Here is a 57,671-nt window from a genome sequence, read left to right on the forward strand (position 1 = left end):
CGAGCGGTTCTTTGGCAGGCTGAAAGCCTCGTTCCGTCGCATCGCAACCCGATACGAAAAGACGTCACGCAATTTCCTGTCGATGATCAAACTGGCATCCGTCAGACTGTGGATCGAGTTTTATGAGTCGGCTGCCTAGCCAACCGCCTGTCCCGCTGGCAAAATCCAGGCAAAGATAGGGACAAACACCGAGACAATGACAGGCGCACACCTCGAGGCAATTCACGCGCCAAACACAGATCGATCACAGGTCATAAACGGGCCAAAAACGGGCCAACGACCCTGGCAAAACCTACAGCACCAGAGTGCGTCGAACCCGGCCACAAACCGTGGCACCACCTGTGGCCAAATCATGCCGATGGGGTCAATGCGCCGCCCTCTCTGTTCCAAGGGCGTCAACAATAGCGAAGATTTGATACAACTTTTTTCAATTCGCCCGGCATGGCGCAACCGACCGTCCCTGCAAACACTCGCGATCGCGCCGAATCGATGCGACTCACCCGGTTTGGGATCTCAGCTCTGCTGCAGTTCGGCGGCGACTTGGGCGCGAAACTGTTGGTAGGCGTTTTCATAGGCCGCCACCTGCGCGGGATCAGGCAGCACGGTCTGGCCAATTTCAGGACCCGTCAGGACCGCATCAACCGGCTCCCCCGTATGCGCCAAACGCGCCAACCGGGCAGCCCCGGCGGCGGCGCCGAATTCACCATGCAGTGGCAGCTGAAGCGGTTGGTTGAGGACCGTTGCCAGCAGCTGCACCCAATAGGGCGACGCACTGCCACCGCCGATGGCCAGACAGTGATCAATCGTGGCGCCCGTGGCGCGCAGCGCCTGCAGACAGTCGCGCAGACCAAAGCTGACCCCCGTCATCACCGCTGCTGTCAGATCCTGCAGATCACTGGCTGTGGCAAGCCCGGAAAATCCGCCCCGCAACTGGGCAGAGTTATGCGGTGTCCGCTCACCCGACAGATAGGGCAGAAACCGCACCTCAGAGGGCGGGCGCAGCCCATCGGAGAAAGGCGCGGTCATTGCCGCCGGGCTCTGCCCGCTGATCCGGCTGAGCCAGTTCATACAATCCGTGGCCGACAGCATCACACCCATCTGATACCAGCGCTGCGGCAGGGCATGACAAAAGGTATGAACAGCCGTTTCCGGGTCGGGATGAAACCCGTCACGCGCCGCCAGCACCACACCCGAGGTGCCAAGCGACACAAACCCCTGCCCCGGCGCCATCACCCCGGTGCCACAGGCCGCCGCCGCATTGTCACCCGCACCCGCCGCCACAACCACCTGCGGCTGCAGCCCCCAACGCTGTGCAAGATCGGGGCGCAGAGTGCCAACGGCCTCGCGGCCTTCGGCCAGATCGGGCATCTGATCGCGCCGCATGTGTCCCGCCTCCAGCAGGCGGTCCGACCAGGCCCGCGCGCCCACGTCCAGCCAAGAGGTGCCGGCACTGTCCGACAGATCAGCCACATGGCGCCCGGTCAGATGCAGATTGAGAAAGCCCGCAGGCAGCAGCACTTTGGCGACCTGATCAAAAATCTTTGGCTCATGGCGCTGCACCCAGCGCAGTTTGGGGGCTGTGAAGCCGGGAAAAACGATATTGCCGCTCAGCTCTCGCACGGCTGGCATGGCATCCAGTTCTGCCGCCTCACTGGCAGAGCGGGTGTCATTCCACAGGATACAGGGGCGCAACACCTGATCCGCCGCGTCAAGCAACACAGCCCCATGCATATGGCCCGCAACAGCGATACCGCGGATATCGGCAAAGCCCGGGCTGTCGCGCAGCTGCGCCATCGCCTGGTCCAGCGCGACGATCCAATCGGCCGGGTCCTGCTCGGACCAGCCGGGATGGGGGTGCTGCGCAGAATACTGCGCCTCTGCCACCGCAACGGGCGCGCCGACGGGCGAGGTCAGCAGCGCCCGCAGCCCCGATGTGCCAAGATCAATGCCTAGATACATGTCTGTCCCCTCTCCCGATTGTGACGCTCTGGTCTGTCGCTTCAGACGAAGCGGTTGACCAGCGCCTCCAGTTGTTCCTGCGCGCCAGACACCGGCTGTGGATCAAGCGCCTTTGCCTCCGCCTGATCAGCGATGGCGTCCAGCGTTGCGCCCTCGGCCAGATAGCCCTGCGCCTCGGCGCTGTTCCAACCGGCGTAACGGTCACGGCGGCGCGCCTCCAGCCGGTCACTGTCCAGCAGGGCGGCAGCGGCACGCAGACCGCGGGCGCAGACATCCATGGCCCCCACATGGGCTACAATCAAATCCTCGGGATCCAGTGACTGGCGGCGCAGCTTGGCGTCAAAATTGGTACCGCCCGAGCCAAAGCCCCCACCGCGCAGGATTTCATAATAGGCCAGCGCCACCTCTGGGACATTGTTTGGGAATTGATCTGTGTCCCAGCCGGATTGATAGTCGTTGCGGTTCATATCGATGGACCCGAAGATCCCCAGCGCATTGGCCATGGCGATTTCATGTTCGAAACTGTGACCTGCCAGAATGGCATGGCCCTGTTCGATATTGACCTTCACCTCATCCTCGAGGCCGAACCGTTTGAGGAAGCCATAGACCGTGGCGACGTCATAGTCATATTGATGTTTGGTCGGCTCCTGCGGTTTGGGTTCGATCAGGATCGCGCCTTGAAAGCCGATCTTGTGTTTGTAGTCAACAACCATAGACAGGAAACGCCCCATCTGCTCCAGCTCGCGGGACAGATCGGTGTTGAGCAGCGTTTCATAGCCCTCGCGCCCGCCCCAGAGCACATAGTTTTCACCGCCCAGACGATGGGTCAGATCCATGCAGGCCCGCACGGTGGAGGCGCAATAGGCAAACACATCTGGGTCAGGGTTGGTGCTGGCGCCAGCCATGTAGCGGCGGCTGGAGAACATGTTCGCCGTGCCCCACAAGAGCTTGGGCCCGCCATCTGCCATCTTCTGTTCCAGCAGATCGCCGATGTCGTTCAGACGGGCGTGGCTTTCGGCGAGGCTTGCGCCTTCGGGGCGGATGTCATGGTCGTGAAAACAGTAATATGGCACGCCGAGGATGCGGAACATGTCAAAGGCGGCGTTTGCTTTGGCGCGGGCCAGATCCATTGTGTCGGCGGGAAACCACGGGCGATCAAAGGTCTGCCCACCAAAGGGATCGTTCCCCTCCCACACGAAGTTGTGCCAGTAGCAGACAGCAAACCGCAGGTGATCCTCCATCCGTTTGCCCAGGACGATTTCATTGGGGTTGTAGTGACGAAACGCCAACCCCTCGCTGTCGGGGTCATAGGAAATCGGTGCGATGTGGTCGAAATAGCCAGCCATGATCAGGTGTCTCCATCAGGCCCATCCGCGGGGAGCGGGGGCAGGTTGTGTTTGAAATGAACCGCCGGGGTGATCACGCCGGAGGCCGGGTCAAAAGGTTGGGCGTCGCTGAGCCGCGTCAGGGCGCGCAGCGCCTGATCCAATTCACGGCCGGGATTTTGGTCTATCACTGCATCGATGAGCCCGCTTTGCAGAGCCCCGCGGGAGGGCGCGCACAGCTCGTGGCTGATCACCACCATCCGGGGGGGTGATGCATTGTCTGATCCTTGGGCGGGCGTTGCAGCGCGGTGGTGCTGATCAAGCGCCGCGATCAGCCCCGGCACCCCGGCGCCCAGGTTGTAGATGCCGGTGATCCCAGGATGGCGCTGCAACGCGGTGGCGAGCATCTGCTGCAAACGGTCTGCGTCATCCGCGGTTTCCAGTGGCTCCAAGATCTCCAGCGTAGGGCCTGCGACCTCGTGCAGCCCGGCGCATCGGTCCGCGTGATCGCGGGCCTGAGCGCTGCCCATGACCGGCAGGATCAACCCACCCGCGCGACCCCGATGGGCCAAGAGCATCAAATCCCCAGCGGTGCGCCCGGCGGTGCGATTGTCGATCCCGACATAGGCCGACCGTGCGGCTGCGCCCGTATCTGCCACCAAGGTGATCACGGGGACAGCCGCTGCACGGGCGCGCATCAGAGCGGCAGTGACATCCGGGTGATCCAGCGCCACCACGCAAAGCCCATCGACCCCGTCTACAACGCAGGTGTCGATGGCCTGGGCCAAAGCCGGCGCATCAAAGGCGGGCAGCAGCCGCAGCGTGATGTCCTGGCGCAGCTGTCGGTGCTGCGGCACCCGAGCGGCCAATTGTGCGGCCAAAGCAGCAAAGAACCCACCGCGCGCCTCTGGCAGCAAAAAATCAAAACGATAGCGCCGCTTGCGCGACAGATTGGCGGCGGTGATGTCGCGGTGATAGCCAAGCTGCGCGATCGCGGCCTGCACCCGATCTGACGACTTCTTGGCCACGCCACCGCGGTTGTTCAGCACGCGGTCTGCGGTGGCATAGCTCACCCCTGCCGCGGCGGCGACATCATGGAGCGTGGGTTTGCGCATCGGCTGGACCTCCTGTTGTGGCCGTCTTTTTCTGATCGCCCTTTTGTCATCATCAATGGTTGTCATCACCGATGGTGGCGGGCCCCTTTTTTCGCAGAGCAGCAGCACCGGTTTGCGCCAGCCCCAACGCGCTTGCGCCTATTGCGGGACCGTGGGCTTACGAATGCGACATACGGATCAGCACGCGTATGACACCCTGCCCCGACAGGCATAGCCCGTTTTTTGATAGACGTCTATCATTTTGATGTGTACGTCATACGCCTGCCCGTTTCGCTGCCCGTCCCGCTGGCTGTCTCGCTGCCTGTCTCACTGTGCTGGACCAACGATGCTGGTTACGCTGCTGACGACGCTGCTAACCACGCCACCCGGTGCCAAATCAGCGTCGGAACAACCGTAAAAAATCCCCTGAATCGGTACCCCAAGTCCGGATCCGACTGCCAAGAGCAGCGCTAGAGTATTGATTTGTCACGGTTCTATTTGGGCCAAAATTTTGGTTCCATTTTCCACCGTAAAACAATGCAACCTGTGATTGCTTAAATCGGCCACCAAACTACTTCGCGACTGTAAGCTTGCGTTTACATTGATTTCTTAAATTGGAGAGCCCAGATGGCAGATACCGACATCACACTTCGCATCGTTGGCAATTACTACGTCCAGTCCGGCATTCCCTTCGCCGAAGGAATGACCGTTGAACAGGTGATGCAATACGCATCAATGAATCCCAGTTCCAATTCCGGGTCTGCGAGTCGCTTTTTCTATGAAACCGGTCAGCTGACCGTCGGCGCTGATCACGGCAAACCCAGCATCACAGCCATCGGCGTCAAATACGACCATCCGGTGACCAGCGTGACCTCCGGCATCACGCGCGAGGCTGGGGAATATTACATCAAAGAAGATCTGACGCCTGATCCGTATTTCACCGTGTTCCAGTATTACGTCTTCACGGCGGATCCGCAGAAAGGGGGCACCTTTGTGCCACAGGAAACCCGCATCGAGACCTTCAACGAGGCCGTGGTCCCGGCGGGTGGCTATGTTGTGTGGCGTCTGGTCAAGATCCTCGGCAAGCCGAACCCCTTCCCGACCACCAAAGGCTACAAGATGATGACATCCTGAGCCAACTGGCTGGGGCACTCTGTGCCCTGGCCTTTTCGTGACCTTGTGTTTCGCCGTGCGCAGAAACGATGAACGACACAAACGCACATAGGCTGCTGGCCAACTGATAAAACCAAAACTTGGGGGTTATGGCGGAGAGACAGGGATTCGAACCCTGGAGACGGTTTCCCGCCTACACACTTTCCAGGCGTGCGCCTTCGACCACTCGGCCACCTCTCCGTTGGGCGGACTTTTGACGGATCACGGGGGGGAATGCAAGAGCGAAAACTGGAAAAAATTCACTTTCCTGCAAAGAAGTTGTCAGCCCGCGAGATGGACATAGACGCGGCGGTTCTGTTTGCCCTTTTTCTCAACCTTTCCAAGGCGGATAGCACCAATTTCGCCGGTCTTGCGCACATGCGTGCCACCGCAGGGCTGCAGGTCGATCTGCGCCGTCTCATCGCCGATACGCACCAGCCGAACCTTGCCGCTGCCACGGGGTGGCGACACGGACATGGTTTTCACCAAATCGGGTTGAGCATCCAGCTCAGCATCGGTGATCCAGCGGTCCGTCACCTCCAGATCCTGAGCGATCAGATCATTCAACGCCTGCTCCAGTGCGGCTTTGTCTTCGGGCGCTTCGGGCATGTTGAAATCAAGACGGCCTTTTTCAGCGCCAATCGCCCCGCCGGAGACGGGCAGCGGCAGAACCACGGACAATAGATGCAAAGCCGTGTGGATCCGCATATGGCCAAAACGGCGATCCCAGTCGAGCGTTTGAACCACCTCGGTGCCGACGGGCGGCAGCGGTTGGTCGGGCTCTGCCAGAAGGACAATCGCACCTGCCTCGCCCTTCACGGTGTTGATGATGGTCAGCGGTGGCTGGCCTTCTGCTGTCAGCTGCCCGGTGTCACCGGGTTGGCCGCCGCCGGTTGCGTAGAAGATCGACCGGTCCAGAACCACACCGCCCTCTTGGGTATGAGCGATGACTGTGGCGGTCGCCTCGCTCAGATATGCGTCTTGCAAAAACAGCTGCTCAGTCATCGCCGTCATCTCCTGCATCTTTGTTGCTGGCGTCGTCTGTGTCGTCCGAACTCAGATCCTGCAGATCCGGTTTCAGATCCGGTTTCGAGGGGCGCGCCTTTTTGCCGGTCTGTTTGCCGGCCTCTTTGGTCGTCTCTTTGGTGTCGCCAGAGGTGTCCCCCGAAGCCCCTTGGGAAGTGGGGGTGACATCCTTGGAGGTTTTGGCGTCTGCGCCACTGGTTGCTGGCACCAGGCTCTCTGCGTTGCGGATCCAAATGTCTCGCTGCGCAAAGGGGATTTCAAAGCCCTCTTCTTCAAATCGGCGCGCGATCTCGTAGTTCATGTCCGATTTCACCGACAGCACCCAGTTCACATCGCGCAGGATGGCCCGGATTTCAAAATCCAGACTGTCTGCGCCAAACCCCTGGAACACCACAGAGGGCGGCGGGTTCATCAACACCATCGGATGGGCGCGCGCGATCTCGGTCAGCACGGCCTCTACCCGGCGGGGATCGGTGCCATAGGCAACGCCCACCGGCACGATCACCCGCCCGACGGTGTTGCCGCGGGTGTAGTTGGTGACGGTTCCGGTGATCAGATCGGAGTTCGGCACAATCACATCGGTGCGGTCGAAGGTTTCGATCCGGGTGGAGCGGACCGAGATGTCGCGCACGTAGCCCATCAGGCCGCCCACCTCGATCCAGTCGCCTTTGGATACGGGCCGTTCCACCAGCAAAATGATACCCGAGACGAAGTTGGACACGATGGTCTGCAGGCCAAAGCCGATCCCTACTGACAGCGCCCCGGCCACAATGGCCAGTGACGACAGGTCCAGACCAGCCATGGAGATGGCCACCAGCGCGGCCAGGAATATACCGACATAGCCCGTGCCGGAAACGATCGCGTTTTGACCACCCAGATCAATGCGCGTCTTCGGCAACAGCGTGCTGCGCAGACTGCCCTGGATCATGCGGGTGATGGTGTAGCCAATCGCAAAAACAGCCGCAAAGGTCAGGAAGGCTGTGGGCGAAATCTGGGTGTCACCGATCTGGAAACCCTGCAGGAAATTCGCCCAAAGCTCTGTCAGGTTCGCAACGCGCGCGCCCCAGATCAGCGCAAAGACCGGCAAGGACACCAGCGCCAGCGTAAAGCCGATGAGGGCCGCAAACAGCGTGTCTTCGACGGCAGGGCCGCGGCCAGAAATCAGACCGTAGAGATCCTCAAAGAAGCGTTGCAGCACAATCAGGGCCGCCAGGAATGCCAGCGAGGTCATGGCCGGGAAAATCACCGCCTCGGCCGCGTTGATATAGCCAAAGGCAGCCAGCACGGGTCCGGCAAAGCCAAACAGGTAAATCACGCGACGCAGGATCACGAACAGCTTGCCGGTGCCAACAGCGATGGCGCCATCTGGTGCGGTTACTGCGGCTTCTGCGGCCTCAGCCTCCGCGCGGCTGCGGCGCTGTTTGCTGCCGATGCGGTGCAGCCGCAGCAGGATCAGAGCGGCGCCAGCGATCAGCGCAAAACTGTAGACGGCGACGCTGGTCTCCGGAATCGGCTGCAGCAGTTCCAGCGTGGTCAGCACATCCTGCACCGCCAGAACCACCGCCATCATCAACAGCAGGAACCGCGTTTCCGCCTGATAGCCCTGTGCCATCGGCAACAGGTCAGTTTCGATATCGCTGCGCGCAAGCCGCTCTCCAAGCCAGAGGAACGACAGGATGAGGAACGCCCAGTAAGGCGACGATTCCAGGATGAGACTGCCGCGCACGCCGACAACGCCTGCGAGATCAATCGCAGCCGCGATGCCGATCACACCAAGCAGCGGCAAAGCCACCTGCAAGAGCGAAACCACGAAAGTCCACACACCCGAGCCGCGGGCCGCCACACCACCAAGGAAGGTGCCCGCGGCGCGCGCCCATGGGCGGCCAAACACGATCAACAGCACGCCCAGCGTCACCAGCACCAGAATGCCAACCATATCGCCACGAATGCGCTGTTCGGTGGCGTCGTTGCGCAACAGCGACAGGGTTTCATTGCCAATCGACTGCAACACGACCGCCATGTCGCGCAGCGCGTCGGGCCAGTATTCGGGATTGAGCGGCGATGGTCCCCGGTCCAGCAATTTGGTGGTCAGCCGGTCGCGGACGATTTCATCAACCTCGTTGATCAACCCGTCAGCGCGGCTGAAGGCCTGATCGGCAAGAATGCGCGGCACCTGCAATTCGTTCAACTGCAGTTCCAGAGCCTGGCGCAGCACCGCAATATCGGCGGGTTCGCTGCCCGCATCATCCGGCGGCGTGCCGAGGGCTGCAATCTGCCCCTGAAGGGTTTTGATCCGGGCGCCATTTTCCCGGCTCTTGCTTTGGAAGGTCTGGCGGAACTCGGCCAGATCGAGACGCAGTTGATCAAGCGCGATGGTTGAGGCGCGCCGCGCGTCGATGACCTCCTCCGCGCGGGTCGCGGTTCTGAGCCACCGTACGTAGTAGGCCCGCTCTTCATCGCTGACGCCAAGCTGCGCCATGATCGTGGCGGCATTTGCTTGCAGGCTCTCTCCGGTTGGGGTTGCTGTGACCGCCTCGCCGGTTGGTGCGCTGCTTTGCGCCTCAGTCATGCCCGCAGCGGATCCAGCCGTGGTGCTGGTTGCGGCCTCTTGCGCATGGAGGGGCGTGACAAGCCCGCCCCCTATTGCACCAGCCAGCCCAACGCCAACCGCCAGACCAAATGCCAGCTTCATGGTGCGAGCAACAGCACGGCCACGCCCCAAGCCAACCCCGTGCCAAATGCGCGAGGTCAACCCGGTCAGGGCGCGGTGCGCCCGCGACACTGCCGCGATCATACGTCTTCGAACACGCCTGGAATTGAAGCAGGCGTGTGGGTCATCCAATCCGGCACCGGCAGGTTCTTTTCCCGCAGGAAGTCGGGATTGAACAGCTTGGACTGGTAGCGGGTGCCATAGTCACACAAGATGGTGACGATGGTTTTGCCCGGCCCCAGTTCCTTAGCGAGGCGCACCGCCCCGGCGATATTGATCGCGGAGGAGCCGCCCAGCACGAGGCCCTCATCATGCAGAAGATCAAAGACATAGGGCAGCGCGTCCGCATCATTGATCTGATAGCAGTGATCCGGTTTGAACCCTTCCAGGTTCTTGGTGATGCGCACCTGGCCGATACCTTCGGCGATAGAGCCGCCTTCGGTCGCGATCTCTCCGGTGGTGTAATAGGAATAGAGCGCCGCCCCCATCGGATCGGCAAGACCGATCTTCACACCCTTGGGCTGCAGCGCATCCGCAACGCCTGCCAATGTGCCGCCAGAGCCGACTGCGCAGATGAAACCATCCACTTTGCCGCCCGTCTGTTCCCAGATCTCGGGGCCCGTGGTTTCGACATGGGCCTTGCGGTTGGCCACGTTGTCAAACTGGTTGGCCCAGATCGCACCATTCGGCTCGGTCTTGGCCAGTTCCTTGGCCAGACGTTCCGAGTAGCGCACGAAGTTGTTCGGGTTGCGGTAGGGTGCGGCAGGAACCTGCACCAATTGTGCGCCCGCCAACCGAAGCATGTCTTTTTTCTCTTCGGATTGGGTTTCCGGGATCACGATCACGGTCTTGAACCCCATGGAGGCCCCAACCAGCGCCAGGCCAATCCCGGTATTGCCAGCGGTGCCTTCGACGATGGTGCCGCCGGGTTTCAGTTCCCCACGCGCAATCGCATCCTTGATGATGTAGAGCGCGGCCCGGTCCTTAACGGATTGGCCTGGGTTCATGAATTCGGCCTTGCCGAGGATTTCGCATCCGGTTTCCTCGCTCACGCGGTTCAGGCGGATCAGAGGCGTTTGGCCAATCGCATCGGCCAGATCATGTGCAATACGCATGGTATCCCTTTCGATCAGTCCCCAGAGGTGTAGCCAAGGGACGCATGTTTCACAAGCCATCTCCGTGGCTTGCTGTTTTCGGTTAGGTGTGGGCGGCGCGCAGCCGGTCGCGGTGGCGCGCCAGCCAGAGGGCTGCGGTCACCAGGGGCAGATCCTGATAGATCTGAGCATCGACCCCGGCCATCAGATCATCAAAGCCGATGATCTGGCTGCGAATATCCTCTGCCTCGCTGGCAAGACCACCACCGCCTGCAGGTTGGTCGAGATCACAGATGCCGACGAAGACGTGCAAAAATTCACCGGACGCGCCGCTGGAGGGATAGGTCTGGCCCACAGGTTCCAGGGTTTGCAACCGCAGCCCCGCCTCCTCCATCGCCTCGCGGTGGGCGGCCTGCTGGGGTGTTTCGCCCGGATCGATGAGACCGGCAATCGGCTCCCACATCCAGGGGGTGGTGCATCCGGCGATGAAGGTCGCGGCGCGAAACTGTTCGATCAAGAGGACCTGATCGCGGCGCGGATCATAGGGCAAGACCACGGCGGCTTGCCCCACCAGTGCAGCCCCACGGTTCACCACCTCGCTGAGCGTGCCGTCGTAACGGCGGAACTGCAGATCCATTTCTTCCATCGCGAAGAAATTCACATAGGCCCGTTTGTGGTTGTGCACCACCACATCGCGGGAGAGATCCCGATCCGCGTTGCCCGGTCTGTCCTGAGCTGCAAGCCAGGCGGCGGCCCGAATGCGGATCGCGCGAAAGCGCTCTGCAACCTCGGCAGCGGTAAGGCGGCCACGATAGGACATCACCTCCTCGGCGGCGCGGACTGATAAGGCCCCCCATTTTGTTTGCCAGGCCGGAAAATCCCAGACCTCTCCTGTTGGCCACAGTCCGGGTTCGGGGAAATAGACATCCGCAGGCGCCTGTTCACCATCGTCAAGCGTGACGGTCATCCGCCGCAGCGTGTAGTCAAACCCGCCTTCATAGAAGTTCAACGCAGCCATATCGTCATCGCTGAGCCCACGCAGCAGCAGCCCCGGCGCGCTGTGGTCGGCGCGCGGCTCAATCGCGGGGAACGGCTGGTCCACCACCGCAAAGGCTCCGTGACCCGGCAATGCCGCCGCCTGCACATCCAGATCCGCACCCGAGCGGCCAAGGATCAACTCAAGAAGCGGCACATGCCGCAGCGTGCCGTAAACAAAAAGATCGACCAATGTGCAGTCCCGTCTAGCAGATTTCGCTATCGCCAGCGTCGCGCGGCGTTTTCCGCCAATAATGCGGTCAACACGCCGCCGATTGCCAGCGCCAGCAATACATGTGGCACCGCCATCACGAAAAAGAAATCCAATGCGATGACAAAAATGGCCGAAAGCGCCTCAAAAGGACCATCGTATCGGTTCCGCATGGCAAGGCGGAACATTTCCCAAGCGCCCTGAAAAAACAGGCCCCAAAGGACCAAAAGCGCGGCGCCAGTCAGACCATTGTTGACCGCATTGACAAGACCGAGCCCGGTTTGACGCCCGACCCAGAGCCAGCCAATCGACGCTCCAAGCCCGGCGTTCAGTGGCACGAAATAGCCAAAGGCAGTGCCATCGGGCAACAACGGCATGATCAGATAGGAAACCCCTGTCGCCACAAGAGCCATGGCGATGGCGGCAATCAATCTGGCAGCAGTCGGCATATGGGCCCCTTTCTCATGGTGCGATCTTCTGGCGCGATTTTGTGGCACGATCCTGTCGCTCGCCTTTGTGGTCCGGTCGACAGTGCTACAGTGCGGATGGTCGCACAGGATCACAGCAATGCGGCGCGGTTATGGCAGATCAGCGGTGCGCCACTGTCACCTGTGTCACATCGCAGCTGCCCGAGCGGAAGGCGGCAGCGCAGGACGTGAGGTAATAGTTCCACATCTTTCTGAACCGGTCGTCAAAGCCAAGCGCTTGCACCTCATCCCAACGGTCATTGAAACTGGTATGCCACATGCGCAGGGTCTGGTCGTAGCTGTCCCCAAATTCAATCGACGACACCTGTCTGAGCCCTGCCCGTTCAATTTCCTCGCCCAGCACTTTGGGCGCGGGCAACATACCACCGGGGAAGATGTGTTTCTGGATGAAATCGACGCTGCGCTGATACACCTCCCAGCGGTGATCGCCGACAGTGATGATCTGCAATGTGGCGCGCGCACCTGGGCGCAGCCGGTCGCGGATCATGTCGAAATACACAGGCCAGTATTTCTGGCCGACAGCTTCGAACATCTCGATTGATGCGATCCCATCGAACTGCCCTTTGCAGTCGCGATAATCCTGCAACCGCAGCTCGACCTGATCGGAAAGGCCTGCTTTTTCAATTCTTTGTCGCGCAAACTTCAACTGCTCTTCGCTGATGGTCAGACCCGTGACCTTCAGCCCGCGCTGCGAGGCCGCGTATTCGGCAAACCCGCCCCAGCCGCAGCCGACCTCCAGCACATGATCACCGGGCTTTACCCCCATCTGGTCCACCATGGAGGAATATTTTGCGGTTTGGGCCGCCTCCAGACTTTGTTCGGACCCGGAAAACAAAGCGCTGGAATAGGTCATCGTCTCATCCAGCCACAGCCCGTAGAAGTCGTTCCCCAGATCATAGTGATAAGAGATATTGGCCTTCGCCTGGGCGCGGTGATTGCGTTGCAGCCAGAAGCGGAACTGTTCATACGCCCGGATCAAGCCGCGGCCGGGGAAGTCATCGTAAACCGGTTCATAGCCCAGATGGACCAGATCCATGAACGCCATCAGATCCGAGGTGCTCCACCAGCCGTCAAGATAGGCGTTGGAAAAACCCAGGTCGCCTTCGCGGATCAAACGGGCAAAACAATCCGGATTGTGGATTTTCAGATCGGCAATCGGGCCAGGCGCCGCCCCATTGACGCGAAACACCCGGCCATCCGGCAGGTGGATGTCCAATTGGCCAACCTCGAGCGCCTGAATCTGGTTGAAGATCTTCGCGAAGTACCGCGGCAGACCGGTTTGACCTTCTGTGCTTGTCAGCAGCATAGCTTCCTCCCCCCGTCCCCTCCCCCAGGGACCAGTTGCAAAAAGGTTAGGCCATTTCAGATGTTTCTGACAAGAGACCTGTCGATACACCCGACTTAAGTGGCGGATGAACGTGCGACATGGCACTGCGAAACGCAGCCACCTGACAGGGCTGCGCTGCATTGCAGCCGTGATGACTGGCAGGCTTGGGGACTGGCAGAGTTGGGAACCAGCACGGTTGAGGTTATGCCGCGCCTTTGTCCCGCGCGCTATAGGCCTCCAGCGCCCGTTCCCGCCCTGCTTTGAGATCCAGAACCGGACGTGGCCGCGCCATATCCGGTGACAGATCCCAACTGCGCGGCATGGCCTCATAGAACTGCAGCGCCTTTGATGGTGGATTGCGCTGGCCCTCGGCGATCCACATCGCCTGATAGACCCCTTTGGGGTCGAATTTGTCCAACTGCCCATCGGGATTGAACACCCGGAAAAACGGCGAGGCATCTGGCCCGGACCCGGCAACCCATTGCCAGCCCATGGCGTTGGAGGCGGGATCCCAATCGACCAGGCACTCTTCGAACCATTTCTGACCAATGCGCCAATCGGTGAGCATATGTTTGGTCAGCAGGCTCGCCACGATCATCCGGGCGCGATTGTGCATCTTGCCGGTCACATACATTTCCCGCATGGCCGCATCGACAAAGCGAAAACCAGTGCGCCCCTGTTTCCAGGCCAAAAGCGGTTCTGTCGCGCCGTCGGACCAGGAAAAGCTCTCCCATTCGGGGCGCCAACTGGTGGTCAGGATATGCGGTGTGTGGAACATCAGGTGGTAGGCAAATTCGCGCCAGACGATTTCTTTCAGAAAGGTCTCTGCCCCGGCGGCGGCACTGCCCTCCATGGCTGCAACCCCCATATGCCAGATACGGCGCGGGCTGATTTCACCCCAAGCGAGGTTTTCAGAGAGGCCCGAGGTGGCATCAACAGCGGGCAGATCGCGCGCCGTTGCGTAATGCGCAACCCGGCTGTCGATGAAATCGCGCAATCGCGCCTCTGCGGCCTCTTCGCCGACGCGGCAGTGCTGCGCCACGATGGCGGCACCACGGTTCATCCGCGCGGCCAGGTTCCAGTCCGACAGCTGCGCGCTGCTGGGCCAGGTGGCGGGGGCCGGAATATGCGTCGGCGCGGGGATCAGTTCTGCGACGTCACGCGTGCGAACCGCTTTCCAGAACGGTGAGTAGACGCGATACATGCCGCCGGTTTTGGTCGCGACGGTCCAGGGTTCAAACAGCAGATGACCTGCATGGGATTGCGCGTGCAGGCCGCGCGCTTTCAACGCCTCTTTGATGGCCGTGTCCCGCTCGATGCTTTTGGGGTCATAAGCGCGCGACCAATGCACGGCGCCAGCCCCGGTCTGCGCGATCACATCATCCAGCTCGGCTGCGGCCTCGCCTCGGCGCAAGATCAGATCCGAGCCCATCGCGCGCAACCGCCCCTGCAGGTGCTCCAGCCCCAAGCCCAGACGGAACCGGGGCGCTGCCCCAAGGGCTTCGTCTTCCTGATCGAAGATGAACACCGGGATGACGGGTGCGCCTGTTGCCTGTGCTGCCTTCAGCGCAGCATCAAGCGCGGGGTTATCTGCCAAGCGCAAATCGCGCCGTATCCACCAGAGTACGGGTGCATCAGCAGGCATAGCGTGGGTCATGGATGATCGGAGCCCTTGGATCAGATAGTTAGGTCAGGTGATTTACACGACCTGATCTAGGGCCTCGATCAGGCGTGTCACCTCATTTTTGGTGGTGTAATGCGTGAAACTCAGCCGGAGGACACCGTTGTGCGGCGCCACTCCCATCGCGCTGAGTGCGCGACCTGCGTAAAAGTCACCACCACCGGCCATGATGCCATGGGGTGCCAGATCTGCCGCCACCTCACGGCCCGGTCGATCAAGGGCAACCGCAACGGTTGGCGCGCGCCGGGTTGCATCTGACGGACCAATCAAACGCATGTCGTTGCGGTCGCTGACAGCATCCAGAAGCGGTTGCAGCAGCTCGATTTCATGGGCGCGCATCAGATCATGCACGAACGCGCCCTGATCGGCCTGCCCGCCGGACGGTCCACCGTGATGCTGCGCCAGCGCATCGATGTAATCCGCCATGCCTGCGCTGGCGGCAATCTGGGCGTGATCCGGCCCGGCTGGGGTGAAGCGTTTTGTAAAGCACATCACCGTTGAACACATGGCCCTGATTGGGCAGCAGTGCGCCCAGAGCCGATCGGATCACCATGACCCCCTGATGCGGGCCATAGGTTTTATAGGCCGAAAACAGATAGATATCCGGCCCCAGCTCGCCCACATTTGGCAGGCCATGCGGTGCATAAGACACGCCATCGACACAGACAAAGGCCCCAGCCGCGTGAGCCAGTGCAGTGATTTCGGTGACCGGGTTCAACTCTGCCACCACGTTGGAGCAATGCGGAAAACAGACGAGCCGCACATTTTCGTCGAGCAGATTTTCCAGCGTCTCCGTCTCCAGATGCCCGGTTTGCGGATCCACGGTCCATTCGCGAATTTCGATGCCATCCTCAGCGAGCCGCCGCCATGGGCCGGTGTTGGCCTCGTGATCCTGATTGGTCACGATGATCGCTTCGCCGGGCTTCATGAATTTGCGAAAAGCTTGGGCGAGGACATAGGTGTTTTGCGTCGTCGACGGACCAAAGCTGACCTCCTCGCTCGCCACCCCCATCAAAGCCGCCAGACGATCCCGCGCCTCATCCATTTCAGCCCCTGCCAGGCGCGAGGCCTCATAGGGTGCATAGGGCTGCACCTTGCGCTCGACATAATAGCGGGTCAGCCGGTCGATCACCTGCTGGCAGGTGTAAGACCCGCCCGCGTTTTCAAAGAAGGCCTGCCCCTGCAGACTGTCTGCTTGGAAAGCCGGGAATTGGCTGCGGACAAAATCGATATCGAGGGCCATGGTCACTCCGTTCATTTTGCTCCTGAAATCAGTGCCGTGCCCAACCGGATTGGTCAAGCACGCAGCCGCGGCAGCTTGGCCCGGCAGGACGGTGGCGGCGGAGTTGTGGCACCTTTTGGCGCATGCAGGTTGCTGGGCTGAATGCCACAACGTCTGACACGAAAAAAGCGCACCAAAATGGCGCGCTTTTCCCTGCTTTGCCCGACGGGCAGAGACGATGGGTTTGATCAGGCGTTCACGTCCACGACCACACGGCCCTGCACCTGACCCTTCAGGATGTCTTTGCCCAGTTGCGGCAGATCCGACAGGTTTGCCGGTTGCACCATGGCCTCCAGCTTGTCCATCGGCAGATCCTTGGCGATCCGCTGCCAGGCGCGCAGCCGGTTGTCATAGGGCTGCATCACGCTGTCGATGCCCAGCAGGTTAACGCCGCGCAGAAGGAACGGGATCACAGTTGCAGGCAGCCCTGCGCCCCCGGCCAGGCCAACGGCAGAAACCGACGCGCCATATTTCATCTGGCCGAGCACCCGCGCCAGCATGTCACCGCCTACGGCATCGACACAGCCAGACCAGGTCTCGCTCTCGAGCGGACGTTTCACGGTTTCATTGATGTCACCGCGCGCCACTATCTGGGTTGCGCCCAGACCGGTCAGATAATCTGCAGTTTCTGGGCGCCCGGTCACTGCCGCAACCTCATGGCCGAGATTTGCCAGAATGGCGGTGGCCACAGAGCCCACACCGCCGGCCGCACCAGTCACCAGCACCGGGCCGCTGCCGGGTGTCAGCCCGTGATCTTCCAACGCCATCACCGCCAGCATAGCTGTGAAACCTGCGGTGCCGACGGCCATGGCCTGACGGGTGTCGATGCCATCGGGCAAAGGCACCAGCCAATCGGCCTTTACCCGCGCCTTTTGCGCGTAGCCACCCCAATGGGCTTCGCCGACGCGCCAGCCGGTCAGCACAACTTTGTCGCCTGCCTTGTAACGATCATCCGAAGACGCCTCGACGGTGCCCGCAAAATCGATACCCGGCACATGCGGGTACTTGCGCACCAGACCGCCGCCGGGACCAATGCAGAGCCCGTCCTTGTAGTTGACGGTGGAGAAATCGACCGCGACGGTCACTTCGCCCTCGGGCAGTTGATCGACGCTCAGCTGCTCCACCGCGGCGGAGGTCTTGCCGCTTTCTTCGTCCTTGTTCACGACCAGTGCGTTGAACATCCCATCTCTCCCTTATTTCCAGAATTTCGCATGTACCGTCGCCGCCCGCAGGCCGTCCGGTGTGTCCACCTCCAGCTTGGTGCCCGCATCCCAATGGGAACGCGCGACCATGGCGATGGAGACGTTTGTTTTAAAGTCGGGCGACCATGTTGCGGTGGTCACCTGCCCGACCGTTTTGCCATCAGCCAACAACGGCCAGGGCGCGGTGATCGGGGGGATCTCTCCGGCGATTTCAACCGGGCGGATCTGCTGTATGGGATCGCGGCGCGCGGCCAGACCCGCCTTACCGATGTAGTCGCGCGGGGAATTGACGAATTTGCCCAGACCACATTCGTAGGGCGTGTTGTCGCGGGTCATGTCATTGCCGTAGCTGAGCAAACCACCCTCCACACGCTCCATCGTGGATGGGCAGCCGGCGCGCACCTCCAGATCTTCGCCAGCGCGCATCAGCGCATCCCAGAGCGGCATGCCATAATCGCTGCCCTCGACGTAGATTTCGAACCCGCCTTGCCTGGAGTACCCAGAGCGCGCCACCACAAAACTGGTGTCTTCAAAGGCCAGTCGTTTGTAGCGGAAAAACCGGATGTCGCGGACCTCTTCGCCAAAGACGCGGGCCATCAACGCATCCGATTTCGGTCCCTGCACCCCCAAGGGGCTGACGTCCGGCTCCCAGACGCGCACATCCAGCGCCAGCGTATCTGCCACGCCCAGAACATACTGGATGTAGTCGCTGTCTGCGACCGAGATCCAATAGTGATCATCCGCCAGCTTGACCAAGACGGGATCGTTCAGCATCCCGCCATCCCGGTCGATGGCCGGCATGTAGTAGCACTGATCCACTGCCATCTTGTCGAGATCACGGGGGCTGATCATATCCAGCAACCGCCGCGCGTCCGGCCCCTGGACGGCAATCTGCCGTTCACAGGAGACATCCCAGACCTGCACATGGGCCTTCAGGTGGTGGTAGTCTTCCTCCTGGCTGGCAAAGACCGACGGCAGGATCATCCGGTTGTAAACCGTACAAACCGACATGCCTGCGGCCTCGACCCCGGCGGAAAACGGCGTGCGCCGCACCCGGCGCGACGGGAAAATGGTCGCCATTTAGTGCCCTTTCTCAGCGCGGACCATGCCAGTCGATCTGGCAGATTTCAGCGGAACGGTTTTCAAAGTCCCACACCCGACCAAAAGCGCGCACACGGCCTTTGGTGGCTTTGGCAACGGTGATGTCCGGGCCCATCCAATATTCGGTGTTGCTGACAACGATGTCCTTGCCATCCTTGCCTTCGACAGGAACAACGGCGCCTTGGATCTTCTTGCCCACCATCAGGCGGCGTTCCTTGCCTTCGGTTTCAAACACCACAGGCGCGCGCTCGGCGCCGAGGAATTCGCTGACCAGAAGCGAGAACAGACCAGTGGTGCCGCGAGCGGCACCGGAGAAGATGTTGACCAACCCATCATACGCCGCCTCAGAGGCGCGCTCGTCGATGAAGGCCGCCGCTTTCCAGTTACCGCGGCCCATGTTGCCCGGAATTTCAAGGAACAGCCCGACGTTCAAACCCGACAGGTCTTCGTCACCGTATTGTCCCTCATCAATGCGCACCCCGGCCCAGGCCTGACAGTGGCCTTCGGTCGGTGGGTGCTGGCCCAGCGACACAACGCAGGGGCAAAACACCGTGCAATTGCAGTTCAGGATCAGTTCGCCCTTGATGGTCCAAGGCACCGTGCCAACAGCAGCATCCAAAGCCATTTTACATTCTCCCTTTGTGATCTCAGATCAATGTGAGGCCGATCCAGGCGGACCAGCCCAGCAACACAACACCCAAGGGCCGCGTCAGGTAGCGGCCCAGATCGGGCAGTTTTTCGAAAGCCATAATCAGCGTGGCGAGCCCCATGAAGGCCACGTTCATGACGCCACCAACGAAGGCGAGCAGCATCAGCGCCCAACAGCAGCCCAGACACACCAGCCCAAGACGCAGCCCATTGCGGAACGCGCCCTCATCCCAATGCTGCATGAAGAACACCAGCGGGCGGCGACATTTGCTGAGACAGGCTTCTTTGGCATCGGAGAACTGATAGAGCCCTGCGATCAGCAGCAGACCCGCACTCAGCCCCGCTGAAAGACTGTCACCAAACGCCGAAATCAGCCCCAATCCAAACAGCAGCATCTGCAAACCCGCCGCGACCAGTGAAAAGACGAACCAGACCAGCAGATAGCCACCGACCAGATCCCAAAACCGCGTGTCTGGTGCCGCATGGCTAAGATCATCATAGGTGGCAAAAGCAGGCAGCGCGGTCGGCGCCATCATCGCCGCCGACATCAGCGCCCACATCAACACAACACGCAGATAGCCCGCCGCATCCGGGGTCATGGTGCAAAGGTCGCGCCAGAAATCAGCGCCATAGACGCGGCTGAAATCCCGCATCTCCTGCGGTACCGCCATCAGATACAGCACCAGCCAGCAGGCCAGGATACCGGAAAACAGTCCCAGCCAGTGCCAGCCATGCATCAGGCGGATCTTTTGAGCGAGAAGTGTTTTCATCTGCGGCTCCGTCTGTGAGGTCGGTTGCGGATGCGGTTACCAGCATGAGCGGCTTGTTCTGGGCCGACTCAACTCTTAAGAAGGAAATGTCAGACTTTTAAATGTCTGACAAATGATTTTTGCAATTGCGGACCCACGTCATGAAGCTCGATCCCAACAGCGCGGCGGATCTTTCTGCCCAAATTGCCCAGGCCATCCGCGATGCGATAGTGGCCGGTGACTTGATTGTCGACGAACGGCTGCCGTCGGAAACCGAACTGTCCGATCAGTTTCAAGTGTCCCGTCCCACCGTGCGCGAGGCGCTGAAACGACTGGCCGCGCAATCGCTGATCCGCACCCAGAGGGGGGCAACGGGGGGCGCTTTTGTGAACCGTTTGAACTACGAAGACGCCTATTCGCAGCAGATCACCACCTCCACTCTGCTGCTGAGCATGAATGCCGTGAGTTTCGATACCGCCTGCGAAGCCCGTTACGCGCTGGAGCGGGCCTGTGCGCCATTGTCGGCGTCTCGGCGCAATGCGGATCAATTGGCCACCATGCGGGCGGAGATTTTTCGCCAGGGGCAGCCTGGGCTGACCGATGAGGCTTTTTGTGCGTCGGATGTGGCGTTTCACCGGGCGTTGGTCGATGGCGCGGGCAACCCGGTGTTGTCCTATCAATTGGCTGGCGCTGTTGAGGCGATGCAGCCGCTGATGAATATGATCACTTTCACCGCCCGGGACCGCCAGATCATTCTTGCGCTGCACAGCCGGATTGCGGATGCGATCGAGGCAGGTGACGGCACCGCCGCCGTCGAAGGCCTGAGCGCGCTGGAGGAAGAAACCCGCGCGCTGGCGGCTGCAGTGTTTGCGGCGCGCTCCAAGCGCGCATCAGAGCCGGCTCCAGCAGAGCCTTCGGCGCACTAGCCTGCGCAGGCATCGGAAAACAGACCAGAATTCCACCGCTTTGGCGGTTCCCCTCTTTGCTTTCGCGAACGGCGCGCATATATAGGGGTTGTTCTTCGGAACTATGGACATAAACGCGCTCGTAATAAGCGGATCGGACCCGGGGGCGGTACCCGGCGGCTCCACCAAAACACCACTGGGGTGTCCTTCGTTTGGGGATATTTTCAGGTTCTGGGGGCCGAAACAGGATCGACGAACGTCTAAAGGAGTTAGCTTTGTCTCGGCTGTCTGCCACCGTTACCGGCGAAACTAGTACAATTGCAAACGACAATCGTGCTCCGGTTGCTCTGGCTGCGTAAGCAGTCCGAGTCGAACCGACTTTAAGCCCTAGCGCCTAGCCGCGTTAGGCGGGGTTCGCAGGTACCTGGCAACAGAAACCTGCACTTTCCCCTACCTTCTCGTCTAACTGCTCTGCCCCAGTTTGGTCCCGCTTGCGCTGGATCGCCCCTACTGGGCTGCCGCAGCACCATGAACGCGGAAAGATCCGGACCGTTATGGCCCGGATCCGATCTTGATGCTCTATTTGGCGATCTGGGACACCCTGCCCCTACAAGACGCCCTGCCCTTACAGAATGGCAGGCAGGTTCAGATCGTGCTCTTTGGCGCAATCGCGCGCGATGTAATAGCCCGCATCAGCGTGGCGCATCACGCCGGTGGCCGGATCGTTCCACAACACGCGCGCAATACGCCGGTCGGCATCTTCCGTGCCGTCACAGCAAATGACCACGCCCGAATGCTGCGAAAAGCCCATGCCCACACCGCCACCGTGATGCAGCGAAACCCAGGTCGCACCTGATGCGGTGTTCAACAGCGCATTGAGCAGCGGCCAATCCGACACGGCGTCAGAGCCATCTTTCATCGCCTCGGTTTCGCGGTTGGGTGACGCAACAGAGCCAGAATCCAGATGATCACGGCCGATCACCACGGGCGCAGACAATTCGCCGTTGCGCACCATTTCGTTGAACGCCAGTCCCGCCTTGTGCCGGTCGCCGAGACCGATCCAGCAGATCCGCGCAGGCAGCCCCTGAAACGCGATGCGTTCCTGCGCCATGTCAAGCCAGCGGTGAAGATGCTGATTGTCCGGGAACAGCTCTTTCATTTTGGCGTCTGTCTTGCGGATATCCTCGGGATCGCCCGACAGCGCGGCCCAGCGGAACGGGCCAATGCCACGGCAGAACAGCGGGCGGATGTAGGCAGGCACAAACCCCGGGAAGGCAAAGGCGTTCTCGAACCCTTCGTCCTGGGCCACCTGCCGGATGTTGTTGCCGTAATCCAAGGTTGGTACGCCCGCGTTCCAGAAATCCACCATGGCCTCGACGTGGGTGCGCATGGCCATGCGAGCCTCGCGTTCCACCCGTTTCGGGTCCTGTTCACGGGCCTCGCGCCATTGCGCCATGCTCCAGCCGATAGGCAGATAGCCGTTGATCGGATCATGGGCCGATGTCTGGTCTGTCACGATGTCGGGCCGCAGACCGCCCGCCTGCATCCGGCGATAGATCTCTGGGAAAATCTCTGCCGCGTTGCCAAGAAGCCCGACCGATTTCGCCTCCCCCGCAGCGGTCCACCGCTCGATCATCGCCAGCGCCTCGTCCAGCGTTTCGGCTTTTTCGTCTAGATATTTGGTGCGCAGGCGGAAATCGATGCTGTCAGGGTTGCATTCGACCGCCAAGCAGCTGGCCCCGGCAAACACCGCCGCAAGAGGCTGCGCGCCCCCCATGCCACCCAGACCACCGGTGAGAATCCATTTGCCACTCAGATCACCGCCGTAGTGCTGGCGACCTGCCTCGGCAAAGGTTTCATAGGTGCCCTGCACAATGCCCTGGGTGCCGATGTAGATCCAGGAACCAGCGGTCATCTGGCCGTACATCATGAGCCCTTTTTTATCGAGCTCGTTGAAATGATCCCAGTTGGCCCAATGCGGCACCAGATTGGAGTTGGCGATCAGCACGCGCGGCGCGTCCTTATGCGTCTGGAACACGCCCACCGGTTTGCCGGATTGCACCAGCAATGTCTGGTCTTCGTCCAGCTCTTTCAGGCTGGAGACAATCTGGTCGAAATCCTGCCAGGTTCGTGCGGCGCGACCAATGCCGCCATAGACCACGAGTTCATGCGGGTTTTCCGCCACATCGGGATGCAGGTTGTTCATCATCATGCGCAGCGGCGCCTCTGTCACCCAATGTTTGGTGGTCAGCTCCGGGCCGGTGGGCGGAAAGATATCACGGGTGTTCTTGCGGGGATCACTCATGCGGAGGGTCTCCAGTTCTGCAGATCGGTGAGAATACGGGCGAGTGTTTGGCGCAGCCGGTCAGCGCGCTCGGGGCGATAGGTCCAGGGCGGGTGTTCGTCGCAATATGTGGCCTGGGCGAGCTCCATCTGAATGGCATGCACGCCGGATGCGGGGCGACCATAGTGACGGGTGGTCCATCCCCCTTTGAAGCGGCCGTTGATCACGGATGTATAGCCGTCGGCCTGTTCGCAGTACTGCGCCACCAGCTGTTCCAGCGCAGGATCACAGGTCTGGCCCAGATTGGTGCCGATGCTGAAATCCGGCAATCGGCCCTCGAACAGGAACGGGATGCGGCCACGAATGGAATGGCAATCATAGAGAATGGCAAAGCCGTGGCGCGCCTTCACCCGATCAATCTGGGCCTCTAGCGCTGCGTGATAGGGCGTGTGATACGCCTCGCAGAGCGTTGCGGTTTCTGCCGCATTGGGTTCAAATCCGGGTTGCCACATCGGTCGCCCATCAAAATCGGTCTGCGGCACCAATGTGGTGGTGTTCTGCCCCGGATAGAGTGAAACCCCAGCGGGGTCGCGATTGGCATCCACGACATAGCGGTGCACATGGGAGCGCACGATGGTCACATCCTCGACCAGCCCGTCATACAGCTGTGCGATGTGCCAATCGGTATCAGCAAGCTGCCGACCATTCTCATTCAGCCGGTCCGCGATCTCTGTGGGCACATAGGTCCCGCCATGGGACTGCCCCAAGATCAGCGGGCTATCGCCTTCGATACATTCAAAAACCTGCATCACCACAACTCCGGCAGATCTGCGCTCACGCAGCCCATCAGCGTGCCTGACGCCACCAGATCATGCGCGGCATCAAGATCCGGTGCCATGAACCTGTCGTCGCCCAGTGCCGGGACCTGCTGCCGCAACTGGGCCAGAACCCCCTGCAAGGCGGGGCTGGTCAACAGCGGCGCACGGAACTCCACGCCCTGCGCGGCGCAGAGCAATTCGACGCCCAGAATATGGTTGAGATTGTCGACCATAACCGACAGGCGCCGCGCACCATGTGCGGCCATGGAGACATGATCTTCCTGGTTGGCAGAGGTGGGCGTCGAGTCCGTCACGCAGGGGTTGGCGAGATGCTTGTTCTCGCTCATCAGCGCGGCGGTTGTGACCTCTGCGATCATCAGACCGGAATTCAAGCCCGGTTTGGGGGTCAGGAACGGTGGCAAATCATGGCTAAGCGCCGGATCCACCATCAAGGCGATCCGCCGCTGGGCAATGGCACCGATTTCCGACAGAGCAAGCGCCATCATATCCGCAGCAAATCCAACGGGTTCGGCATGAAAGTTACCGCCAGAGACGATGGCGCCATCCTCTGTCAGAACCAATGGGTTGTCGGTGGCTGCATTGGCTTCGATCAGCAGGGTGTCGGCGGCTTTGCGCAACACATCCATCGCAGCACCCGTGACCTGCGGCTGGCAACGGATGCAATAGGGATCCTGCACCCGGCTGTCGCCGTCTCGGTGGCTCTCGCGGATGGCAGAGCCAGACAGGATGCTGCGCATGGCCTGGGCCGCTTCGATCTGACCTTGATGTCCGCGCAGCGCATGGATCTGCGGATGAAGCGGCGCGGTCGATCCCATGATGGCGTCAGTGGACAGGGCCGAGACAACCAGCGCGTTGCAGGCCGCACGCCAGGCGCCGAACATCCCGGCCAGGGCATAGGCGGTGGAAAACTGGGTGCCATTGATGAAGGCCAGACCCTCTTTGGGGCCCAGTTCGATCGGGCTCAGGCCTGCCTGCTTCAACGCCTCTGCCGCGGGCATGACCGTGCCCTGAAACTCTGCTTCGCCTTCGCCGATCATCGCGGCGGTCATATGCGACAGCGGTGCGAGATCACCGGAGGCCCCAACCGACCCTTTGGCCGGAACAACCGGGGTCACCCCGGCAGCGAGCATGTCCTGCAACAATGCGATGCGCGACCAGCCCACCCCGGATGCGCCGCGACCAAAAGAGATCAGCTTCAACACCATCATCAGGCGCACAACGGCGCGCGGCATGGCTGGACCGACGCCGCAGCAATGGGACAAGATCAAATTGCGCTGCAGCGTTGCGGTGTCTTCCGGTGCGATCTTGACGCTGGCGAGTTTGCCAAATCCGGTGTTGACGCCATAGACAGGGGCGGTCGCGGCAGCGGCCTTTGCCACCTGCGCAGCGGCGGCGTCGACCGCGGCGCGGCAGTCATCGTCCAACACCACAGGGCATTCGTCGCGATACACGCGCTCCAGCTGCTCCAGCGTAACCTGACCAGGGCAAAGAATAAGAGCCGTCACTTTATGTCTCCGAAAATGCGTTGATGAAGAGGGTTGAACCCAATGCGATAGGCCAGCTCTGCCGGATGAAAGACCGACCAGATGGCAAGATCTGCAATATTGCCCGCCGCCAGCGTGCCAAGATCCGACAGCCCCAAGGCCTGGGCGGCGTTGCGGGTGACGCCTGCCAGCGCTTCCTCCGGCGTGAGCCGAAACAGGGTGCAACCCATGTTCATCGCCATCAGCAGCGAGGCGAGCGGCGCAGAGCCCGGATTGCAATCAGTCGCCAGCGCCATCGCCACATTCTGTTTGCGCAACAGGTCCACAGGCGGCAGGCAGGTCTCCCGCAGGGTGTAGAACGCACCAGGCAACAGCGTGGCAACGGTGCCGCTGGCGGCAAGTGCGGCCACCCCGTCGGCGTCGAGATATTCCAAGTGATCCACAGACAGCGCGCCATAGCTGGCAGCCAGCTGCGCCCCGCCCAAGTTGGACAGCTGTTCAGCGTGCAATTTGACCGGCAGTCCGAGATCACGGGCCAGATCAAACACGCGGGCGATTTGCTCAAGGGAAAATGCAATGCCCTCACAAAATCCGTCCACCGCATCAACCAACCCCTCGTCATGGGCCTGCTGCAATCCGGGCAACACCACCTGGTCAATGTAGTCATCGGCCCGTCCAGCAAACTCCGGCGGGACGGCATGCGCTGCCAAATAGCTGGTCACGATACGCACGGGACGCAGCTGCGCCAATCTGCGCGCGGCGCGCAGCATGGTCAATTCCGCCGCAATCGAAAGCCCGTAGCCGGATTTGACCTCCAGCGTTGTGACGCCTTCGGCGATCATCGCATCAAGCCGTGGCAAAGCCTGAGCGATCAGATCTTCTTCGCTGGCGGCACGTGTGGCCTGCACCGTTGACAGGATCCCTCCGCCTGCTCGGGCGACCTCTTCGTAGGAGGCACCATTCAAACGCAGCTCAAACTCTGCGGCGCGGTGACCACCATGAACGATATGCGTGTGCGCGTCGATCAAAGCCGGGGTCAGCAGCCGCCCCTCCAGATCGACGCGCTGCGCATCTGCATACGGCTCAGGCAGATCCACAAAGGCCCCAACCCAAAGGATCCGCCCGTCACAGACGACCAATGCAGCCCCCTGCATCAGCCCATACGGCGTGTCGCCAGCTGCCATCGTGGCAATCGGACCACCATGATAGACCACAAAACCTGCCATATCCGGACACTCCTGCATTGTGTGCTTTAGATTTCAGGTATATTCTTTAATTGTTTTTGTCTACACAAAAGAGAAGTCACATGATCCTCTTCGCTGACTCTGCCCTGTTGGGCGACCACTGGCACCATAATGTGCGGATCACCCTGTCCGGCGGTCGGATCTCGGAGATCTGCCCTGACAGCGATGTGCAGCCAGGCGATCATCGCGTGCCCGTCCTGCTGCCTGCCCTGGCCAACCTGCACAGCCACAGCTTCCAGCGGGCCATGGCCGGTATGAGCGAAGTCAAAACGAGAGGGCGGGAGAGTTTCTGGACCTGGCGCGACATCATGTATCGTTTTCTGGACCGGCTCGCGCCGGAGCAGATTGAAGCCATCGCCGCGCTTACATTTGTTGAAATGCTGGAGGCCGGCTTTGCCTCGGTTGGTGAATTCCACTACGTCCACCATCAGCCGGGCGGCCTGCCCTATGATGATCCCTCAGAGCTGAGCCAGCGCATTCTGGCGGCTGCGTCCGAAGTTGGCATCGGGCTGACACATCTGCCGGTGCTTTATACCTGCGCGGGCGTGAACCAAGAGCCGCTGGCCGGAGGGCAGCTGCGGTTTGGCAACGAACTTGACCGGTATCTCGAGCTGCAGGCGCGCTGCCGCAGCAGCCTGCCTGATGCGCCTGCCGACACTGCGGTGGGGATTGCCCCCCATTCGCTGCGCGCCATTCGTCCAAGCGATCTCACCGAACTGTTGGCGGCGGTCCCAACCGGACCAGTCCACATCCACATCGCCGAGCAGCTGCAGGAGGTGGCCGATGTCACCGCCAATCATGGGCAGTCGCCGGTCGCCTGGCTGCTTGACCAGGTGGAAGTGGATGATCGTTGGTGCCTGATCCACGCGACCCATATGACCAGCGCCGAGACCCTGGCCATGGCGCAATCCGGCGCGGTTGCCGGGCTCTGCCCGGTGACAGAGGCGAACCTGGGCGATGGCGCCTTCAACGGTCCTGAATTTATCACGGCCGTTGGGCAGTTTGGCGTCGGATCGGATTCCAATATCCGCATTTCACTGACCGAAGAACTCAGCACACTCGAATACTCCCAACGCCTGCGCGATATGGCCCGTGGGGTGATGGTGGTCGGTGAAGGGTCGGTTGGCACAACCCTATTCTGCGGATCAGCCCGCGGCGGCGCCCAGGCCCTGGGGCGCGACACCGGAGAAATTGCCGTGGGCAAATGGGCGGATCTGATGGCAGTGGACCGCGACCACCCGGCATTGTGCGGTTTGCGCGACGAACAGGTGCTGGATGGCCTATGCTTTGCCGCGCCCAATAGCGTGGTGACAGATGTCTGGTCTGCAGGTCGCCATATGGTGCAGCAGGGCCGTCATGTGGCGCGCACAGCGGTCGTTGACCGCTATCGCGGCGTAATGCGCAATCTGATGGCCGTGCTGTGATCATCCCCCGTTGGCGGGCGCGGTTGTGCCCGTTATAGAGCCCCCTACCCAAGCGAAGAAAGCACCGGCCCATGAAGCCAACGCGCACCACCCTCAGCTACCGGGACATAAAGAAAGTGGTTCTGGACCGAATCCACGGCAGCATCTGGCCACCGGACAGCCTGCTGCCGACGGAGACAGAGTTGGCGGAAGAGTTCTCCAGCACCCGCACCACCGTCAACCGGGCGCTGCGCGAATTGGCCGAAGAAGGCTTCATTGAGCGGCGGCGCAAATCCGGAACGCGGGTGCTGAACACGCCGATCCGCAAGGCGCAGTTTGCCATTCCGCTGATCCGCGACGAAATCACCAGCACTGGGGCAACCTACCGCTATGCGCTGGTGGAACAGCAGAGTACCGTAGCGCCCGACTGGCTGGCTGCCCGGCTGTCCCTGCCACCGCGGCAGGAGGTCATCCATCTGCGCTGTATGCATTTCGCGGACAACACCCCATTTCAGTATGAGGTGCGCTGGATCGTACCAGACAGCGTGCCGGACGTGAACGATGCGGATTTTTCCGAAGTCGGCCCAAACGACTGGCTGGTGCAAAAGGTCCCGTTCACCAACCTTGAGCTGAGCCTGCTCGCCACCAAGGCAGATGACACCGTGGCGGCGTTTCTGGACTGCCCAATCGGAGAGCCGGTTTTCACGGCAGAGCGCACAACCTGGCTGCGCCAGACGCCCGTAACACTGGCGAAACTTTACTTTGCACCGGGTTACAAATTGACCACCAGACTGTAGAGTTTCGCGTTGATTTTACGGGCAAAAACAACCCTTAAACCAATGCGCATTTCGTGCAGATCGCCCAAATTTAGTAAGTCTACATATCATTTTTACGGCTTTTTCACCGTCCCCCACGACCAGAGCGGCGGCAAAACCCATCTCTTTGGAACATTTTATTCAAATTTAACGATTTTTGATTGAACCTTTTGTGAACTCCGTGTTCTGTCAAACGGTGGCCGAAAACCACACTTCCGCATGAGTGACACCGAGCAGTTCAGCACCATGAAAAACAGCGATGACCTCTTCAACTGGTTCTATGACGTTTGGGTCAAACGCGACCACAACCGTATCGCTGGCGCCTTTCATCCGGAGCTGTCCATTTTCGGCCCGCTGCATGGGGCGATCTCCGCCGAAGAGGACTATGCCGAGATCGTTCACACGCTTGCCAACCTGCTAGTCGATATCGACATCACCAAAACCCACGGCGTGACCGAGGGTGATCTCTGTGCGGTGCGTTTGCATGTGACTGGCCGGGGCGTCCATTCTGATCAGGTCCTGGACTACTACGGCCAATTGATGGTGCGGTTGGAGAACGGCCAGATCCGGGAGTTTCTGTCCAACTTCGATTACATGACGATGTTTGAACAACTCGGCCAACTGCCCGATGACTGCCTGCCGATCTGCATGACTGGTGAACGCCTGCAGTGGGTGGAACCTGCAACATCCCGCCCACAGGGCAACGAAAGCTGAAACACAGGCGCTGGATCTACAAACGCGGGCACAGGTGGCATATCGCGGACACAGTGGCTTGTCCCTCTTGACACCAGTCGCATTATTCCGCGGTGACCAGCAGCTTTCTATTGCACATCCGGCACAAACACAGTGATGGTGCGCCCGAGCCGCGGGGTGGTGACGCCCTGGGCTGCCCCCGTGCCCACCCTGGTCAATTGCTCCTGTGACCAGCCCTCCAAAGGATCCGCTGTGACCGATCAGCCCCCTGCTTTGTCCTATCGCGCATTGGTGCGCATGTTTGCGGCAATCGGCGTGCTGAGTTTTGGCGGACCAGCTGCGCAGATCGCGCTGATGCATCGGGTGTTGGTCGAGGAGCAAGCGGTCCTAAGCGAAGCGGAGTTTCTGCGCGCGCTGTCATTCTGCATGATGTTGCCCGGACCCGAAGCCATGCAATTGGCCACCTACGCCGGTTGGCGCATCAAAGGCGCGGCTGGCGGGTTGATTGGCGGTTTACTGTTCGTCCTACCGGGGGCGAGCGTGGTGGCAGCTCTGGCCTTTGTCTACATTCACTTTGGCACGCAAGACATTATTCAGCAAGGCTTTTCCGGCATCAAAGCCGCTGTCGTTACATTGGTTTTTGTGGCGCTTTACAAACTGTCCCGCAAGGCGCTGACCGGTACGGTCAGCCACGCTCTTGCTGCCGCGGCTTTTGTTGCCCTGTTTGTGTTTGATCTGCCGTTCCCAGCTGTGATCCTGCTGGCAGGCCTGACAAAAGCACTGCTGCATCAAAACACCACCACGACAACGCTGCATCACGCCAACGCAGCCCCCACACAGGAGGTCGCCAGACAAACGGCCGCCAAGAGCCGGACGACATCCAGCCAAAGCATACAAACCCTTTTGATCTGGGCCACATTGTGGCTGCTGCCCCTCCTGACGCTAAGTGCATACGGCCCCGCGCTGCTCGCAGATATTGGCTGGTTCTTTGCCAAACTCGCGGTCATCTCCTTTGGCGGTGCCTATGCGGTCTTGGCCTACATGTCGCAGACCGTCGTCAGCGATTTCGGCTGGATCACCACGGGCCAGATGATCGACGCATTGGGTTTGGCGGAAACGACACCCGGCCCGCTGATCCTGGTGACACAGTTTGTCGCCATGCTTGCCGGGGCTGCAGAGGGCAGCGCTGCAATGGCTGTTGCGGCAGGGATCATCGCCCTTTGGGCCACGTTTCTCCCTTGTTTTCTGTGGATTTTCCTCGCCGCACCACACATCGAATCCCTGGCAGCTCTGCCCCGCCTGTCCGCCGCGTTGCAGGGCGTGTCAGCTGCGGTGGTTGGCGTTATCCTCAATCTGTCGGTCTGGTTTCTGCAACATGTCATCTTCGCCGAAACCCAGATGGTTGATACGGGCATCGGCTCCATGACCCTGCCCCTGTGGTCTAGCCTCGATCCGACCGCCGCTGGCCTGGTTCTGCTGGCACCCGCTGTCATGGCAATTTGCCGCAGTCAGCTGATCATCGTGCTTGCCGTCATGGCCGGTGCGGGCGTCGTTGCGCATGCATTGGTCTGAGCCCAGGGCTCGCCCAATTTGACGGACCCAAGCGGACAATTATTTTATGATCAAAGACGGAGCGGGCCTTTAGTTTCCCAAATAAATCCGTATTCTGAGGCTAAATCGAACAAGGGTGCACGAATGTCCGGCGAAATTGATTATGGAAACCTGATGCATACGGCCATGCGTGGCCTGATCCGCTCGGTTCTGGACGGCGTGGCCAAAGATGGGCTGCCCGGAAACCATCATTTCTTCATCACCTTCGACACCTCCCACCCGGATGCAGAATTGGCCGATTGGCTGTCCGATCGCTATCCGGGAGAGATGACCGTCGTGATGCAGCATTGGTTCGACAACCTCGATGTGGGCGACGAAGGGTTTGCCATCACGCTGAATTTCGGCGATGCGCCAGAGCCGCTCTACATCCCCTATGACGCGATCAAGACCTTCGTTGATCCATCCGTTGAATTTGGTCTGCGGTTTGAATCGCCGGACGACGGTGAGGAGGATGACGCCGTCGCGCTGGAGGATATCCCGGACGACATCGATATCGAGGTTTCGGAAGACCAAGGCAGCAAGAAAGACGCCGATGTGGTGTCGCTCGACAGCTTCCGCAAATAAGCCGACACAGCTTGTATGACGAAAACCCGGGTGGAGCGATCTATCCGGGTTCTTTCATGCGTGGCTTAGGCTGGTCTATCGCGACGCAAAGAATACTTTAACATTCGCATGCAAGGTGCGGTATTTATTAACAAATTACTGACGCGACAAAAATGTCTGAACCCGTTTCAACGGGTAGCCGTTGCGATGTGAGGAGTAGACCAACTCCAACCCGCCTTCGGCCAATGTCCGGTCATACTGCTGAATTTCGTAGTCACCGTTCGGACCCACAAACATCGAAAACACAGTCAGCGTATCCTTGTTAATGCGCCCCCAAACATAGGGCTCGCCCTTCATGGGATCCAACTGTACGGTATGGCCGAAGACATTGCGCTTCATCGCGGCGGCAAAAATGTCGATGCGATCCGTCGGAGTGAATTCCACGGCATAGGATTTGGTCTTCTTACGCCCATCTGGTTTGGTCGATGTGGTGGTCCACTGCACATAAAAGTTCGCATCGCCCCCCTCTACCGCGCCGATTTTCACAGCGGCGTCACGCCGCTCCCGGCTGCCATCGGCCTGTGGGACAATCAGAGAGCCCTGGTAAGATCCAAAAAACGGCGCGATATCCGCGGCCCGCGCCTGTGTTGTCATCACCAGCGACAGAACAGCGACAGTGATGGCCGCGACAAAGCGCGCCTGTGCTGCGACAACAGCTCTCGCAAAGCGGGCGTGATCGATGCGCATGGACGGGCGGCCTCCTGTTGGGACAAACGGACTGACTGATATGCTGCAATTTAAGGTTCTTTTGCGACTGTGCAATGGGCCGCGCCGCTCTGATCGCACAGATTGCCCCTGTACCCGCTGTTGCGAATGGCTATTGTGCGCACAACTGCGTGATTGCCAGCCCGCGCGCTGCAGGTTAAACGGCATACCGACGCATACAGTATATTGCAACATCGACACCGCAGACAGCAGACGGAGAGACATATGTCCGACACCCGCACCGAAACTGACAGCTTCGGACCGCTCGAAGTTCCCTCCAACAAATATTGGGGTGCGCAGACACAGCGCTCGATCATGAACTTCCCGATTGGCTGGGAAAAGCAGCCGGTCGCCATTGTCCGTGCCCTCGGCGTGATCAAACAGGCCTGCGCCATGGCCAACAAAGCGTCGGGCAAACTGGATGAGAAAATCGCCGATGCCGTGATCCAGGCCGCATCCGAAGTGGTCGCAGGCAAGTTCGACGACAACTTCCCCCTGGTTGTCTGGCAGACAGGTTCGGGCACGCAGTCGAACATGAACTCCAACGAGGTCATCGCCAACCGTGCGATCGAAATCCTCGGCGGTGTGATCGGGTCCAAGGATCCTGTTCACCCGAACGATCACTGCAACATGGGACAGTCGTCCAACGACACCTTCCCGACGGCGATGCATATCGCAACCGCGATGTCGGTGCGTGACGTCCTGGTGCCCGGCCTGACCAAATTGGCCGAGGGGCTGGAGGCGAAAGCCGAACAGTTCAAGGACATCATCAAGATCGGCCGCACCCACACCCAGGATGCAACGCCACTGACACTTGGCCAGGAGTTTGGCGGCTACGCCCATCAGATCCGTCAGGGGCTTGCGCGTGTTGAGGCAGCAATGCCGGGCATCTACGAGCTGGCACAGGGCGGCACGGCTGTGGGCACCGGGCTCAACACCCAAGCTGGCTGGGGCGAAGAGGTGGCGGCAAACATGGCCGAAATCACCGGCCTGCCTTTTGTCACGGCGCCCAACAAATTCGAAGCATTGGCCGCACATGACGCGATGGTGTTCCTGTCGGGCGCGCTCGCGACGATTGCTGGCAGCTGCTACAAGATCGCAAATGACATCCGTTTCCTCGGCTCCGGTCCGCGTTCTGGCCTGGGCGAGCTGATCCTGCCGGAAAACGAGCCGGGATCGTCGATCATGCCGGGCAAGGTGAACCCAACCCAAGCAGAGGCGCTGACTCAAGTGGCCGCCCATGTGATGGGCAACGATGCTGCGATCAAATTTGCAGGCTCGCAGGGCCATTTCGAGTTGAACGTCTACAACCCGATGATGTCCTACAACCTGTTGCAGTCGATCCAACTGCTGGGTGATGCAGCCGACAGCTTTACCGAGCGGATGCTGAACGGCATCGAAGCCAACGAGCCGCGCATCGAAAAGCTGATGAAGGAATCGCTGATGCTGGTGACCGCTCTGGCGCCGACCATTGGCTATGACAACGCAACCACCGTGGCCAAGACCGCGCACAAGAATGGCACCACCTTGAAAGAGGAAGCCATCGCGCTTGGATTTGTGGATGAAGCAACCTTTGACGCAGTGGTGCGGCCAGAGGATATGATCGGCCCCAAGAGCTGATCTGACAAACATCTGCGATGACGCGCCTGACCATTCGGCCGGGCGCGTTTTCTTTTGGTCGGCGCACTGGCATTTTACCGCTCTGGCGGTATGCTGATCATATGGCAGATATTATTAACCTGAACCAATTTCGAAAAACCAAGGCCAAGGCCGATAAGAAGGCACAGGCCGATCAGAACGCGATCACCTTTGGACGCAAGAAAGCGGACAAACAGCTGGATAGAGCCCGCAAAGACCAGGATGACAGCCGTCTTGAAGGTCACAAGCAAGATGATTGAACCAGGGCCCGCCAGATGAGCCTTCGACCGCGCAAACGTTCGCTCACGCTGCGTGGCCACCGTACCTCTGTGTCACTGGAAGATGATTTCTGGGAGGCGTTTCGCGCAATCGCCAGCCAGGACAACCGGGCGATCAATGATCTTGCTGCGGAAATCGACGCCAGCCGCGGAGTGGATTGCGGCTTGGCCTCAGCGATCCGCCTATTCGTGTTGCGACGGCTACAAGAGCGTCTGGATGATCTGACACAAGCGATTTGATACAGGCGATTTGATACAAGCTGTGTAAAATGGCGATTTGAAGCCGGAGATTTGAGGGCCCTGCTCTGGGTTCAACAGCGCGCTTGCTTAGGTCGCATCGCGCGGGGTCAGCCGCAGCCAAATCCCGTTTTTAGAGCGCACAGTCAGATGCGCCTGAGGCACCGGGACGCGATCTTCGATTGCCTCGACCCTGAAATGGCGCAGGATCATCGCCAACAGCATAACCCCTTCGACCATCGCAAAACCGGCACCGGTGCAGACCCGCGGCCCTGCAGAAAACGGAATGAAGGCCTCTTGCGGACAGGCGTTGGCCTTATCGCTTTGCCAGCGTCCGGGATCAAAGACATCCGGGCGGCCCCACAGCCGCTCGTGGCGGTGCAGATGCCACGGGCTCAGCACGATCTGGGAGCGTTTGGGCACCTCTCGATTGCGAAACCGTTTGGCCCTGGTTGTCTCGCGCACCATCATCGGCACCGGCGGATAAAGCCGCAGCGTCTCGCGGAACACATCTCTTGTGGCCCGCAGGCGTGATATCGCCGCAAAATCAGAAAGATCCGCAGCAGCAGCCTCGGCCGCGACTGCCTCCTGCCACTTGGGGCTGCAAGCCAGCAGATACAGCGCCCACGACAGGGCTGCAGCGCTGGTTTCATGACCTGCAAGGAAAAAGATCGCCACCTGATCGACCATTTCATCGGCGGAAAAGCCTTCGCCAGTTTCGGGATCCGTGGTTGTCATGATCTTCGTGGCGAGATCATCGGGCGCCGTGCCCGATGCGATTTCTGCCATACGCTGCTCTGTGAGCTGCTGGATCAGCTGGCGCAGATGCGTGGCGTTTTGTTTGGCATCACGGGTGTGAAAGCGCGGCACCCAGCGCGGCAACCGGACAAAGGCTGCCAGGTTCAAAATCGGCTGTGCCTGCTGATAGCTGCGAAACCGCTGAAACACATCGCGCGCCAGATGATGGGTAATCGGCATCGAAAACAGCGTGCGAAAGATCACATCCGCCGCCACATGGGACGCCATCTCTTCCATCTCGACCGGCTGGGTCAGATCACGCTCGTGCAACCGTGTGACCAGCGCCTGCGCGGCCGCATGCATCGCTGGGTAGGTGTCTTTCAACCGCCCCCCTTCAAAGGCGGGGTCGATGATCCGCCGCTGGCGTTTCCACATCGCCCCATTGGTCACAAAGACAGAATTTCCCAGCAAGGGGCGCAGCCCTTCGGTGATCCGGTCGGATTTGGGGAAATCCTCCGGTTCCTGCTTCAACACCCGCGCCACAAGTTCGGGTTGATTGACTAGAAAAGAGCGGAAAAACGGCGTTCGAAATTCTGCCATCCACGCACGATAAAGCCGGGATGGCTGCGCCGAGAGGAGATCTGCACGAAACAGCCGCAAATACTGCCAAAGCGACACCCGATCCGCGCGCGATCTTGGCTTTGGCGGCTCAAACGGCGTCTGCGCGGGCGCCGCAACCTCCGCAGCGCGCTCACCAACACCAGGTTTCGATGGATGATCTGCGTCTTTCATCTATCGATCCACAGCGGTGAATTTTGAGGCTGTGACATCAATCCGTGAGCGCGATGGCGCCCGATCCCTGTAGCGGGCCTCCAGTGTCATGGGGCCTGCAGTGATCTGGAAGAAATCATAATCACCGGGTTGGTCGAACGCACAGAGGTACTGAAAATGAAGCCGGAAAAATCGCCAGCGCAGCGCGGCCTGTTTGGCCGGGCTGAGGGTCTGACTGAAAGCTGCTGATACCACGAGCGGCCAACGCGTTCCCGTGCCTGCCACGCCACTCACCGCGACAGGATCACACAGTGCAAAGCAACAGCCGTCTCCGGGGGCGGAGACATCCACCCAGCACAGATCCGACCGGTGAGACAGATCCTGAAGGTCCCGGCGCAGACGATACGCATCCGGCAGGAACGACACCATCGGAACCACCTGCCCCAGTGTCAAAAGCCCCAGTGCCGATTGACGCCCCAGGGGCAAAATCCGCATGACATCCGCAACCGCGCTGACCGCGATATAGGCCCCGGAGGAATGCCCAACGACAAGCACCTCGTCATATGTCGGCTCGCTCAGCGCTGCTGCAATTTCGCCGGAAAACTCGGCTATGCGGCGCTCCAGCGCTGCGGGATAAGCCCCGTTCTGGGAGGCGGCGAAGGCGAAATCATGCATCAGATAATGGGCGTAGACATGTCGGTCCAACGCTTTGAACACCTGCAACAGTTTCCATCCAAACCACGCATCAACCGCCCAGGCCACCGCGGAACTTGCAACAGCAAGCAAGCTGCTCGGCCCCGGCGCCTCCCCCAGGGCAAGCCCAAGACCCGACAGGAGGGCCACGTCAAACAGCGCATGCAACGCAACAACACAGACCAGCGCCGCGCAAGCTTGCAGCAGCAGCACAACAACAGGATAGAGTGCGGCAATCACCGGCCCCTTTCGCAACCACATCAACCGCTGAAAGGTGCCGGTCCGCGCATAAAGCCAGGCTGTGCGCAGCAACTGGAGGTAGGTCCGCGTGATGCCGCCTGTCATATTCTCCTTGACGATATCAGACCAGATCAGCACCTCCACGTCGGTTTCGATGCTCTGATCCTCGATCATGGCGCGCAAGTGCCAGCCGTAAGTCGATGGATCTGACCCAGTCTTTTCAGGGGCCTGCGCCGTCAGGGCGATCTGATAGCCGCTGATCTCGGCCTGGATGGCGCTTTCCTTGCGGTAGAGTTCGCGGTAGCGGCGCGGATGAAACGGATCAAACCCAGGCACGTAAAACAGCTTGCGCCGCCGGACGGTTGCGGCGGTTTCGCCTGCATCCGTGGTCTGCTCTGGGGAAAGGTTGATCGACAAATCGGCGGGTTCCGCTGGCCTGGGTCTGGATCCGATCAGACTAGCCGCTCACCACAAAAAGCGTAAGCCCCGCCAGGTGAATTTACCTGACAGGGCCTACCATGTTTGCGTTTATCTTGCGGCGGATGCCGCCACAGAACAGGCGGTCTTGCCTAGCCCAGCGTGGCCAGAACCGGGAATGTTTCCAGCAGCCAGAAAGAAAAGCTGGAGAAACCACCGGTCAGCATCAACAGGCCAACTGTCCAGAGCAACAGGCCCATGACGCGTTCGATCTGCTCCATATGGCGTTTCATCCAGCCCATGACCCCGCCGAGTCGCGACAGGAACGCCGCACACAACAGGAACGGAATCCCAAGCCCGGCCGCATAAATCGCGAGCAACGATGTACCACGTGCAATCGAACCCTCTGATGCTGCAAGTGTCAGGATCGCCCCCAGTTGCGGGCCAATGCAGGGAGTCCAACCAAAGGCAAAGGCCAGTCCAAGCACGTAAGCGCCAAAGGCAGAGCCGCCGCGGTCACCCACATCAAGCCGGGCCTCGCGGTCCAGAAAACCGATCCGGTAGACACCGACAAAATGCGCGCCAAAGATCATGACCAAGATGCCAGCAAGCGTGTTCAGCCAATCCTGATAGGCCAAGAACACAGACCCAATAGCCGACGCGGTGAAGCCAAGGAACAAAAACACCGTCGACAGGCCCAGAACAAAGTACAGCGCAGCAACAACCGCCTTGCGCCGGGCGGCTGCGGTGCCTTCCATCTCGCCCACGGTCACACCGCTCATATAGGCGAGGTAAGGCGGCACAATCGGCAGGACGCACGGCGACAAAAAGCTGATCACACCGCTCAGCAGTGCAACCACCATGGCAGGAATCAAACCTGCATCAATGATCTCAAATCCATACATGCGCCAGACTTAGACCAGGGGCGCGCAAAGGTCACGGGGGCGGACGGTCACATCCTTGTGGACAGGATGAAACAAGCAGCTTATCTGATCAGCCATGAGTGAGATCCATGACACCCTTGATGCCCTGGGCCTGCTGTGCCCCCTCCCTGTGTTGAAGGCCCGCAAGCGCCTGAAACCGCTCGCAATCGGCGAAGTCCTGGAGGTGCAGGCCGACGATCCCGCCGCGTTGGTCGACATTCCGCATTTCTGTCACGAAGCCGGGCATCACCTGATTTCGACCCGCGAGGAAGCACAGCATCAGGTCTATCTGATCCGCAAGGGCGCGTAAGCCCGCAAGCAGTGCTGCCTCATAGATCCACGCGCAGATCTGCGCATCGGGTTTGGGGCTGCTTGCTATGACCAAGCCCCGGTTGCCCTTCAGAAAACTGCTGCAAGAGCGGGCTTGTGCTTCCCCTGCCCCTCATGGCCGCCACAGAATCCGTGGCGCGTGGATTAGGGTAGATGGTTCTCCGCACCTTCGGGCAAGGCGTCGCTGTCCTGGCTGAACATGTTCAACCATCGCCGATCATGGCGCTGCCAGAGCGAGCGAACATACATCGCACCTGTCAGGACATCGGATGTATCGCTGGATGTCCCATCCTGCGTTTTGGAGGCGAAAGCCGCGTCAGGTTTTGCAACACGGGTGAATGTCGCACGATAGGCCAGTAGCACGCAGTCTGTGGACAGCATCAGCAAACGCGGCTCCTCGATTGTAAACGTGGCAACTGTTGGCCCGGTGTGCAGCTGTGCGACGTGGTCCCGACGTGTGGCAAAGCCGCTGGGGTAAACGCCCAGAAAATCTGGGTGCAGCGCGGCCTCATCCGCTGCCGCGTCACCATCCACGAGGGCCTGCCAAACTGCGGTCTCGCAGGCCAGAATGTCCGATAGCAGTTGATCCGACGATGTTCCCGCTGACGTATCGGTCATATGCTGCGTGTGATCCATTTCGTGCCCGCTCCCCTATCCTGCACCTTGTCAGACCCACGACCGCTCTGTCCGCGTTTTGATTTGCATCAGGTCCGATCGAGCTACAGCCCAAGAAAAAAGCGGGCACTGGGCCCGCTTTTTCTGAATGTTAGCTTCCAACGGACCACCAACCGCGCCGTTTTGGCTTGGGCGGTTCTGTGGGAGCAGGCTCAGGCTCCTCCGCGACCGCTTCCAACACCGGTTCTGGTGCAGGCGCGGGTTCGGCAGAAGTTTCAGCCTCTGTCTCGGCTTCAGTCGTTGATGCCTCAACCGTCTCCTCTGCGGACGCTTCAACCCTCGCCTCTTCGCCGGTCATCGGTTCAGCGGCCTCGCTTGCGTCGCTCTGGCCAGCCTCTTCTACCGTCTCGGCAGCCGCCTCAGACACGTCGTCTGCCGTCGTCTCAGTCTCGGCGGCCACCTGCGCTTCCGGCTCGGCGGTTTGCTCAGCAGCTGCACCGGATGTGTTGTCCTCCACCTCAGCTGTGACAGGCTCAACCGCCGCTTCTGCTGTGTTCTCGGACGTTACCACCTCGGTCGCCTCCGGAGCCGGATCCGTCGCTGCAGACTCGCTTGTTGCGGCCTCATCGCTTTTCTTGCGACGGCTGCGCGTTCTGGTGCGGGTGCGGGTCCGTTTTTTCGGCTCTGCGTCTGGCGCGTCTTCCTTGGTCTCAGCCTCGGCAGCAACCGCAGCATCATCACCTGGTGCATCCGCAGATCCGGCCTCTTTGCCAGCCGCAGCGCCCGCCTCGTCAGACGCCTCGCCTGCATCCTGTTTCGCGGCCTCATCCCCCTCAGAGGAGGACTTGCGACGACGCCGACGGCGACGTTTGCGTTTGGGCTTGCCCTCGCCGTCACCCTCAGCGGTTTCGGTCTCTGCGACGCTGTCCGCTGCGACCTCATCGGCGTCGCTGGTATCGGCCTCTTCCGCGTCAACTTGCTCCATGATCGATGTGTCCGCGGATACCACCGCGGCGCTTGGCGCGGGGATAACCCGCGATGCGGTCTTGAACTTCTCGATGGTGAAGTCAGGGCTCACAAGATGCGGGTCACCTTCGATACGGACCGAAAGCCCATAGCGGGTTTCGATCTGGGCGATGTGCTCGCGCTTCTGGTTCATCAGATAGTTGGCGATCTCAACCGGGCAACGCACCAGAACCTCGCGGGACCGACGGCGTGTGCCTTCTTCTTCGATCTGACGCAGGATCGACAAAGCAAGCGAATCGTCAGAGCGGATCAAGCCGGTGCCGTGGCAATGCGGACATGGCGCGGTTGTGGCCTCGATCATGCCGGGGCGCAGACGCTGACGCGACATTTCCATCAAACCGAAGCCAGAGATGCGGCCCACCTGAATGCGGGCGCGGTCGGTTTTCAGCTTGTCTTTCATCCGCTTTTCGACGGCGGCGTTGTTCTTGCGCTCGTCCATGTCGATGAAATCGATCACGATCAAACCGGCCAAATCGCGCAGGCGCAATTGGCGCGCGACCTCTTCGGCCGCTTCGAGGTTGGTTTTCAGCGCGGTTTCTTCGATGGAGCCTTCTTTGGTCGCCCGACCAGAGTTCACATCGATGGCCACCAGCGCCTCGGTCACGCCGATGACGATATAGCCACCCGATTTCAGCTGCACCGTCGGGTTGAACATCCCTGCCAGGTAGCTTTCGACCTGATAGCGCGCAAACAGCGGCAACGCCTCGTGGTAGTGCTTCACGTTTTTGGCGTGGGACGGCATGATCATCTTCATGAAGTCCTTGGCGATGCGGTAGCCGCGGTCGCCTTCCACCAGCACCTCGTCAATCTCACGGCTATAGAGATCGCGGATGGACCGTTTGATCAGGTCGCCTTCCTCATAGATCTTCGCCGGTGCGATGGACTTCAGGGTCAGTTCGCGGATCTGTTCCCACATCCGCTGCAGATATTCATAGTCGCGTTTGATTTCGGATTTTGTGCGTTTGGCGCCAGCGGTGCGGACAATCAGCCCTGCGCCCGACGGCACGTCCAACTCGGTCGCGATATCCTTGAGCTTTTTACGGTCGGCTGCATTGGTGATCTTACGGGAGATACCACCACCGCGGGCGGTGTTCGGCATCAGCACGCAGTAGCGGCCTGCCAGCGACAGATAGGTGGTCAGTGCAGCGCCTTTGTTGCCGCGCTCTTCCTTGACGACCTGCACCAACAGGACCTGGCGGACCTTGATGACTTCCTGAATTTTGTAGCGCCGGGGACGCGGCTTGCGCGGCGGGCGGATATCCTCGCTGTCGTCTTCGTCAGCAACGGATTCGATATCCTTGTCCTTGGCCGAAGCATCATCTGCACGGGCCGAGGTGGCGTCATCCTCGTCGGTTTCTGTATCGGTGCCAGCTGTGTCTGTGTCGGCGCCGTTATCAGCCTCGGCGTCAGCATCCGCGTCCGCCTCAGCCGGGGTTGCTGATGCTGTTGCATCACCGGCGTCTGCGTCTGCTGCAGCGGGTTCAGCCTGATCTGCAGCTTCTCCATCAGCGGGCGTCTCGTCGGATGCTTCAACAGGCGCCTCGCTGGCCTCTGCGTCTGCACTGACACCATCGGTAGCTTCGGCTGCATCCGCCGCATCATCAGCGGCGTCATCACTGGCGTTCTCGACCTGTGCTGCAGGTGTTTCCTCTGTAGCAGCCTCACCTGTTGCATCCGCAGCGGCCGCTTCTGGCACATCTGCGAGCTTGTCCGCATCCGCGCCCTCGTCGGTCGCCAGATCGATGGTTTCCATCCCGGAGATCGCTGCAGGCGCATCGGAGACAGTGACGTCGTCGCCTTCGGCGGTGACGTCTTTGGTCTCGACAACATCCGCGGATTTCACGTCTGCCGCTTTGGTCCGGCTGCGCCGGGAGCGGGTCCGTTTGGCCGGTTTGGCCTCTTCTTCCTCATCGCGCGCACGCATCGCCTCTGCGTAGGCGCGTTCTTCTTCCATCAGAGCTTCGCGATCGGCGACCGGGATCTGATAGTAGTCCGGATGAATTTCCGAAAAGGCCAGGAACCCGTGGCGGTTGCCGCCATAATCGACGAAAGCCGCCTGAAGCGAGGGTTCGACCCGAGTTACTTTTGCGAGATAGATATTACCGGCAAGCTGCCGCTTGTTTTCTGATTCAAAGTCGAACTCCTCGACCTTGTTTCCGTCGACCACCACAACGCGGGTTTCTTCCGCGTGGGTGGCATCGATAAGCATCTTCTTTGCCATGTGTCCTTGTTGCACCGACCGCGCACGCGTGCGTCCGGCCTGTTACCAGGCGGAGGTTGACGATTGGGGTGGTGTCTTGTCTGGGCGATGCATTGATCGGCGCGGTTAAACAGATCAGTACAGCGGTTAGCCCCGGAACGATGCTCCGGCCCTCCTGCCTGTCTGCTGTTCTCTCTCGCGCGCGTCATCGCGTTTCTTCTCCGACAGGGGGGATTGTCCGCGCCCTGCCTGTTATATCCCCTCCGACAAGCGGAAGGTGGGTCACTGCCCCAAAAGTGCGGGGCTAATCGGTCTGGTTCTGCTTTCTCGGGTCTGGCCGGACAAAAGCAGCGCCAGCGAATCTCATGGTGTGGGAACGATGTCTCAACAGACTTATCCCCGTGCTTGCAGCATAAGACCTGTGGATAGGTAATGACAATGGTCATTCTTCACCGCACCCGCGGGAATGTGCAATCGGCCGAGAATAAACGACATATCGCTAATTATTTCTTAAAAATGAAAACGCTCCACCTGCTTCGCAGCGGTGGAGCGTCCCAAAGGCACAAGCCGCACCTGCCGCAAAATATCAGGACAGGTAGTCCGACCGTTGCAGGCCATATTTGGCCATCTTCTCGTTCAGGGTCCGGCGTGGCAGGCACAATTCATCCATCACACTGGCAATCGACCCCTTGTGCCGCCGCATTGTGTTGTCGATCAGCATCCGTTCAAACGCTTCGACATATTCCTTGAGCGGTTTGCCCTCGGTTGTCATCACCGGCTGCATTTCTTCATGATCGGACATCAATAGCGAGGCGATGGTGCCAGACCCGCGACGCGACTGTAGCACCGCGCGCTCGGCGATGTTGATCAATTGGCGCACATTGCCAGGCCATGGCGCCTGCAACAGCTGTGCGGCTTCCTGGGCGCTGACCTGTGGCGCGTCGCAACCATATTCCTCGGCAAACTGTTCTGACAGGCGGGTGAACAGCGTCAGAATATCCTCACCGCGTTGGCGCAGCGGCGGCACGGTGATACTCAGGGCGGCCAGCCGGTAAAACAGATCCGGGCGCAACACATCTTCGCAGGTCTTGCCTGCTTCTTGCAGGTTGGAGATGGCTACGATCCGGGTCTCCCCTGGTATGCCCTGTTCGTTGATCACGCTGAGCAGCTTGGCCTGCAGCGGTTCTGACAACGCCTCGATATCTTCAAGAACCAACGTGCCGCCGCGGGCCTCTTCGATGGCGGGCAGCATGCTGTCTTCTGGCAACATCGGGCCAAACAGCCGCTTGGAGAGCGCCTCTTCTTCGAGCGCCGCGCAGGAAACCAGAACGAATTTCTTCCCAGCCCGGCTGCCCACAGCGTGCAGCGCATGCGCCACCAGGGTCTTGCCGGTGCCGGTTTCCCCGTCGATCAACACATGCCCGTCCGCCTGACCGAGATCCAGAATATCCTCGCGCAGGCGGTCCATCACTGGGCTGGAACCGATCAGTTTTTTCATGATGGTGGTGCCGTCGGACAGTTCGCGCCGCAGGACACGGTTGTCCAACGTCAGACGGCGGGCCCCGGTCGCGCGTTTTGCCAATTCCGACATCCGATCCGGGTTGAACGGTTTTTCCAGAAAATCAAACGCGCCGACACGCATGGCTTCGACCGCCATAGGCACGTCGCCATGGCCCGTGATCATAATCACCGGCAGCGCTGAGTCATTGCCCATCAGTTTCTTCAGAAACTGCATTCCATCCATGCCTGGCATTTTGATGTCAGAGATGACAATCCCCGGGTAGTCCGGACCCAGCACCTTCAAGGCGTCTTCGGCGCTGGCGAAGGTCTCTGTGTCATAGCCAGACAATGCCAACCACTGGCTGATCGATTGGCGCATATCCTGTTCGTCATCGACGATCGCAATTTTCATGGCCTGTGCCATTTGCGGGACCTCCATCTTTTGCGGCGGGATCACTCAGCCGCTTCGATCCCATCCGCGAGGATGGGCAATTGCATTTCAAAGACGGCGCCGCCGTTTTGACCGTTGCGGGCCGTCAGCCGTCCGCCTAGGTCGTTCACGATACCGGAAGAGATGGCAAGACCCAAACCCACGCCGTCGCCAGGCTGCTTGGTGGTGTAAAACGGCTCGAACAGGTTGTCGAAATCCTTGATCCCTGCCCCGTTGTCGCGCACCGAAAGGGTCGCCGTCTCGCCTGCTGCGAGCAGCACTTCGACCTGGGGATCTTCAACCGTTTTGGTGGCATCCAACGCGTTGCGCAGCAGGTTCACCATCACCTGCTCGATGCGCATCCGATCCCCCATCACCAGCACCGGCTGATCAGGCAGGATACGGGAGATTTTCACATGTCGTTGGCGCAGTTGCGGCTCCATCATCGACAGGCTGGAGGTCAGCGCATCGCCCATGTTTACTGGGCTAAACACATCGCCGCCTTTGCGGGCGTATGATTTCAGCTGCCGCGTGATGGCGCCCATGCGCTCCAGCAAATCATCAATTCTGCCAAATGAGGCAAGCGCCTCTTCGGGACGGTTGCGGTTCAACAGCAGACGCGCACCAGCGAGATAGGTTTTCATCGCCGCGAGTGGCTGGTTCAACTCGTGGCTGACGGCAGCCGACATCTCGCCCAAAGCGGCCAGCTTCGAGCTCTGCGCGAGGCTTTGTTCCGCCACTGCAAGCGTCTCCTGCATGCGCTCACGCTCGGCAATTTCCCGCTGGAGCCGGGCGTTCAATACGCGAAGCTCTGCCGACTCTCGTTGAAACAGCGCCATACGCAGGGCACTGCGACGGCTGAGCGCATAGAACGCCAGCGCCAAAAGGATCGCGAATCCCATGATTTCGAGCGCCAGCACGGTGTTCACGCGTTCGCGGATCGACGCATAGGTGGTGAAAGAGGTCAATCGCCAGCCCTGGAACGGGATCCGCGATTCCAATCGCATCACGGCCTCCCCCTGCAGATAGGCATCGGCTGGCAGCGCGGTCCAATCGGTGGTCGCGCGAATGGCCCGTTGGATGGCCCCGTCCGGGGGCTGCAACTCCAGCGCGTCGCGTTCGGACAGGCCGCGCCAGCGGGATTCCGTTGCCAGGATGATCTGCCCGGTGCTGTCGCTGACCATCACCGCGTCAGAGATCCCCGCCCAGGCGCGTTCGAACTTTTGCAGGTCGACTTCGACAACAATCACACCCAGCACGCCTGCTGTGTCAACGATACGGCGCGAATAGGTGAACCGATAGCCACCGACCTCTCGTTCAATAACCGAAAAAACCGTGGATTTTGCCCGCAGCGCATCCACGAAGTAGGCCGCATTGCGGTGGTTCTCGCCCAGACGGTTGCGGTCGGTCGCAGCAACTGTGCGCCCATCGCTCGCCATCAGCATGATGGAGGCGGCGCCGATTTCTTCAACGAATGAAATCAGCCGCTGGGTCGACAGCGAAAAATCGTTGGATTGCAACGCCGCAATCAGCGCCTGATCGCGCGCCAGCAGCTGCGGCACAATCGCGTGGCGCCCCAATTCGCTGACCAGGTTGCCGGAATAAAGCGCCAGGCGCAGCTCTGCCCGGCTGCGCGTGGTTTCGGTAAAACGATGCGTAAGCGCACGGTTGGTAACCCAGACCGTCACCGCAGCGACAGCCATCAGCACGACCAAAGAAAACCGCACCCGCCAGGATGTCGTGCGGGAGCGGTGCGAGGCTCGTCTTGCAGGATCGTCAGGCGCTGCGGTCATAGCTGAGATCTACCGCAAAGCCTGTCCCATCCACAAGTCACGCGGTAGTGACAAGCCCGGCAAGTGCGCGGAAGACTGCCACCCCATCAGTGCCACCATGGCCCACATCTGCGGCCCGCTCGGGATGGGGCATCATCCCCAGCACACGGCGGTTGTCAGACAGGATGCCTGCGATATCCGCAACCGAACCATTGGGATTGTCCACATAGCGGAACGCGATGCGATCCTGGTCTTCCAGCGCAGCCACGGTGTCCGCATCCGCAAAATAGTTGCCATCATGATGTGCAATCGGAACATCGATCACATCGCCCTTGGCGTAACCTTCGGTGAAGGCACTGTTGCTGGTTTCCACCCGAAGGCCCACGGTCCGGCAGATGTATTTCAGCCCTGCATTGCGCAGAAGCGCACCTGGCAGCACGCCTGTTTCGGTCAGGATCTGAAAGCCGTTACACACCCCGATGGCATAGCCGCCACGATCGGCGTGATCCACCACCGCTTTGCAGATCGGCGACTGAGCGGCAATGGCACCGCAGCGCAGATAGTCGCCATAGGAAAACCCGCCCGGCACACCGACAACATCGACGCCATCAGGCAGCGCCGTTTCCTTGTGCCAGACCATCGACACATCGCAGCCCGCCTGTTCAAAAGCCACCGCCAGGTCGCGGTCGCAATTGGATCCGGGGAAGACAACAACCGCGGCCTTCATCCCTGCATCTCGATGCTGTAGGATTCGATCACGGTGTTGGCCAGCAGCTTCTCGCACATCTCGGCGACCTGGGCTTCGGTAGCACCTTCGGCCAGGTCCAGATCAATCACTTTTCCCTGGCGCACGCCATCCACCTGGTCAAAGCCCAAGGCACCAAGGGCGTGGCGCACCGCGTCCCCTTGCGGATCCAGAACTCCGTTTTTCAGCATCACATGCACACGTGCTTTCATCGTGTTTTCCCTCGAGATTGCGTTGGTACGGCGCCGTGCCGGACCACTTCCTTGGACTGAGAACAAAAATCCCGCCAAACCAGGGGCGGGATCTGAGATTACGTTTCCGTTAGTTCACCAACGTCGGCTTGCCTGCCGCAGGCGGATTGGTCGGCATCACCCCCAGACGGCGCGCCACTTCGCTGTAGGCGTCAGTCAGGTTGCCGAGATCGCGGCGGAACACATCCTTGTCGAGCTTCTGCCCGGTCTTCTGATCCCACAAGCGGCAGCTGTCGGGGCTGATTTCATCTGCAATCACCAGACGCTGGAAATCGCCATCATAGATCCGACCAATTTCAATTTTGAAATCAACCAGCTTGATCCCGACGGCCAGCATGACGCCGGACATGAAATCATTGACCCGCAGCGCCAGGCTGAGGATGTCATCCATATCCTGCTGGCTTGCCCAGCCGAATGCGGCGATATGCTCTTCGGTGACCAAAGGATCGCCAAGCGCGTCATCCTTGTAGCAATATTCTACGATCGGCCGGGGCAGTTGCGTCCCCTCCTCCAGCCCCAAACGTTTGCAGATGGAGCCTGCTGCGTGGTTGCGCACGATGACTTCCAGCGGGATGATCTCACAGCTGCGCACCAGCTGCTCGCGCATGTTCAACCGCTTCAGGAAATGCGTCGGTACGCCGATCTGTCCGAGACCCAGCATAAAGAACTCGCTCAGAATATTGTTGAGCACGCCTTTGCCTTCGATCACGTCGCGTTTTTCTGCGTTAAACGCTGTGGCATCGTCTTTGAAATATTGCACGATCGTGCCCGGCTCCGGCCCCTCATAGAGCGTTTTTGCCTTGCCTTCGTAAATCTTCTTACGCCGTGCCATGCGGAGCCTTTCAGGAAACCAGCGGGAATCTCGTCGCGTCAACTGCGGCCCTCTTAAGCCAAGGGGGCCGTTGTCGCAAGCATGCAGCCCAAACCAGTGCTGCAGCGCGTTGCGCGACGCCCTGGCTGTCCACCGCGCCTGCCATGGCTGACGCTGACGCGCGATGCCGAAACCCCAGCCGCCCCTCTTGCGCAATGCCGTTATGGTTCACATATCAGATTGAGAACACAGCACATTACGCGACAACCCGCATGATTATTCAGACGAGAGCTTAAAAGGACACCCCATAGCAGCGAACGGAGGGCACGATGACCACATTTGACAACCGCGAACAGGCCTTTGAAAACAAATTCGCCCATGACGAGGAAATGATGTTCAAGGCTGAGGCCCGATGCAACAAATTGCTGGGCAGCTGGGCGGCAGAGATCCTCGGCAAAACCGGCGCCGATGCAGAGAGCTACATCAGCAGTGTGATCAAAGCCGATCTGGAAGAAGCGGGATTTGAAGATGTGCTGCGCAAGGTTGCTGCAGATTTGACCGGCCATGTCAGCCCGGACGAGGTGCGCGCCAAACGCGAAGAGCTGTTGCGCGAGGCCAAACAGCAGATCCTCGACACCAGCGCGTAAGCTGACCCAAAATCAATGCTCAGCGCTGCGCAAGTCATTGAACAGGTGCGGCGCTTGATCCGAAGCCAAGGAATATGGGTTTTGGCTCCAAAGCCGCAAGCCTCCGTTCCTTTGGGATTGCGTCTTTTGGGTCGAGCTGCCTCCGTTGAATAAATTTGACGCTATTTTGTCCGAGCGGATCCAGCGTCGTCAAAACCCTTGCTAAGCTGGGCTTTGAAGCGTGGTACACCGCCCGAGCCGCCCGGATCTGGCCATTGGACCCGTTTTTCGCAGGGGATTAACCGGCTGAACATCCCACTGCCCTATCCTGCTATTTGACGATCACACGGCGTTGACCATTCGGCGCTGATCTTCCGATGTTGATAGTTCGATCTGGGGCCCGATGTTTCCGATTTCTCGCAACCACAGCGCAACGCGCCGATCGCGTTTGCCCCGTTTCTTGCGGATCCTCCTGCCGCTTGTGGTGGCGATTGCCTGTCTTGATGTGCTGCACCATAGGGTCACCCTGCCGGATATCGACCAGCTTACCCAGACACTGACGTCATATTCACCAACACAATGGGCCCTTGCGCTTGTCGCCACCTCGATCAGCTTCTGGGCGCTTGGCCGCTATGACGAGGTGGCCCACCGCCATCTGCAAACCGGCCTCGCGGGTCCGGCGGCCCGCAGATCCGGTATCATCGCCATTGCACTGTCCCAGACCATCGGTTTTGGCCTGATCACCGGGGCCTTCGCGCGGTGGCGCCTAATGAAAGAGCTGAGCCCGCTGCAGGCAGCACAGCTGACCACGGTGGTGTCCGCGACATTCATGTTGGCGCTGGCGGGGATCTGTGGCGCCGCGCTGCTGATCACCGGCGTATTTTCAGCCTCGACCACTGGTCAGGTCGCTGGCCAATTCACAGGCCAATTCACGGGCCAATTCACGGGCCAAGCCACAGGTCAAGCAACTGGCCAAGCAACTGGCGCGCCGCAATTGATGGTCTGGACCGGTGCAGGCCTGTTATTGGCGACCGGGCTGGTGATTGTTGCCGCCGCTATCGCCCCGGTGCTGAGGCTCGGGCCACTGCGCTTGCGCTTGCCATCATTGTTGGCGTTTTTGGCGCTGGCGGGCTGGGCCTTGATCGATGTAATCGCCGCGGGCACAGCACTATGGATGTTTTTGCCACCCGAGGTTGGCATCTCGCTCGCCATGCTGCTGCCTACCTATTTCATCGCCCTGGGCGCGGCACTGCTGTCATCGGCTCCGGGGGGCATTGGTGCTTTTGAACTGGCGCTTTGTGCCTTGCTGCCCGTGACCGCCGCGACGGAGGTGATTGCGGCTGTTCTCGCCTTCCGTCTGGTCTACTACGCGCTGCCCGCCTGCCTCGCGGCAGTTGGATTGGCCTGGCCCGCAGCCATCGGCATTGGCGCGCGATCCACGCCCGACATCAGCGCGACAGAGGCTCTTATGGGTCACCAGCGCAGCCGCTTCTTCGACCCGGTCTGGGCGGATGATTACAACGGCCCCGCCAAGGCTGGCGTCGCGGAGACCCAGATCATCACGCAAAACCCCGGAGCGATCCACGCGTTTGGCTTCAACCAACTCGCGGTTCTGGATAGCCCACAGGCCAGCATCGCGCTGTTTTCACCCCTTGTTGGCACCCTGTCCGAGGCCCTGCCAGGGCTGTGCGCCTACGCCAAGGGCCGCAACACGGTGCCTGCGATCTATAAATGCAGGGCAACAGAGGCCCTGGCCCTGCGCCGTGCAGGCTGGCGCGTGGTGCGCATCGCTCAGGAAGCCATCATCGACCCACAACAGTTCTGCAAAGACGGCGCGCGGTTCCGACAGCTGCGGCGCAAACTGCGCCAGGCCGAAAAAGCAGGCGTTCAAACATATCCCGCCACACAAACCCTGCCGATCACCCAAATGCGCGAGATTGATCGCGCCTGGCAGGGCAGTCGGCGCGTTGCGCGGGGCACGACGATGGGCCGGTTTCAGCCCGCCTACCTGCAGCGCCAGAGGGTGTTTCTGGCCTGGAACGGACCAGAACTGCTCGGCTATGTCAGCTTTCACACCGCGGCAGGGGAATGGTGTCTCGATCTTGTTCGGCTGCATCCCAGCGCGCCGGATGGCACCGGACACAGCCTGGTCTGCGCGGCGATCAATGCCGCAGCCGCGGCCGGTATCGTTCGGCTGTCTCTGGCAGCTCTGCCCGATCTGCAGGATCTGCCCTTTGCAAGATCGACCATGTTCGCAAAACGCCTGTCCCCGGCGGCGGGGCTGCGCCAGTTCAAGGCGTGTTTCGCGCCCCGCTATGAGCCCCGTTATGCCGCAGCGCCAAACACTGCGAGCCTTATCCTGGCCATGGCTGATCTGGTGCGCATGATCCACCGTCCGGGCCCCGTTCCGCCCTGGGTCTGGAGTGCAGCGCCAGATCACTCCGATGCGCTTTCACACGCCTGGTCAACGGGGCTGTCAGATACCGCGCCGGTCGCCCACGCCAATGGCATATCCCAACCTGGCGCACCGCAGAGCGCCGATCTGCTTCATAATCATGATGAAGAAAATGAAATTGCCCTGCAGCGACGGGCATGACACACCGGATAATCACGTTTTTTGCGGCCCTACCGGGTCGTTTCGTTCACAGGACAGCCGATGACCAACACTTTTGAAACCCTGCTAAACAGCAAAGATGCCCTGCTCGCCGATGGCGCAACCGGGACGAACCTGTTCAACATGGGGCTGCAATCCGGTGATGCGCCTGAATTGTGGAATGTTGACGAGCCAAAGAAAATCACCGCGCTCTATCAAGGATCGGTAGACGCGGGCAGCGATTTGTTCCTGACCAACACCTTTGGTGGCACAGCAGCGCGTCTGAAACTGCACGATGCCCACCGCCGTGTCCGTGAGCTGAACCGCGCGGGCGCAGAACTTGGCCGCAATGTCGCCGACCGCGCCAGCCGCAAAATCGCCGTGGCTGGTTCCGTTGGACCGACCGGCGAAATCATGGAACCCGTCGGAGAGTTGAGCCACGCGCTGGCGGTCGAGATGTTCCACGAACAGGCCGAAGCATTGAAAGAAGGCGGCGTTGATGTTCTGTGGCTGGAGACGATCTCCGCGCCTGAAGAATTCCGCGCAGCTGCTGAGGCCTTCAAACTGGCCGATATGCCCTGGTGCGGCACCATGAGCTTTGACACCGCTGGGCGCACCATGATGGGCGTTACATCCTCCAACATGGCGCAGCTGGTCGAAGAACTGGATCCCGCCCCCATCGCCTATGGCGCCAATTGCGGCACCGGGGCCTCCGACATTCTGCGCACCGTTCTGGGGTTTGCAGCGCAGGGCACCGACCGCCCGATCATCTCCAAGGGCAATGCTGGGATCCCCAAATATGTGGACGGCCACATCCACTATGATGGCACCCCAGCCCTGATGGCCGAGTATGCGGTGATGGCGCGCGATTGTGGGGCAAAAATCATCGGCGGATGCTGTGGCACAATGCCGGATCATTTGCGCGCCATGCGCGAGGCGCTGGACACGCAAGAGCGATCGGATGCGCCATCTTTGGAGCGTATCGAGGCGGTTCTGGGTCCGTTTTCATCGCAAAGCGACGGCACTGGCGATGAAGCCGAGGCTGGCGAACGTCGCAACCGCCGCAGCCGTCGGCGCGCCAGCTGATCCAATGCAAGGCGCTGAGAGGGGTTTACTCACTCAGCGCAAGTGAGTTCGATCATAGGCCTGCCCTCGGGCGGGCCTTATACTTGAAACGGCGTCCGATATAGTTTTGGTCAAACCGCCCTATGCAAATCCTGGGTTATGACCACCCCCTTTGACAGGTTCTGGTCAATGTGGTTTCGGGACACTGGAGTTACTCGCCCGTTTCTGCCCCGCTCAAAACAACGCCAGCTGATCGCCCGGTTGCGGTGGGCGCTGGAACAGGTCGCAGCGCAACGGCGCGCGACGCTCCGACAAACCGAGCCGTTTGCAGGCGACCTGAAAGCGATGCGCCAACATCGCCGCATAGGGACCGTCACCGCGCATCCGCTGCCCCCAGCGGGGATCATAATCGCGCCCACCGTGCATTTCCCGCAAACGCGCCATGACCTTCTCAGCGCGCGCTGGTGCATGTTCCGCAAGCCATTCCTGCCAGAGCTGCGACACCTCCCGCGGCAAACGCAGCATGATCCAACTGGCCGCATCTGCACCGGCCTCTGCCCCGGCCGCGAGCAAAGCCTCCAATTCGTGATCCGTCAGGCCCGGCACCATTGGTGAGGCCATCACACGGACCGGAATCCCCGCATCCGACAGGCGCCGGATCATCGCCAATCTGCGCGCGGGCAGAGGCGCACGCGGCTCCATCCGGCGCAACAGATCCGGGTCCAATGTGGTCAGGGACACACCGACGCGCACCAGCCCTTTGGCCGCCATCGGCGCAAGAATGTCGATGTCGCGCTCGACCAGAACGCCTTTGGTGACAATCGCAACCGGATGGGAAAACGCCGCCAGCACCGACAGGCAAGATCTGGTGATTTCATGATCCCGTTCGACCGGCTGATAAGGATCGGTATTGGTGCCAATCGCCAAAGTGGCCACCTTGTAGGATGCGGCAGACAGCTCCTTGCGCAGCATGTCCGCCGCATTCGGGCGCGCAATCAATCGGGTTTCAAAATCCAGCCCAGGCGATAGCCCGAGATAGGCATGACTGGGGCGCGCAAAACAGTAGATGCACCCGTGCTCACAGCCCCTGTATGGGTTGATCGACCGATCAAACGGCAGATCCGGCGATCGGTTGTAGGAAATGATGCTGCGCGCCTGCTCAATTCGCACCTGTGTGCGCTCCACAGTTGGCATTGATGGGTCCGAATCCCCTGCATTTTCCCAGCCATCATCAGTGGTCACGCGATCCAGATCAAAGCGACCTGGCGCATTGCTGAGACTGGCGCGCGCTTTGCGACGCAGAGGGTGGGATACTTCGGTCTGTTGCATGCCGCGACTATGGCGCAGCCATGAGAACAAATAAAGAACAAATGTGAAAAAACGAAGATCTGCATGCGAAATCTTCATTATTATTCCGCTAGTTTTGACCGTATAGGTCGGTTCAGAACGTGGCAATGTCGCAAACATTGCAGTCTTGCTGCGGCAATCTGGACCAATAGGGACAAAAAACCGATGCCACGCCGGGGAATACCCCGCCCAGTCAAGGAATATAAAAATGTCGGACGACGCAGATGACATCATCCTGGCAGAACTGAGCGACGAAGATCTCGTTCAGCAGATGTTTGATGACCTCTACGATGGTCTCAAGGAGGAAATCGAGGAAGGTGTGAACATCCTTCTGGAGCGGGGTTGGGCGCCCTATCAGATCCTGACCGAAGCGCTTGTTGGCGGTATGACAATCGTTGGTGCTGACTTCCGTGACGGCATCCTGTTCGTGCCCGAAGTGCTGCTGGCCGCAAACGCGATGAAAGGTGGCATGGCCATCCTGAAGCCGCTGCTGGCGGAAACCGGCGCGCCGCGCATGGGCTCCATGGTGATCGGCACCGTGAAGGGTGACATCCACGACATCGGCAAGAACCTCGTCTCCATGATGATGGAAGGCGCTGGTTTCGAAGTGGTCGACATCGGCATCAACAACCCGGTAGAAAACTATATCGAGGCTCTCGACGAGCACAAGCCAGACATCCTTGGCATGTCCGCTCTGCTGACGACCACCATGCCTTACATGAAGGTCGTGATCGACACATTGGTCGAGCAAGGCAAGCGCGATGATTACGTCGTGTTGGTCGGCGGTGCACCGTTGAATGAAGAGTTCGGCAAAGCCATTGGCGCCGACGCTTATTGCCGTGACGCTGCCGTGGCTGTGGAAACCGCCAAGGACTTCGTTGCGCGCAAGCACAACCAGATGAGCGCCTAATTGGCACGCAAAGGACGCGCCGCCCGCCTGACTGAGCGGGCGGCGCACCAACCGCCAACCGGGCGTTCGCTGGACGAGGCCTCGCTTACGGAACAGGGTTTGGCGGCCCCTGAAAAGAAACACGGTCGCGTGTTGCTGATCGCTTGTGGGGCTCTGGCCCGCGAGATCCTGGCATTGAAACAGGCAAACACTCTGGATCACCTTGATCTGACCTGCCTGCCCGCCAAGCTGCATCTTTACCCCGAACAAATTGTTGAGGCCGTGGAATATGCCGTGGCCAAGCATAGGACGACCTATGACGCCATCCATGTGGTTTACGCGGATTGTGGCACCGGTGGGCTGTTAGAGCAGAAATGCGCCGAACTTGGCGTTGAAATGATTGCCGGGCCGCATTGCTATTCGTTTTTTGAGGGCAATGACACATTTGCCCGCCATGCCGATGATGGCGAAATCACCGCGTTTTATCTGACAGATTTTCTAGTCAAACAGTTCGATGCCTTTGTCTGGCGTCCGATGGGGTTGGATAAGAACCCCGAACTGCGTGACATGGTTTTTGGCAACTACACCAAACTCGTCTATCAATCGCAGATCGATGATCCCGCCCTGGTCGATAAGGCTCGCGCCTGCGCGGAGCGCATGGGGCTGCTGTTTGAACATCGCCACACCGGTTATGGCGATTTGGAAACCGCGATGCTGCGGTGGGGCAAGGATCAGCCGCAGGGCTGAGCATCATTCGAGCTGAGCACCGTTCGCGCTGAGCATCATTCGCCCGCTGCGCGATAGAGCCCGTCGATTGGCATCCGCGATTATTGCTATCCGCGATGACGTGATGCTGCGGCCGAAACAAAGCCCCCCGCAAAAAAGCGCCCTTGGCTGAACCACAATTCGTCGCCAAGCGCGAAAGCGGAGGATCTCCCCCCGCCTACCCGCGACCACACAGTTGTTTCTAGGTCAGTTGGACGCTGCGGCGGCGGTTTCCTGAATGCGCTGGATCATGGCAGTCAACCCGTTGGAGCGTTGCGCTGACAGGTGATCGTTCAGGCCGAGACGCGCCATTTCTGCACGCGCGTCAACCGCTGTCACCTCGGACACCGGCAAGCCGTTATAGAGCGCACGCAAAACGGCAATCAGCCCGCGCACGATCATGGCGTCGCTTTCCCCGTCAAAGTGGAACACCCCATCCTCGATCACAGGGTGGAGCCAGACCTGGCTTGCGCAGCCATCCACCTTGGTCGCAGGCACCTTTAGCGCATCGTCCAGCGGCTCCATCGCCTTGCCCTGGTCGATGACATGGCGATAGCGGTCTTCCCAATCCTCAAGGAATTCGAAATCCTCGACAATCTCTTCAAAGGCGGCACTGGCCATGCGGTATGTCCTCATCTGGTTTCTGCCTGGCGGCACGCAACGACCTAAGGCGCAAACAATAGGTTTTCAACAGCTTTTCAAGCCGCTTGCAATCGGCTACCACTTGCGCAGTGCTATTGAACGGGTGATGCATCATGAACAGACCTTTGGCAGTCCTCCTGATATCAGCGGTCGGACTATCTGCATGTGGCTTCCGTGACTCCCGCGTGAACCCGTTGAACTGGTTTGGCGGATCCAGAGAAGTGGCAACAGAGGCTGTTGTCGATGAGGACATCAACCCGCTGATCCCAGTGGAAAACCGCGTGAACCTTCTGCGTCGGCCGGATGCTGTGGATCAGACAGTTCTGGTTCAAACGGTGTCCGATATGCGTATCGAACGCACGCCAACAGGCGCGATCGTCTATGCCAGCGGTCTTGCCGCGCGTCAGGGTGCCTATGGCGTTGAATTGCGCCTGGATGAGAGCGACCGTGACGAACGCACCAAGGATCAGACCTTGGATTTCACCTTCCGCGCCATCTACCCTGATTTTGCAACACCTGTTGGCGTCGATCGCAGCCGCACCTTGCGCGCCGCTGTCAGCCTGACCAAACAACAACTGGCTGGTGTGCGCAGCATCCGGATCGTGGCTGCGGACAATGCCCGCGAAAGCCGTCGTTGATCCCGGCACAGTTTACTCTACCGTGGTTGATTAGTGCGACGAACCGGTCGTCAGGAACTCACCATCGACCTCTGACGATGAAAAAAGGCGCCTCAACGGGCGCCTTTTGCGTATTGACCTAAGAGGGTGTCGCCCCAGCCATTGTGTCTAGAGCGTCATGGTTGGAGTGACAGAATTAGATCAGTGTGAGCGTCAGAGCGTCACAACCTTCACATCCTGGCCCCGCGCGGCCAGCGCAATTTCCCCGTTGCACAGACGCAAGGCGTCAGCGCCAAACACCTCATGGCGCCAGCCTTTGAGAGCGGCAACATTGCGTTGTCCCGCAGCAATCGCATCCAGATCCGAACTTGGCGCGATCAATTTGGCCGCAACCCCCGAGGCTTCTGTCTTCGCTTTCAGCAGCACCCGCAGCAGATCCGCCAGCGCCGGATTGACCTGGAGCTTTTCGCGGCTGCGATCCGCCTCAGGCTGCTTAGACGCCGGGCAAGCGATCCCTTTGGCGATGGCCTGCAGAATGCCCTCCGCGATGGCGCCCTTGCGTGCTTCGCGCAACAGCAGGCGGGAATTGCCCAGCTCTGAACCGGACTGTGGTTTGGTAGAAGCGAGTTCGACGAGTGCGTCGTCTTTGAACACCCGGTTGCGCGGCACGTTGTTCGTTTTTGCATAGGTTTCGCGGAATGCCGCCAGTTCACGCACCACCGCCAGGAACTTGCCAGAGGTCGTGCGGGTTTTGACGCGGCGCCAGGCCTCTTGCGGATCAATGTCGTAGGTCGCCGGATCGGTCAGCACCTGCAGCTCTTCAGCCACCCAATGCGCGCGGT

General features: G+C 60.2%; 49 protein-coding genes, 1 tRNA gene, 1 other RNA gene and 2 pseudogenes (1 of these 53 running past the window's edge). 19 read left to right on the forward strand and 34 right to left on the reverse strand.

What is annotated here, in order from left to right; genetic code table 11:
• Positions 1-139, forward strand: a pseudogene (locus tag Q0C28_RS13445) (IS5/IS1182 family transposase); the annotation flags it as partial.
• A gap of 374 nt (positions 140-513) precedes the next feature.
• Here the strand turns inward: Q0C28_RS13445 and xylB are convergent.
• The 3 genes from xylB to Q0C28_RS13460 are packed head-to-tail and all read right to left on the reverse strand — an operon-like array spanning position 514 to position 4,399.
• Positions 514-1,959 carry a xylulokinase gene (xylB, locus tag Q0C28_RS13450; protein WP_293576611.1) on the reverse strand — a complete coding sequence of 482 codons (1,446 nt, stop codon included), beginning with the start codon at positions 1,957-1,959 and terminating at the stop codon, positions 514-516.
• Positions 1,960-2,000: 41 nt separating this feature from the next.
• Positions 2,001-3,308 (reverse strand): xylose isomerase, encoded by a 1,308-nt coding sequence (gene xylA / locus Q0C28_RS13455; protein ID WP_293576706.1) that lies wholly within the window; start codon positions 3,306-3,308, stop codon positions 2,001-2,003.
• Entirely contained in the window at positions 3,308-4,399 is a 1,092-nt protein-coding gene (locus Q0C28_RS13460) for a LacI family DNA-binding transcriptional regulator (RefSeq protein WP_293576612.1), read from the reverse strand. The genes xylA and Q0C28_RS13460 overlap by 1 nt, the downstream gene beginning before the upstream one ends.
• A gap of 606 nt (positions 4,400-5,005) precedes the next feature.
• Between Q0C28_RS13460 and Q0C28_RS13465 the strand changes: the two genes are divergently transcribed.
• Positions 5,006-5,512, forward strand: coding sequence for a hypothetical protein (locus Q0C28_RS13465; protein ID WP_293576613.1), 507 nt, complete (start codon positions 5,006-5,008; stop codon positions 5,510-5,512).
• A 129-nt stretch (positions 5,513-5,641) separates the two neighbouring features.
• Here Q0C28_RS13465 and Q0C28_RS13470 read toward each other — a convergent pair.
• The 13 genes and pseudogenes from Q0C28_RS13470 to Q0C28_RS13530 form a co-directional block, all read right to left on the reverse strand.
• A tRNA-Ser gene (locus Q0C28_RS13470) sits at positions 5,642-5,731 on the reverse strand.
• A gap of 81 nt (positions 5,732-5,812) precedes the next feature.
• A complete protein-coding gene (locus Q0C28_RS13475) occupies positions 5,813-6,535 on the reverse strand; it encodes an alanyl-tRNA editing protein (protein ID WP_293576707.1) in 723 nt (240 codons plus the stop codon).
• Positions 6,528-9,035 (reverse strand): DUF3772 domain-containing protein, encoded by a 2,508-nt coding sequence (locus tag Q0C28_RS13480; protein ID WP_293576708.1) that lies wholly within the window; start codon positions 9,033-9,035, stop codon positions 6,528-6,530. The genes Q0C28_RS13475 and Q0C28_RS13480 overlap by 8 nt, the downstream gene beginning before the upstream one ends.
• Before the next feature lie 311 nt (positions 9,036-9,346).
• Positions 9,347-10,381, reverse strand: coding sequence for a cysteine synthase A (locus Q0C28_RS13485; protein WP_293576615.1), 1,035 nt, complete (start codon positions 10,379-10,381; stop codon positions 9,347-9,349).
• A gap of 82 nt (positions 10,382-10,463) precedes the next feature.
• Complete coding sequence (locus Q0C28_RS13490) at positions 10,464-11,588, reverse strand: NUDIX domain-containing protein (RefSeq protein ID WP_293576616.1); 1,125 nt, start codon at positions 11,586-11,588, stop codon at positions 10,464-10,466.
• 26 nt (positions 11,589-11,614) lie between these two features.
• On the reverse strand, positions 11,615-12,055 hold the full coding sequence (locus Q0C28_RS13495) for a TrgA family protein (RefSeq protein ID WP_293576617.1): 441 nt from the start codon (positions 12,053-12,055) through the stop codon (positions 11,615-11,617).
• A gap of 139 nt (positions 12,056-12,194) precedes the next feature.
• On the reverse strand, positions 12,195-13,400 hold the full coding sequence (locus tag Q0C28_RS13500) for a cyclopropane-fatty-acyl-phospholipid synthase family protein (RefSeq protein ID WP_293576618.1): 1,206 nt from the start codon (positions 13,398-13,400) through the stop codon (positions 12,195-12,197).
• A 223-nt stretch (positions 13,401-13,623) separates the two neighbouring features.
• On the reverse strand, positions 13,624-15,078 hold the full coding sequence (locus Q0C28_RS13505) for a deoxyribodipyrimidine photo-lyase (protein ID WP_293576621.1): 1,455 nt from the start codon (positions 15,076-15,078) through the stop codon (positions 13,624-13,626).
• 42 nt (positions 15,079-15,120) lie between these two features.
• Positions 15,121-16,345: pseudogene (locus Q0C28_RS13510) on the reverse strand (aminotransferase class V-fold PLP-dependent enzyme).
• 227 nt (positions 16,346-16,572) lie between these two features.
• Complete coding sequence (acuI, locus tag Q0C28_RS13515) at positions 16,573-17,565, reverse strand: acryloyl-CoA reductase (RefSeq protein ID WP_293576623.1); 993 nt, start codon at positions 17,563-17,565, stop codon at positions 16,573-16,575.
• Between the two features lie 12 nt (positions 17,566-17,577).
• Positions 17,578-18,666, reverse strand: coding sequence for a dimethylsulfoniopropionate demethylase (locus Q0C28_RS13520; protein WP_293576625.1), 1,089 nt, complete (start codon positions 18,664-18,666; stop codon positions 17,578-17,580).
• Between the two features lie 13 nt (positions 18,667-18,679).
• A complete protein-coding gene (locus Q0C28_RS13525) occupies positions 18,680-19,312 on the reverse strand; it encodes a DUF1326 domain-containing protein (RefSeq protein WP_293576627.1) in 633 nt (210 codons plus the stop codon).
• Positions 19,313-19,334: 22 nt separating this feature from the next.
• On the reverse strand, positions 19,335-20,105 hold the full coding sequence (locus Q0C28_RS13530; RefSeq protein WP_293576629.1) for a DUF2182 domain-containing protein: 771 nt from the start codon (positions 20,103-20,105) through the stop codon (positions 19,335-19,337).
• A gap of 140 nt (positions 20,106-20,245) precedes the next feature.
• On the opposite strand from Q0C28_RS13530, the gene Q0C28_RS13535 reads away from it, so the two are divergent.
• Both Q0C28_RS13535 and ssrA read left to right on the forward strand, forming a co-directional pair.
• Positions 20,246-21,010, forward strand: coding sequence for a FadR/GntR family transcriptional regulator (locus Q0C28_RS13535; RefSeq protein WP_293576631.1), 765 nt, complete (start codon positions 20,246-20,248; stop codon positions 21,008-21,010).
• 51 nt (positions 21,011-21,061) lie between these two features.
• Positions 21,062-21,434: a transfer-messenger RNA gene (gene ssrA / locus Q0C28_RS13540) on the forward strand.
• Positions 21,435-21,614: 180 nt separating this feature from the next.
• Here the strand turns inward: ssrA and hutU are convergent.
• The 4 genes from hutU to hutI are packed head-to-tail and all read right to left on the reverse strand — an operon-like array spanning position 21,615 to position 26,822.
• Positions 21,615-23,294 carry a urocanate hydratase gene (gene hutU / locus Q0C28_RS13545; RefSeq protein ID WP_293576633.1) on the reverse strand — a complete coding sequence of 560 codons (1,680 nt, stop codon included), beginning with the start codon at positions 23,292-23,294 and terminating at the stop codon, positions 21,615-21,617.
• Entirely contained in the window at positions 23,291-24,082 is a 792-nt protein-coding gene (gene hutG, locus Q0C28_RS13550; RefSeq protein ID WP_293576635.1) for an N-formylglutamate deformylase, read from the reverse strand. Before hutG ends, hutU begins: the two co-directional genes overlap by 4 nt.
• Entirely contained in the window at positions 24,082-25,617 is a 1,536-nt protein-coding gene (gene hutH / locus Q0C28_RS13555; RefSeq protein WP_293576637.1) for a histidine ammonia-lyase, read from the reverse strand. Before hutH ends, hutG begins: the two co-directional genes overlap by 1 nt.
• Positions 25,614-26,822: an imidazolonepropionase gene (hutI, locus tag Q0C28_RS13560; RefSeq protein ID WP_293576639.1), complete on the reverse strand. Its 1,209-nt coding sequence runs from the start codon at positions 26,820-26,822 to the stop codon at positions 25,614-25,616. Before hutI ends, hutH begins: the two co-directional genes overlap by 4 nt.
• Positions 26,823-26,902: 80 nt before the next feature.
• Here hutI and Q0C28_RS13565 point away from each other — a divergent pair, with 80 nt between their 5' ends.
• From Q0C28_RS13565 to Q0C28_RS13585, 5 genes are all read left to right on the forward strand, one after another.
• Positions 26,903-28,264 carry a formimidoylglutamate deiminase gene (locus Q0C28_RS13565; RefSeq protein ID WP_293576641.1) on the forward strand — a complete coding sequence of 454 codons (1,362 nt, stop codon included), beginning with the start codon at positions 26,903-26,905 and terminating at the stop codon, positions 28,262-28,264.
• A 71-nt stretch (positions 28,265-28,335) separates the two neighbouring features.
• Positions 28,336-29,040: a UTRA domain-containing protein gene (locus tag Q0C28_RS13570; protein WP_293576642.1), complete on the forward strand. Its 705-nt coding sequence runs from the start codon at positions 28,336-28,338 to the stop codon at positions 29,038-29,040.
• Between the two features lie 237 nt (positions 29,041-29,277).
• On the forward strand, positions 29,278-29,772 hold the full coding sequence (locus Q0C28_RS13575) for a nuclear transport factor 2 family protein (RefSeq protein ID WP_293576644.1): 495 nt from the start codon (positions 29,278-29,280) through the stop codon (positions 29,770-29,772).
• A 276-nt stretch (positions 29,773-30,048) separates the two neighbouring features.
• The gene (gene chrA, locus Q0C28_RS13580; RefSeq protein WP_293576709.1) at positions 30,049-31,323 is read left to right on the forward strand and encodes a chromate efflux transporter; all 1,275 of its coding nucleotides are present in this window, start codon (positions 30,049-30,051) and stop codon (positions 31,321-31,323) included.
• Between the two features lie 123 nt (positions 31,324-31,446).
• Positions 31,447-31,926, forward strand: coding sequence for a ClpXP protease specificity-enhancing factor SspB (locus Q0C28_RS13585; RefSeq protein ID WP_293576645.1), 480 nt, complete (start codon positions 31,447-31,449; stop codon positions 31,924-31,926).
• 135 nt (positions 31,927-32,061) lie between these two features.
• Here Q0C28_RS13585 and Q0C28_RS13590 read toward each other — a convergent pair whose 3' ends face one another.
• Positions 32,062-32,652: a hypothetical protein gene (locus Q0C28_RS13590; RefSeq protein WP_366934242.1), complete on the reverse strand. Its 591-nt coding sequence runs from the start codon at positions 32,650-32,652 to the stop codon at positions 32,062-32,064.
• Between the two features lie 243 nt (positions 32,653-32,895).
• On the opposite strand from Q0C28_RS13590, the gene fumC reads away from it, so the two are divergent.
• From fumC to Q0C28_RS13605, 3 genes are all read left to right on the forward strand, one after another.
• Entirely contained in the window at positions 32,896-34,290 is a 1,395-nt protein-coding gene (fumC, locus tag Q0C28_RS13595) for a class II fumarate hydratase (RefSeq protein ID WP_293576647.1), read from the forward strand.
• A 101-nt stretch (positions 34,291-34,391) separates the two neighbouring features.
• The gene (locus Q0C28_RS13600; RefSeq protein WP_293576648.1) at positions 34,392-34,568 is read left to right on the forward strand and encodes a DUF4169 family protein; all 177 of its coding nucleotides are present in this window, start codon (positions 34,392-34,394) and stop codon (positions 34,566-34,568) included.
• Between the two features lie 15 nt (positions 34,569-34,583).
• Positions 34,584-34,826, forward strand: coding sequence for a ribbon-helix-helix domain-containing protein (locus tag Q0C28_RS13605; protein WP_293576650.1), 243 nt, complete (start codon positions 34,584-34,586; stop codon positions 34,824-34,826).
• A gap of 87 nt (positions 34,827-34,913) precedes the next feature.
• On the opposite strand, the gene Q0C28_RS13610 is transcribed toward Q0C28_RS13605, so the two are convergent.
• The 3 genes from Q0C28_RS13610 to Q0C28_RS13620 all read right to left on the reverse strand — a co-directional run bounded on the left by Q0C28_RS13610 (position 34,914) and on the right by Q0C28_RS13620 (position 38,587).
• A complete protein-coding gene (locus Q0C28_RS13610; RefSeq protein ID WP_293576652.1) occupies positions 34,914-36,353 on the reverse strand; it encodes a cytochrome P450 in 1,440 nt (479 codons plus the stop codon).
• Entirely contained in the window at positions 36,354-37,676 is a 1,323-nt protein-coding gene (locus tag Q0C28_RS13615; RefSeq protein ID WP_293576711.1) for a hypothetical protein, read from the reverse strand. It lies immediately after the preceding gene.
• Positions 37,677-37,834: 158 nt separating this feature from the next.
• Positions 37,835-38,587 carry a cytochrome c biogenesis protein CcdA gene (locus Q0C28_RS13620; RefSeq protein WP_293576654.1) on the reverse strand — a complete coding sequence of 251 codons (753 nt, stop codon included), beginning with the start codon at positions 38,585-38,587 and terminating at the stop codon, positions 37,835-37,837.
• Between the two features lie 94 nt (positions 38,588-38,681).
• Between Q0C28_RS13620 and Q0C28_RS13625 the strand changes: the two genes are divergently transcribed.
• On the forward strand, positions 38,682-38,915 hold the full coding sequence (locus Q0C28_RS13625; protein WP_293576655.1) for a sulfurtransferase TusA family protein: 234 nt from the start codon (positions 38,682-38,684) through the stop codon (positions 38,913-38,915).
• 164 nt (positions 38,916-39,079) lie between these two features.
• On the opposite strand, the gene Q0C28_RS13630 is transcribed toward Q0C28_RS13625, so the two are convergent.
• The 7 genes from Q0C28_RS13630 to purC all read right to left on the reverse strand — a co-directional run bounded on the left by Q0C28_RS13630 (position 39,080) and on the right by purC (position 48,306).
• Positions 39,080-39,553 carry a nuclear transport factor 2 family protein gene (locus Q0C28_RS13630; RefSeq protein ID WP_293576657.1) on the reverse strand — a complete coding sequence of 158 codons (474 nt, stop codon included), beginning with the start codon at positions 39,551-39,553 and terminating at the stop codon, positions 39,080-39,082.
• 148 nt (positions 39,554-39,701) lie between these two features.
• Complete coding sequence (locus tag Q0C28_RS13635) at positions 39,702-42,797, reverse strand: ribonuclease E/G (RefSeq protein ID WP_293576658.1); 3,096 nt, start codon at positions 42,795-42,797, stop codon at positions 39,702-39,704.
• Positions 42,798-43,362: 565 nt separating this feature from the next.
• Complete coding sequence (locus Q0C28_RS13640; RefSeq protein WP_293576660.1) at positions 43,363-44,700, reverse strand: sigma-54 dependent transcriptional regulator; 1,338 nt, start codon at positions 44,698-44,700, stop codon at positions 43,363-43,365.
• Between the two features lie 29 nt (positions 44,701-44,729).
• Positions 44,730-46,499 carry an ATP-binding protein gene (locus Q0C28_RS13645; RefSeq protein WP_293576662.1) on the reverse strand — a complete coding sequence of 590 codons (1,770 nt, stop codon included), beginning with the start codon at positions 46,497-46,499 and terminating at the stop codon, positions 44,730-44,732.
• A gap of 37 nt (positions 46,500-46,536) precedes the next feature.
• Positions 46,537-47,205, reverse strand: a complete 669-nt coding sequence (gene purQ / locus Q0C28_RS13650; protein WP_293576664.1) for a phosphoribosylformylglycinamidine synthase subunit PurQ — start codon at positions 47,203-47,205, stop codon at positions 46,537-46,539.
• Complete coding sequence (gene purS / locus Q0C28_RS13655) at positions 47,202-47,435, reverse strand: phosphoribosylformylglycinamidine synthase subunit PurS (protein ID WP_293576666.1); 234 nt, start codon at positions 47,433-47,435, stop codon at positions 47,202-47,204. The genes purQ and purS overlap by 4 nt, the downstream gene beginning before the upstream one ends.
• A 109-nt stretch (positions 47,436-47,544) precedes the next feature.
• A complete protein-coding gene (gene purC, locus Q0C28_RS13660) occupies positions 47,545-48,306 on the reverse strand; it encodes a phosphoribosylaminoimidazolesuccinocarboxamide synthase (RefSeq protein WP_293576667.1) in 762 nt (253 codons plus the stop codon).
• Positions 48,307-48,614: 308 nt separating this feature from the next.
• Here purC and Q0C28_RS13665 point away from each other — a divergent pair, with 308 nt between their 5' ends.
• From Q0C28_RS13665 to bmt, 3 genes are all read left to right on the forward strand, one after another.
• Positions 48,615-48,932: a DUF1476 domain-containing protein gene (locus Q0C28_RS13665; RefSeq protein ID WP_293576668.1), complete on the forward strand. Its 318-nt coding sequence runs from the start codon at positions 48,615-48,617 to the stop codon at positions 48,930-48,932.
• A 382-nt stretch (positions 48,933-49,314) separates the two neighbouring features.
• A complete protein-coding gene (locus tag Q0C28_RS13670; protein WP_293576669.1) occupies positions 49,315-51,507 on the forward strand; it encodes a phosphatidylglycerol lysyltransferase domain-containing protein in 2,193 nt (730 codons plus the stop codon).
• 60 nt (positions 51,508-51,567) lie between these two features.
• On the forward strand, positions 51,568-52,590 hold the full coding sequence (gene bmt / locus Q0C28_RS13675; protein ID WP_293576670.1) for a betaine--homocysteine S-methyltransferase: 1,023 nt from the start codon (positions 51,568-51,570) through the stop codon (positions 52,588-52,590).
• A gap of 213 nt (positions 52,591-52,803) precedes the next feature.
• Here the strand turns inward: bmt and Q0C28_RS13680 are convergent, their stop codons facing one another.
• Positions 52,804-53,898, reverse strand: a complete 1,095-nt coding sequence (locus Q0C28_RS13680; protein ID WP_293576672.1) for a PA0069 family radical SAM protein — start codon at positions 53,896-53,898, stop codon at positions 52,804-52,806.
• A 226-nt stretch (positions 53,899-54,124) separates the two neighbouring features.
• On the opposite strand from Q0C28_RS13680, the gene Q0C28_RS13685 reads away from it, so the two are divergent.
• Both Q0C28_RS13685 and Q0C28_RS13690 read left to right on the forward strand, forming a co-directional pair.
• Entirely contained in the window at positions 54,125-54,826 is a 702-nt protein-coding gene (locus Q0C28_RS13685; RefSeq protein WP_293576674.1) for a B12-binding domain-containing protein, read from the forward strand.
• Positions 54,827-55,552, forward strand: a complete 726-nt coding sequence (locus tag Q0C28_RS13690) for a DUF1638 domain-containing protein (RefSeq protein WP_293576676.1) — start codon at positions 54,827-54,829, stop codon at positions 55,550-55,552.
• Between the two features lie 225 nt (positions 55,553-55,777).
• Here Q0C28_RS13690 and Q0C28_RS13695 read toward each other — a convergent pair whose 3' ends face one another.
• On the reverse strand, positions 55,778-56,191 hold the full coding sequence (locus Q0C28_RS13695) for a SufE family protein (protein ID WP_293576712.1): 414 nt from the start codon (positions 56,189-56,191) through the stop codon (positions 55,778-55,780).
• Between the two features lie 134 nt (positions 56,192-56,325).
• Here Q0C28_RS13695 and Q0C28_RS13700 point away from each other — a divergent pair, with 134 nt between their 5' ends.
• On the forward strand, positions 56,326-56,850 hold the full coding sequence (locus tag Q0C28_RS13700; RefSeq protein ID WP_293576678.1) for a hypothetical protein: 525 nt from the start codon (positions 56,326-56,328) through the stop codon (positions 56,848-56,850).
• Positions 56,851-57,042: 192 nt separating this feature from the next.
• Here the strand turns inward: Q0C28_RS13700 and rnd are convergent, their stop codons facing one another.
• Positions 57,043-57,671: the 3' portion of a ribonuclease D gene (gene rnd, locus Q0C28_RS13705; protein WP_293576680.1), read on the reverse strand. It continues 529 nt past the right edge of the window; only the last 629 of its 1,158 coding nucleotides appear in the window; the start codon falls outside the window, past its right edge; its stop codon occupies positions 57,043-57,045.

This window comes from Phaeobacter sp. (assembly GCF_022825805.1).
Classification (GTDB): Bacteria; Pseudomonadota; Alphaproteobacteria; order Rhodobacterales; family Rhodobacteraceae; genus Phaeobacter.

Excerpts from the sequence above, each read along its gene's own strand:
- Q0C28_RS13475 (WP_293576707.1), bottom strand. The coding sequence starts at position 6,535 with ATGACTGAGCAGCTGTTTTTGCAAGACGCATATCTGAGCGAGGCGACC.
- Q0C28_RS13485 (WP_293576615.1), bottom strand. The coding sequence starts at position 10,381 with ATGCGTATTGCACATGATCTGGCCGATGCGATTGGCCAAACGCCTCTG.
- chrA (WP_293576709.1), top strand. The coding sequence starts at position 30,049 with ATGTTTGCGGCAATCGGCGTGCTGAGTTTTGGCGGACCAGCTGCGCAG.
- Q0C28_RS13670 (WP_293576669.1), top strand. The coding sequence starts at position 49,315 with ATGTTTCCGATTTCTCGCAACCACAGCGCAACGCGCCGATCGCGTTTG.
- Q0C28_RS13635 (WP_293576658.1), bottom strand. The coding sequence starts at position 42,797 with ATGGCAAAGAAGATGCTTATCGATGCCACCCACGCGGAAGAAACCCGC.
- purS (WP_293576666.1), bottom strand. The coding sequence starts at position 47,435 with ATGAAAGCACGTGTGCATGTGATGCTGAAAAACGGAGTTCTGGATCCG.
- Q0C28_RS13460 (WP_293576612.1), bottom strand. The coding sequence starts at position 4,399 with ATGCGCAAACCCACGCTCCATGATGTCGCCGCCGCGGCAGGGGTGAGC.
- Q0C28_RS13685 (WP_293576674.1), top strand. The coding sequence starts at position 54,125 with ATGTCGGACGACGCAGATGACATCATCCTGGCAGAACTGAGCGACGAA.
- Q0C28_RS13505 (WP_293576621.1), bottom strand. The coding sequence starts at position 15,078 with ATGACCCACGCTATGCCTGCTGATGCACCCGTACTCTGGTGGATACGG.
- Q0C28_RS13565 (WP_293576641.1), top strand. The coding sequence starts at position 26,903 with ATGATCCTCTTCGCTGACTCTGCCCTGTTGGGCGACCACTGGCACCAT.
- Q0C28_RS13600 (WP_293576648.1), top strand. The coding sequence starts at position 34,392 with ATGGCAGATATTATTAACCTGAACCAATTTCGAAAAACCAAGGCCAAG.
- Q0C28_RS13535 (WP_293576631.1), top strand. The coding sequence starts at position 20,246 with ATGAAGCTCGATCCCAACAGCGCGGCGGATCTTTCTGCCCAAATTGCC.
- hutU (WP_293576633.1), bottom strand. The coding sequence starts at position 23,294 with ATGAGTGATCCCCGCAAGAACACCCGTGATATCTTTCCGCCCACCGGC.
- Q0C28_RS13590 (WP_366934242.1), bottom strand. The coding sequence starts at position 32,652 with ATGCGCATCGATCACGCCCGCTTTGCGAGAGCTGTTGTCGCAGCACAG.
- hutI (WP_293576639.1), bottom strand. The coding sequence starts at position 26,822 with ATGGCAGGTTTTGTGGTCTATCATGGTGGTCCGATTGCCACGATGGCA.
- Q0C28_RS13570 (WP_293576642.1), top strand. The coding sequence starts at position 28,336 with ATGAAGCCAACGCGCACCACCCTCAGCTACCGGGACATAAAGAAAGTG.
- Q0C28_RS13480 (WP_293576708.1), bottom strand. The coding sequence starts at position 9,035 with ATGGCGCAGCTTGGCGTCAGCGATGAAGAGCGGGCCTACTACGTACGG.
- Q0C28_RS13630 (WP_293576657.1), bottom strand. The coding sequence starts at position 39,553 with ATGACCGATACGTCAGCGGGAACATCGTCGGATCAACTGCTATCGGAC.
- Q0C28_RS13610 (WP_293576652.1), bottom strand. The coding sequence starts at position 36,353 with ATGAAAGACGCAGATCATCCATCGAAACCTGGTGTTGGTGAGCGCGCT.
- Q0C28_RS13620 (WP_293576654.1), bottom strand. The coding sequence starts at position 38,587 with ATGTATGGATTTGAGATCATTGATGCAGGTTTGATTCCTGCCATGGTG.
- Q0C28_RS13500 (WP_293576618.1), bottom strand. The coding sequence starts at position 13,400 with ATGCTGCTGACAAGCACAGAAGGTCAAACCGGTCTGCCGCGGTACTTC.
- Q0C28_RS13520 (WP_293576625.1), bottom strand. The coding sequence starts at position 18,666 with ATGGCGACCATTTTCCCGTCGCGCCGGGTGCGGCGCACGCCGTTTTCC.
- Q0C28_RS13640 (WP_293576660.1), bottom strand. The coding sequence starts at position 44,700 with ATGGCACAGGCCATGAAAATTGCGATCGTCGATGACGAACAGGATATG.
- Q0C28_RS13695 (WP_293576712.1), bottom strand. The coding sequence starts at position 56,191 with ATGGCCAGTGCCGCCTTTGAAGAGATTGTCGAGGATTTCGAATTCCTT.
- Q0C28_RS13530 (WP_293576629.1), bottom strand. The coding sequence starts at position 20,105 with ATGAAAACACTTCTCGCTCAAAAGATCCGCCTGATGCATGGCTGGCAC.
- Q0C28_RS13585 (WP_293576645.1), top strand. The coding sequence starts at position 31,447 with ATGTCCGGCGAAATTGATTATGGAAACCTGATGCATACGGCCATGCGT.
- xylB (WP_293576611.1), bottom strand. The coding sequence starts at position 1,959 with ATGTATCTAGGCATTGATCTTGGCACATCGGGGCTGCGGGCGCTGCTG.
- Q0C28_RS13680 (WP_293576672.1), bottom strand. The coding sequence starts at position 53,898 with ATGCAACAGACCGAAGTATCCCACCCTCTGCGTCGCAAAGCGCGCGCC.
- fumC (WP_293576647.1), top strand. The coding sequence starts at position 32,896 with ATGTCCGACACCCGCACCGAAACTGACAGCTTCGGACCGCTCGAAGTT.
- Q0C28_RS13700 (WP_293576678.1), top strand. The coding sequence starts at position 56,326 with ATGAACAGACCTTTGGCAGTCCTCCTGATATCAGCGGTCGGACTATCT.
- Q0C28_RS13575 (WP_293576644.1), top strand. The coding sequence starts at position 29,278 with ATGAGTGACACCGAGCAGTTCAGCACCATGAAAAACAGCGATGACCTC.
- Q0C28_RS13465 (WP_293576613.1), top strand. The coding sequence starts at position 5,006 with ATGGCAGATACCGACATCACACTTCGCATCGTTGGCAATTACTACGTC.
- Q0C28_RS13665 (WP_293576668.1), top strand. The coding sequence starts at position 48,615 with ATGACCACATTTGACAACCGCGAACAGGCCTTTGAAAACAAATTCGCC.
- Q0C28_RS13625 (WP_293576655.1), top strand. The coding sequence starts at position 38,682 with ATGAGTGAGATCCATGACACCCTTGATGCCCTGGGCCTGCTGTGCCCC.
- bmt (WP_293576670.1), top strand. The coding sequence starts at position 51,568 with ATGACCAACACTTTTGAAACCCTGCTAAACAGCAAAGATGCCCTGCTC.
- hutG (WP_293576635.1), bottom strand. The coding sequence starts at position 24,082 with ATGCAGGTTTTTGAATGTATCGAAGGCGATAGCCCGCTGATCTTGGGG.
- Q0C28_RS13645 (WP_293576662.1), bottom strand. The coding sequence starts at position 46,499 with ATGACCGCAGCGCCTGACGATCCTGCAAGACGAGCCTCGCACCGCTCC.
- Q0C28_RS13525 (WP_293576627.1), bottom strand. The coding sequence starts at position 19,312 with ATGGCTTTGGATGCTGCTGTTGGCACGGTGCCTTGGACCATCAAGGGC.
- purQ (WP_293576664.1), bottom strand. The coding sequence starts at position 47,205 with ATGAAGGCCGCGGTTGTTGTCTTCCCCGGATCCAATTGCGACCGCGAC.
- acuI (WP_293576623.1), bottom strand. The coding sequence starts at position 17,565 with ATGTTCAACGCACTGGTCGTGAACAAGGACGAAGAAAGCGGCAAGACC.
- Q0C28_RS13605 (WP_293576650.1), top strand. The coding sequence starts at position 34,584 with ATGAGCCTTCGACCGCGCAAACGTTCGCTCACGCTGCGTGGCCACCGT.
- purC (WP_293576667.1), bottom strand. The coding sequence starts at position 48,306 with ATGGCACGGCGTAAGAAGATTTACGAAGGCAAGGCAAAAACGCTCTAT.
- Q0C28_RS13495 (WP_293576617.1), bottom strand. The coding sequence starts at position 12,055 with ATGCCGACTGCTGCCAGATTGATTGCCGCCATCGCCATGGCTCTTGTG.